Here is a 56,900-nt window from a genome sequence, read left to right on the forward strand (position 1 = left end):
AAATACACAAAGAACGGGAGAAGCGTGTCTGCATTTTCGATTTTTTGTTGGCTCATGTGAGCGTTGATGAATATCGGCAGTTATTCAGACCTTCCCTAGCGTTCGATATGCAGTGGCAGCCGCTTCAGCGTTTGCTTGTGAGCGCCATAGAGGAGAACCGCCACTATCGTAGTGAGCGTAATGTCACTTTAAAACTCGATAACCCTTACCCGGAGAGTCAAGTTCGCGTGGATGGACAGCGCTTACAGCAAGTGATGGCAAATTTGCTCTCTAATGCAGTAAAGTTTTCACCGCAAGGGGGGGATGTCCATATCTTTGTTCAGCGGCAGCCACATAGGATTGTCGTTAATGTTAAAGATGAAGGGCCTGGGATTCCTGAGGCGTTTAAACCGCGTATTTTTAACAAATTTGCCCAGGTGGATGCCTCTGATGCTCGGGCTAAGGGAGGGACAGGTTTAGGGCTGGCGATCACGAAAGAGCTGGTAGAGCACATGGAAGGCAAAATGGGGTTCCATTCCGAAGAGGGGATGGGCAGCTGTTTCTGGTTTTCGCTTCCTCTCCATCCTTCCGAAACAGAAAGTGCTTTTGATGAGCATGGGGCAAGCAATGGCACGGTGCTGGTGATTGAAGATGATCCTTCTGTGCTCAGAGTACTTCAAGAGATACTACTGACGGCGGGCTACAAGGTAGATACTGCTATTAATGGTGCCATGGCACTTGAGAAGCTAGCTATTCATCGCTACGACGCGGTTACCGTTGATATTGGTTTGCCCGATATGAGCGGCTTTGACGTTATTCATTCGCTTCGTGAGCAGCAGGCAACGAGTCATACTCCTGTGCTAGTGGTAACCGGTAGTGTGGACCGTGGCCAAGTAGCATTAGAAGGCCACCTGGAAGATATCGCCTGGCTGGCAAAACCCATACAGACGCCTCATTTGCTTGCGCTATTACGTGAACAGATGCAGGCAAATCAGAAGCGCCTATCGCTCCTGCATATTGAAGATGATCCTGACCTACATGCGGTTATCCGCACGATGCTCAGTAAGCATGCCGATTGCGATCAAGCCGTGAGTTTAGCGATGGCACGCCGTTTTCTGCTAAAGCGTAGTTATGATGCCATTATCTTAGATATTGGGCTGCCTGATGGAGAGGGGTGGGAGCTTCTGGAGCAAATTCGCTATTCTCAGCCGAATGCTCGGGTTGTCATTCTTTCAGGGCAATCAATCAGTGAGGCAGATCAACATCGTGTTGAGACTGTTTTCCTAAAATCGCGCATTAGCCCAGCACAGCTATTAGAGGCTATTAAACAACGAACCCAATTGGCGCAGATGGTGAATAACGAATGAGCAGTTTAGAGCGTATTTTATATGTGGAAGATGACCCGGATATTCAAACGGTAGCAAAGCTGGCGCTAGAAGTGGTCGGTGGTTATAACGTCAAAGTATGCTCTTCGGGAGAACAGGCCTTGGAAGAGGCTGAGTTATATTCCCCCGATATGATTTTGCTTGATGTCATGATGCCTGGTATGGACGGGCCATCAACCTTAGCGAGGCTGCGTCGGTTACCAAGCTTGGAGAAGGTTCCTGTAGCGTTTATGACCGCCAAAGTGCAGCCGCATGAAGTTGATCAGCTCATTGCATTAGGTGCTGAGAGCGTGATTGCCAAGCCGTTTGATCCGATGACATTAGCACATCAAGTCCGCAGTCTCTGGGAGCAAGCGTGTGGTAAATAATGATCAGCAGTCGCTTGAGCATAAGCTGGCGCTTCTAAAACAGAGCTACCAGCGAAACTTACAGGCTGAGCTAACATCACTAAATCAGGTGCTGACCGACCTACAAGCTCATATCCGGGCTGCTCCGTTGGTGGAAGGTCAGGCGCGTGATCATCGTGCGCAATGGGACATGCTGGAAGATGTTTATCGGCGCTTGCATAAACTGGCGGGCTCTGCGGGCACGTTTGGTTTTGATGCTATTGGTCATCAAGCCCGTGCTTTGGAAATGAGCCTAAAGCGTTGTTTGGAGAATAGCGATAAAGGGCAGGTAGATTTACAGCTGGTCGATGTGGCCAGTAGCCAATTGCAATCAATGTTAACTGAGCTTGTACCTAGCTTACAGCAAACGCCAACAACAGAGATTAAACCAGAGACGGGTAGCTCCACCGTTCGCATCTGGTTAATTGAGGAAGATGCTGAGTTAGGCAGGCATATTCTTGATCAGCTAACAAATTTCAGTTATGCGGTGCGTCTATTCTCCTCAGTACCCGATGCGTGCAGAGAAATCAGCCTCGAGCCACCTGATATTTTGATTGTCGATGTGATGGCTGGCGTTGGGCACCTCTCGCCCTTACAGGCGCTAACGTGTCCACTACTGTTTATTAGTGATTGCGATACGTTCGATGCCCGTATCAGAGCGGCACAGCTCAATGCGCACGGCTATTTTCTAAAGCCGCTTAATATTCCGCAGCTGGTCAATCGGCTTGAGCAGCTATTGCAAGACCGCCAATCTCCCCCCGCACGTATTTTGGTTGTTGACGATGATCAGCAGCTAGCTGCGTATTATCAACTAGTGCTAGAAGCGGCAGGGATGCAGGTGCGCATACTTGATAACCCCCGGCATATTATTGATCAGCTAAACTCGTTCAAGCCGGAATTGCTGCTGATGGATGTGCACATGCCGGACTATGACGGACCTGATTTGGCCTCGGTAGTGAGGCAATACGATGAGTGGAGCAGCCTACCGATTGTCTTTTTGTCTGCTGAGATGGATTTGGGGAAACAAGTTGACGCGCTCAGTCATGGAGCTGACGATTTTCTGACCAAACCAATTTTGGCAGCCCAGCTGGTTGCATCTATTCGTGTACGGGTCACGCGCTCAAGAACGCTGTCTGCGCTACTCAATAAAGATAGTTTGACGGGACTTTTAAAGCACGCCAGCATCAAAAGTGCAGCCATCAATGAGATTGCTCGCGGCTATCGGCAGCACTATTCTGTCGTGGTCGCAATGGTGGATATTGATCACTTTAAGGCGGTCAACGATACCTATGGGCATGCGGTAGGAGATGTGGTGATTGCGTCAGTCGCTACCCTGCTGCGCCAACGGTTGCGCCAAACCGATATGATTGGTCGTTATGGTGGTGAGGAGTTTTTGATCGTCTTACCGCACTGTAGCGCAGAAGATGGCCGTAAACGGCTAGAAGATATCCGCGAGTATTTTTCACGACTTCGTTTTAACCAAGGGGAGCAGGAGTTTGCCTGCACCTTATCCGCGGGCATGGTATGCAGCGTCGATGTGATAGAAGAGGACCGTGAGAGGCTGCTTGTGGTGGCAGATGAAGCGCTTTACCGCGCTAAACGTGGTGGCCGCAATCAAGTTTGTCAGTAGGTATGACTCCTTATGAAGCAATGTGCCAACAAAATGCGCACCGTTGGTGCGCTTTGCAGTGAGTGAAGCCGTTTATTAATTTATGGATTTCCTGGTTTCTGATTAAGTGTTTGTTTTTTATATGTTAAAAATATAGTGGCACGCTGTTCGCTATATAAAAGGCAAGCGGCAAATGAATAGAGCTACCTAAGTTTGTTCTGGTGCTTTCCCTTCTTTGCCATGTCACTGCGGTTTAGCCGCGTGATACACCGAGTGAGCTGGCGTGCTCCACCTGGGTCCCCTTCGGGGGACTTTTTTTATGCCTGGCATTTGTGTTTGCCGGGGTGGTTGAAGAAAGCTATCAAATAAAGAAAACCTATATTAAAATTTCACAGGAAATTTGGAAACGGTGTTCGTATACTATACATTGTATAGGTAAGGCTGGTGTAAGCCAGCATTGTTCCCAAGTAAGTTGCAAGAGGATGACCCTGATGAGCAAAATGAAATTGATCACCGCTGCAATTGTTTCTGCGAGCGCCTTGGCAAGCCAGGCAGCGTTAGCATATGAAGCTGGTGATGTCTTTGTTCGCGGCGGTGTTGCCCAAACGGACACGGGCTCTGAAAACGGAAATGTGGGTACAGCAGGGCTAGACGTAGACAACGCGCGTGGTTTTACTTATGGCGCGGGTTACCTATTCAGCGACAAAGTTGGCGTTGAATTAAACAGCTCTGAGAAATTTGAACACGATTTAAGCGCAGCTGGTGCCAGTGCAGGTAGCGTTGATCGCTTGCCAGTGAACCTGCTGGTGAACTACTACCCCTTGGGTGGTTTAGACTCTAAAGTACAGCCCTACGTTGGTGTTGGCTTAAACTACACCAGCTTCTCCAGCGAGCCGACTGGTTTGAGCATTGATGAAAGCTACGGCGCGATTGGTCAGGCAGGTGTTGACTTGGCTGTAACCGACAACTTTATGCTAAACGGTTATGTTAGTTATGCTGATGTAAGCGCAGACATTAATGCTGGCGGCGCCACCATTGGCGAAGTCGATATGGAGCCTGTGACCATCGGCGGTGGTATTACTTACCGCTTCTAATCCAGGTTTGTAAGACACACGCCCGGCCCACTGATGTGAGCCGGGCGTTTTTGCATTGGTAGATCATTACTGCGTTAAATTATCTGAGCCGCTATCCGTCACCAGAATATTATCTTCAATGCGAATACCGCCGCAGACAGCGAGCTGATCAACCAGTGTCCAGTTGATGGGGTGGGACTGATTGCGCAGCGGCGCGATCAGCATGGGAATAAAGTAAAGCCCTGGTTCAATGGTCACTACCATGCCGGGTCGCAGCGTGCGGGTGAGGCGAAGGGCAGGGTGAGCGTCAGGTGCCGGTGATGGTGTGCCGTCTGGCTGCATTAACCCGGCCACATCATGTACCTGAATACCCAATGAGTGCCCCAGCCCGTGGGGGCAGAAAGCACGGGTGATACCGGCTTCCACGGCGTTTTCTGCGCTGCCGGTATATAGCCCGTGTGCGACCAAGATATCAGCTAATCCCTGGTGCATTTTTTCATGCAGTGCAACGAAATCAACACCAGGGGCGATGTGTGCAATCAGCTCATCTTTGAGGCTGTGCATGGCGGTAATTAAATCGCCAAACTCGCTGGTGGCATCTGGGCCTGCATAGGTGCGGGTAATATCGGCGCAGTAACCCCGAAAGCGTCTGCCCGCATCTACCAGCAGGCTATAACGCTGCTTGGGGGCTGACAGGTCATAGCGCTGATAGTGTAAGACCCCGGCATGCTCATTTAGCCCGATAATGTTTTGATAGGGCACTTCAGACTCGCGTTGTCGGCTGGCTGCTAGATAGGCTAACTGCACATCCAGCTCGGCGGCAGCGCCAATAAAAGCGGCGTTAGCCGCCTGATGACCTGCTACCGCCAGCCGGTTAGCTTCACGCAGGCAGGCAATTTCATAAGCAGATTTCGTCATCCGCAGCTCATCTAGCTCGCGAACTAACGCTTCAGGTTGCAACGTGGCCACGTTAGCGAGCTGCGCAGCGCTTTCAAGCTCCGTTACATCGCCAATGATGGCGGCGCGGCCTGATAGCGGTGGCGTGATTTTGTCGCTACATAGATGCACATCAAACTCAGCGACCCACGGCTCTTCAGGTAGCTGTGTCGGCAAGTGCCAAAAGTCTGCGGGCGCGTAAAGATAGAGCTGAGGGCGTTGATCGGGTTGAATCACCAGCCAGCTATGCTGAACGTCTGCCATCCCTACCCAGTGTATAAAGTGGCCGTAGGACTGGAAGCTGGTGGCGTGATCATCTGCAAAGTGGTTGCGTGCATGGCCGCTGTAAATTGCTAAGCTATCTAACTGATGGGCAGCCATGCATTGCTGGTAAGCACGATTCAGCGCCGCGATATGCTCGCGCTGCTGTTGATACAATGTTGCTGACATGGGAGAAGTCCTTTCAAGGTCGGGGCGGGGTAAGCTGGTTCCATAGGCTATCGAGTTCGGCGTGGTGTTGGCTTTGGTGACGATAAAGCCGCAGTTCCATCGGCACGTCCCAGCGGCTGTCCCCAGCCCTGACTAGCGTGCCGTTGGCGAGTTCTGCAGCCACATTACGTTCCGGTAGCCAGCTCATGCCATAGCCCAGTAGCACCAACTCTTTGATGCCCGCCGCGTAGAGATTTTCACTTTGCGCTGTTAAGTACGTGCTTTGGGGCAGTCGCGCCAAATGCGCTTTGACCGCCGAGCCTAGCAGCCCCCGTTTGGGGTACGCCAACCACGGCGCTGGCTGCTGGCGAGAGCCGGGCAGCAGGGCGCAGGCGGTGCCATCGCTTTTCAGCCCGGTCACGGGAATCAACCGCTCATGTCCAATGACTCGGTAAGTACAGGCGCTGGTATCAATATCTAGATCACAGCGGCCAATAGGCCAGTAGCAAATCGCCAGATCACACTCCGCCCGTGCTAGTGCCTGGAAGTAGTCGCTGGCCACCCACCCCGTTGCACGTAGGTAGGGTTGAATACGCTCCTGCCAGCGGGTGCTGGCAAGCCATTCAGGCAGAAAATGCGCCAGCAAACTCTGCGGCGCGGCCACCATAATGCGCCGCTGCTGCCCGGCACTGATCTCACGAACGCGATCGCGCGTTAAGCGAACTCGGTCGGTGACCTGTTCGCATAGCGTTAAAAACTCTTCCCCCGCAGGCGTTAACGATAGCGGTAGCGTTTGCCGATTGATCAGCGTGACGCCCATCTCCTCTTCCAGCAGCTTAATGCGCCGGGAAAAGGTGGGCTGCGTGACGTGCTGTTCGTCGGCAGCGCGGGAGAAGTGTCGCGTTCTGGCCAGGGCAATAAAGTCTTCTAGCCAGCGAATTTCCATGCCTTACCTCGCAAAGCGGCCAAGCGTATAGCGGTTGAATGGGCCGCGCTCATAGGCGGCCTTCTTCAACAGCGTGACACGCAACGCGGGTACCGTCATCCTGGGTTCTTAGTGCAGGTATTTCCTGTTTGCAGCGGGCGTTGGCATGGGGACAACGGCCATGGAAAACACAGCCGCTTGGCAGGTTAACCGGCGTAGGTACCTCGCCCGAGAGACGAATATGCTGCGGACGGTCATCTTCCAAGCGAGGAATAGCGGATAGCAGCGCCTGAGTATAGGGGTGCCGAGGCTTAGCAAACAGCGTAGCGGTGGTCGCAATCTCGCAAACCGTGCCCAAGTACATAACGGCCACCCGCGTCCCAAAATGCTCTACCACCGCCAAGTCGTGGGTGATGAACAGATAGGTCAGGTTACGGTCCCGCTGGGCATCCATCAGCAGGTTGAGCACCTGAGCCTGAATGGATACGTCCAGCGCTGAAATGGGCTCGTCAGCCACGATAAATTCGGGGTCGACGGCGAGTGCGCGAGCAATCGCAATACGCTGGCGCTGTCCGCCGGAGAACTCGTGTCCAAAGCGCTTGCCCCAGTCTGGGTCGATGCCCACCGAGCGCATCACTTCCTCAACTTTGTCGAGAATCTGCTGGCGGTTCCAGTCGGGGTGGTGCAGGCGGAGCGGCTCTTCCAGGGTTTGCTGAATCGTCATACGCGGGTTTAGCGACGCGTAAGGATTCTGGAAGATCATCTGCATGCGCTTGCGATAGGGCAGCAACTGCTTGGAGCTGAGATCGTCAATGCGCTGGCCGTCGTAACGAATCTCACCTTCTGAAGGTGAAATTAGCCCCATGACCGTGCGCGCCACGGTGGATTTGCCGCAGCCAGATTCACCTACCACGCAGAGCGCTTCGCCGCGTTTGATGTCCAGGTTCACGCCGTTAATGGCGTGGACATACTCCTGATAGCGAACCAGCTTGCCGCCTTTGAAACGTAGCTGTTCCAGAAAATCGCCAGAGAGTGAGAAGCGCTTTTTGAGGCCGCGAATTTGTAGCAGTGACTCGCTACTCTCCTCATTCTGAGTTGGCACTGTGGGGATTGTTTCAGCCTGGGCGCTCATAGGCTCTCCTCCTTCAAGCGGCGGTCTTCAAGCATTTCCGCCACCATATGGCAGGCAACGCGGCAGTTACCGGATTCAACAAAGTCGGGGACTTGCTGGGTGCACGCAGGCCGAGGTTGGCCGTCGGCACGGTTGATAAAGTCGCAGCGGGGGTGAAACGCACAGCCGCTGGGCAAGTTAGAGAGCGACGGCATGCTGCCACGAATCTGGTTGAGTTTTTCGCCCGGCGTTGCCATCTGCGGCAGTGCGTTGATCAAACCTTGCGTGTAAGGGTGCTGCGGGTCGTTGATGATCTCCCGCGTTGGGCCTTGCTCAATCACTCGGCCTGCGTACATGACCAGCATGCGCTGAGTCACTTGGCTCACCACACCCAGGTCGTGGGTAATCAAAATCAAGCCCACGTTGTGCTGCTCACACAGCTCCAACAGCAGCGCCATGATTTCTGCCTGGATCGTTACGTCTAACGCCGTGGTTGGCTCGTCGGCAATGATGATGTCCGGGTCGAGCAGCAGGGCGATGGCGATAATAATACGCTGGCGCATCCCGCCGGAAAGCTCGTGGGGGTACTGATCTAAGCGCTTTTCCGGAGAGGGGATCTGCACTTGGCGCAGCTTATCCAGGGCGATGGCGCGCGCTTCTTTGGTCGAAATACGCCGATGCGCCTTTAAGCACTCCACCATCTGTTCTCCGATGGAGAGCACTGGGTTCAGCGTCATCATCGGATCTTGAAAGATCATTGAAATGCGGTTGCCACGCACTTTGCGCAGGCCGCGCTCCGACATGCTGTTGAGTTCTTTCCCTTCAAATTTAATGCTACCCCCGGCAATAAAGCCGGGCTTGGCGATCAAATTTAGCAGTGAGAAAGCGGCGACGGATTTACCCGCGCCAGACTCGCCTACAATACCCAAGCGCTCGCCACGTTCCAGGGTGAAATTAACGTCGCGCAGGGCGCGCACTTCGCCCTGACGAAGGGCAAAGCGGACATCGAGATGAGAAACTTCAAGAAGTGCCATGGTGTCCTCAGCCTTTGTAGAGTCGTGGGTTCATGACATCGCGCAGCCAGTCGCCCAGAAGATTGATTGACAGCACCAGCACTACCAGCACCGCGCCGGGGATCAACGTGATCCACCAAGAGCCTGATTGAATATAGTCAAAGCCTGCTTTGATCAGCGAACCCAGCGACGGGTGCGTTTCCGGCATACCCAGCCCCAAAAACGACAGCGCCGCTTCGGAGATAATCGCGTTAGCAATTTGCACCGTGGAGATAACGAAGATCGGTGAAAGCGTGTTCGGCAGCACATGGCGGAACATGATACGTCGGCTACGCAGGCCCATTACACGGGCGGCGTCCACATACTCTTTGTTTTTCTCGGCCAGCACTGACGCGCGCACGGTACGAGCATACTGGGGCCATTCAGCAAGGCCGATAATCAATATCAGCATAAGAACGGCGTATTGGCTATAGAACGCGCTGCCCATAGTGGCCTTCACCACCGCACCGACCACAATCGCCACCATCAAGGTGGAGAACGATAGCTGAATATCCGCTAGGCGCATCAGGAAAGCGTCGACACGGCCGCCCAGGTAGCCTGCCATCAAGCCGAAGGTCACTCCCAGTAGGGCTTGCAGTGCCACCGCGCCAAAGCCAATCAGCAGCGATACCCGCGTGCCGTAGAGAATGATCGACAGCAGATCACGCCCTTGGGCGTCGGTGCCGAGCGTATACATCTCGTCGGCGCCATCAATCCAGAAAGGCGGCAGCTCGGAGGCGAGAATGTCGATTTGAGCCAGGTCATAAGGATCGGTCGGCGCTAATAGCGGCGCCGAAAATGCCGCAATGACTAAGCAGATAAAGACCGCCAAACACAGTTGCGCAGTACGGTCACGTTTGAAGCTGTACCACAAAAAGGAGTCACGTAGGCGCTCCCAGCGGCTTGGTGCAGTGGAAGTTGTGGACGTTGTCATGCGGGCTTACCAGTCAGTTTTACAGTGGGGTTCACAAAGCCGTAGATCAAATCCACGATGGTGTTCGTGACCACGAAAATGACGCCGACAATCATCAGGTAGGTAACAATCAGCGGAATGTCGGCACGGTTGATGGCGTCAAGGAACATCAGCCCCATGCCCGGCCATTGGAATACGGTTTCGGTCAAAATGGTGTAGGCCACCATGGTACCAATCTGTACGCCGCCCACGGTAATCACCGGCAGCATGGTGTTTTTCAGCGCGTGAACGAAATAGACACGGCGCATGGAAATCCCTTTAGCGCGCGCATACTTCACGTATTCAGATTGCAGCACTTCCATCATTTCTGCGCGAATCAAACGAATAAACAGCGGCAGCATGATGGAGGCTAGCGATACGGCGGGTAGGACAAGGTGTTGCAAGCCATTCCAGGTAACCAGGTTGGTATCCCAGTGGCCGACGACATGCACCAAATCATAGCCACGGCCAAACGACGGCATATTGCCCTCGGTCGAGAGCAGGCCGTTTAACCAAGCGCCCCAGGCAGTGCCTTCGGGGAACAGCGAGACGGTGATACCAATCGAGAAAATTTGAATTAACACAATCGCGGTCAAGAAGACCGGGATCGAAATACCGATAATCGATGCCCCCATGAAGAACCGGGAGATCGGCGAGCGCGGTTTGATAGCGCTATACACGCCAATGGGAACAGACAGCAGCACGATAATCAGGGTGGCAGCAAATACCAGCTCAAGAGTGGCGGGTAGGTGCCGGGCAATCACTTCCAGCGCTGGTTCGCGGTAGAAGTAGGAGTAGCCAAAATCACCTTGCACGGCGTTTTTAGCAAAACGCACGTACTGCACCAGGAAGGGGTCGTTGAGCCCCAGCCGTTCGCGAATGGCTTCGCGTTCACTTTCGGGGACCGACTGTCCGACCATCTGCTGTACAGGGTCACCCAGGTTATCCTGGATGGCGAAGGCCAGTACACTGATGACAAACATCACCAATATTGCGTGCATCAGCCGCTTGATTAAAAAAGCAATCATGGCGTACGCCACCTATGTAGGTTAATCAGAGAAGCGCCGCGTGGCCGTCTGGCGGCCGCAAAGAAAACGCTTCGCTCTCCAGCAGGGCTGGAGAGCGAAGCATCCTTGCGCGGGTTATCAGTTCTGCGTGGGGATTAGCGGTTAATCACCAAATCACCCAGGTAGGGGAAGTCCAGCGCGCTAACAACCGGCTCAACATCTACGCCTTCAGCTGCGGCATAGGCAAGGTTTTGCCAGTGCAGCATGACGAAACCAACGTCTTCATACAGCATGGCTTCTGCTTCACGCAGCATTTCGTTGCGTTTTTCAAGATCGGTTTCGCTGTCGGCTGCTGTCACCAGCGCGTCGATCTCTTCGTTGCAGTAGCTGCCGTAGTTGTACTGGCCAGCACCGCTCTCTTCATCAATACAGAAAGAGAGGTACTGGAAGAAGTTGGCGGTGTCTTCGGTATCCGCGTGCCAGCCGATCATGGCGATGTCTGACTGGCGAGTGTCGTACTCAGGCCAGTACTGAGCCAGCGGCATGGTGCGCAGGTTAACGGTGATGTTAATGCGAGCGAGCATGTTGGCAACCGCTTGGGCCAACTGCGCATCGTTCACGTAACGGTTGTTCGGCGCGATCATATCAACGCTGAAGCCCTCTTCGTAGCCCGCTTCGGCCATCAGCGCTTGGGCGCGCTCAAGGTCGTAACGGGGAACGAGATCCGGGTTGTGGCCAGAGTAACCTTCCGGAGAGAACTGGCCAGCCGGCGTGGCGAAGCCGCGCATTAAGCGGTCGGCGATGCCTTCCTGGTTGATGGCTAAGTCAACGGCTTGACGAACGCGAGCATCTTGGAAGGCTTCAACGCGCTCTTCGTTGAGCTGGAAGCCGATGATGCGGGTGCCGGGCACTTCTACCAATTCCACACCGTCGGCGTCACGCACACGATCAAGGTCGTTAGGCGGAACGGCATCGATGAAGTCAACGCCGCCAGACAGCAGGGCCGCCACGCGTGAGGCATTTTCAGCAATCGGCGTTAACACGATTTCAGAAACGTTGCCTTCGCTTTCGGTATCCCAGTAGTCTTCAAAACGTTTGAAGTCAACGCGTACACCCTGGCGACGGTCAGTGACGATGAACGGGCCGGTGCCTGATACGTTGCGTGAAGCGAAGGAGTTACCCGCTTTAACGATTTCGGCTTTGTCGTTACCGTCTTCAGTTTCGCCTGTGTAGAACTCGCTATCCATCGGGAAGATGTAGGTGGCGAGGTTCAACAGCAGCGGGTAGGGCTCAGACGTGGTGATTTCGACGGTGTAGTCGTCAACGGCTTCTGCGCTGGCAACCGGGTCAAAAATGGCGCGGTAGTCCGGGCTCTCTTTCAGACGCTCAATGGTCCACACGACATCTTTTGCTGTGAAAGGGTTACCGGAATGGAAAGTAACGCCTTCGCGCAGGGTCATGCGCATGGTGGTGTCGTCTACCTGCTCCCACTCAGTGGCTAGGCGCGGCTCAAACTGAAAGTTTTTGGTCCAGCGAACCAGCGGGTCAAAAGCGAGGTGCGAAAAACGCAGTACGCCGCCTGACAACTGCTCATGCAAGTCCAGGGTTTCAGGGTCAGCGGAGTAGCCGATACGGAGGGTTTCGGCGCTTGCGGTCATCGGCAACATGGCTGTTGCTGCCACAGTAGCACCGATCACAGAGGCCAGTAGCGTCTTCTTGAGCGTCATAAATGTTCCCATGCATGTTGTTTATTGTTCGTCTTACTGAGTAAGTGTTCAGCGCGGTACTTGTCAGTAAAACAGACACGGCCAGCTCGTAAGCTATGCTGACAACATAGAGAGAGGTGGTGGCGTCATACAATCGAAATAATGACTGGCATCATTCATCTGCTGAATGATGGGGCTAACGGCGGACGTTGTAGCATAGGGTGTTAGACAAAAGTCGATAGTTAAGCGGTGTGAGAATACGATCAACACCTAACTCAATAGATAGGGCATAACAGACTATGTTGAAACAATGTGTTAGCTGGCTGGCTGTCAGTCTCATCGCAGGGTGTTCATTGTTGGTAAGCGCTGATGAAACGGCGGATATGGTGGGTACTTTGGGTGAAGATGAGTATGCCTGGTTTGTATTACGCCAAGGTGACGATTCAAATGCGTCGTTTATGGAGTTAGGTGATCAACTGAAAATCGAGGTCACTGGTTTTATTGATCCAGTTGAATGGGATGCTCAACAGGCATTGGCCATGAGTTTAACGTTAGAGAATGAGAAGCTCATGGAGGCAAGCGTGGTGCAGTTTATGGGCGAAACGGCGATGCCGCCTCTCTATACCTCTGAGGGTGGCGATATCACAGTAACGCTGAGCCACGTTGAGCAAACCGGAAGAGACCTCCATGTGGTGGGCCATATTGAAGGGCAGTTAGCGCTTCAGCACACGCTGGAGTCACCCCCCAGCGCTTCGGAGGGCGTGCCGCTCAGCGTGCGCTTCGATATTACCGCGCAAAAGGTCGAGTTTTAGGCAGCGTATGTCGCTGCAATTACGCCCCAAAACGCTGGTGAAGCCAGCGGTTAATCTCATCCGATTCGTATAGCCAGGTGGCTTGACCTGCGTCATCGGTAATTTTTAGGCAGGGAACCTTCACTTTTCCACCACCTTCCAGCAGGGCCTGCTTATGTGCCGGGTCTAGCTGGGCATCGCGAAGCTCAATATTAAGCCCCAGCCGGGCAATTTCTTTACGCACTTTGATACAGAAGGGGCACGTTCTGAACTGATAGAGCGCAAGCTGTTGGCAAGCGGCGTCTACCTGAGCCTGCTCTTCTGGGGTGCGCTCGACGGCTTTTGGCGTGGATAGCTTCTCGGAGATCAGCATGACGGGGGCTAGCAGGACGCGAACGCCCCGAAAGAAGTAACGAATTAAGATGCGCATGGTTGTCTCCTCTCACTGCACTGCTTTACAGCGTATGCAGTGGACGGGTTGTTGGATGTCGATTAAGAAAAGGTGCGCGCATCCTGCAATAAATCGTCAGAATTGTCACTTTCTGAGCCTGTAATGCCATGTCGCGCGGGGAACGAGATGAGCAACACCGCGTGGCGTGCTAATCTCAGCGCTCGTTGATTGATGTGTTTAGTAAGTTCAATCGTTTGAAATGGTTAGGAAGGGAGCGCTTGGCCCATGCGTCTGCATATTATTGGCATCTGTGGCACCTTTATGGGGAGCCTTGCACTACTCGCACGGGAGTTAGGCCATGAAGTAAGCGGCTCCGATGCCAACGTATATCCACCGATGAGTACGCAGCTAGCTGAGGCTGGGATCACCCTGATGGAAGGCTATCAAGCAGCCAATCTCTCAGGCTCAATCGACTTGGTGGTCGTGGGTAATGCGCTCTCACGGGGCAATCCGGAGGTGGAGGCACTGCTCAATAGTGGCATGCGCTATACCTCAGGGGCGCAGTGGCTTGCAGACTATGTGTTGCCTGGCCGCAGAGTGATTGCTGTGGCGGGCACTCATGGCAAAACCACCACTGCCAGCCTGCTAGCCTGGCTATTAGAAAGCGCTGGGCTAAAGCCTGGCTTTCTGATTGGTGGCGTACCACGTAATTTTGGCGTTTCGGCGCGCTTAGGCGAAAAAGACGCCCCCTTTGTAGTAGAGGCCGATGAGTATGACACGGCCTTTTTTGATAAGCGCTCCAAGTTTGTTCACTACCGCCCGACGATTGCCGTACTCAATAACCTTGAGTTTGATCATGCTGATATTTTTCCTGACCTCGCCGCTATCGAGCGCCAGTTCCACCATTTAGTGCGTATCGTTCCCAGCCAAGGGCATTTACTAGTAGCCGATCAGCAGCCCGCACTGGAACGAGTGTTGAAGATGGGGGCGTGGTCACCGGTGGCCTATTTTGGAGCTGATGCAAACAGCCAGTGGCAGCTGCGCTTAGAACGTGCCGACGCTAGCCGTTTTCAGGTCTTGTATTTAGGCGAACAAGGTGAAGAGGATGGCGTGGTGGAGTGGGCGTTAACCGGCGAACACAACGCGCGCAATGCACTGGCAGCGCTAGCGGCAGCACGGCTGTGTGGCGTGAATTTGGTGCGGGCGTGTGCCGCGCTGGCGCGATTTAAAACACCGCGCCGTCGGCAAGAGGTAAGGGGCGAGGTCAATGGCATTCAGGTGATCGATGATTTTGCCCATCATCCGACGGCCATTGCCGCCACGCTACAAGGTCTGCGCGCAGCCACGACCAAGGGGCGTTTGCTGGCAGTGATTGAACCACGCTCCAATACCATGCGTTTGGGTGCCCTGCGGGAGCGCCTAAATGACAGCGTGGCGGATGCGGATGCGGTGTTCTGGTTTCAGCCAGCGGGAGTGGCTTGGTCGATGGAATCGCTGGTAGAGGCTCAAGGAGAGCGTGCCGCGCTATTTAACAATATTGATGCGCTAGTAGAAGCAGTGGTCACTCAAACGTCACCTCTAGATCGTATTGTGGTGATGTCTAATGGTGGTTTTGAGGGAGTGCACGAGCGGTTGTTAGATGCATTAACAGCGCGGGAGCAGTCGAAGTGACAATGTTTAAACCTCCGGTAACAGTAGCGCTAACAGGTGCTTCAGGCGCTCAGTATGGCCTTCGCTTGATCGATGTGCTGGTCGAGGCGGGGCATGAAGTGTGGGTAATGATTTCCAAAGCGGCTCACATGGTGATTGCCACGGAAACGGATGTGTCACTCCCTGCCCAGCCGCAGCGCTTGGTAGAGGCGCTCACTGAAAAAAGCGGTGCCCAACCAGGGCAAATTCGCTGTTTTGGTCGAGAAGACTGGATGGCGCCCGTGGCATCTGGGTCTGGTGCACCTTCGGCTATGGTGATTTGCCCCTGTTCAACGGGCACGCTCTCTGCGGTCGCGACCGGTGCCAGCAATAATTTGATTGAGCGCGCCGCCGATGTCGCCATCAAAGAGCGCCGCACACTGGTGATGGTGCCACGAGAAAGCCCGTTTTCTCCCATTCATTTAGAGCACATGCTGGCGCTTAGCCGCCTGGGTGTGGTGATTTTGCCCGCCGCTCCAGGGTTTTATCACCGCCCTCAAAGCATGGAAGATCTGATCGACTTTATTGTTGCGCGCATACTCAATCAGTTGGGTATTGCCCACCGCCTGATGCCCCGCTGGGGCGAAGAACAGCACTCAACACATGCATCCAGCGATGCGGAGAACAAGGAAGGCTAATCATGATGTCATGGGCGACGCTATCGGTGTTTGTACCCACGTTTCTGTTTGTTTCTTTAACCCCCGGTATGTGCATGACGCTTGTAATGGTGCTGGGCATGACCCAAGGGGTTAAGCGCACGCTGTGGATGATGGTGGGGGAGTTGATTGGCGTTGGGTTTGTGGCTGCCGCCGCCGGTGCGGGCGTGGCCGCATTGATGCTCCGCCAGCCGGAGCTGTTTATCGCGTTTAAGTGGGTGGGCGGCGCTTACTTGGCCTATCTGGGAATTATGATGTGGCGCTCACGGGGGCGCATGGCGATTCCAAGCGAGTTAGATACTGGCCCTGCCGCTGGGCGTCTTCAGCTTGCCACCCAAGGTTTGGTAACGGCCGTTGCCAACCCAAAAGGATGGGCGTTTTTTATGGTGCTGCTGCCACCGTTTTTAGACGGTAGCAGGCCGCTTGCCCCGCAGCTGAGCATGCTGATTGCGGTCATTCTCACCATCGAATTTGCCAGTATGTTGTTATACGCCACCGGCGGAAAAACGTTGCGTAAACTGCTAGGTAAAAGCGGCAATGTGAGGCTGCTTAACCGCATCGCGGGCACATTGATGATTGGCGTAGGCGTGTGGCTGGCATTGGGTTGAACGAGTCATTCCCTGCATGAATCCCCATGTTTAAACGGGCGGGAAAAAAGTAACACGTAGACTGATGAGTAGCAGTGACCCAAGCAGCAGCCCAAGCCAAGGAAAAGACGGCAAAGGAGGGCGATAACGCCGTTGCCAATTAAGCTGAACAAGCGCACAGACGACCAGACCAAGCAGCACACCGCCCATTAAGTCGCTGAGCCAGTGGACACCAATGATCAGACGCGAAAGTGCCATTGGGATCGTGATGGCAATGGCAAGCCAATATACCCACATCCGCCTGTGTCTCGGCAGCTGTGACGCGACAAAGGCTGCCGTGATACCCACCACTACTACCCATGTGGAGGTATGTGCACTAGGGTAGGAAAATGACCCGACTAAATAGTCCGGTGTGTCAGGCCTAGCCCGCGCAAATACGGCTTTACCTAATGTGTTGAGTGCGCCAATACCGCCCAGCGCTAGCGCCCCATGGGCAAGTAGGTCAATACGTTTGACCAACAGCAACCAGAGTGCCCAAGGGGCGACGAGTGTAATAATCCCCGCTTTATCGCCCACTTCGGCAAGTAGCAGGCTGGCGTCTGTTAGCCAGGGAGTTACCAGCCAGGAGAAGAGTCGCTGCGCCTGCAAGTCAATCAGCAAAGGGCTTGGGTGCTGCATGACCATCAGTGTCCAGGCGGATGCTGCGGTAAGCGCTATGATGCATAAAAAGAGTGAGGCTAAAGGCACCTCGCCGCTGCGACTCATAGCGAGCCACGGGCGGCGCATAGCGGGTATTCGGCGAGCAATACGTGCAATTGCAAAGTACACCCGCCCCTTGTGACCTACTTGCGCGCGGCCCCAGGAGAACATTACGGCCAGTGCCACGACGCTAACGGCCATCATCACCACGGCCATTTCAACATTGGCGGGCAGGTTGAGCCGCTGTTGCCAAGTGTGGCCCAGCAGGTAGCCGGGTAAAACGTATGCCGGTGCCCAAAGAGCAGCAGAAATTACGTTGGCTAAGAGAAAGGTGCGCGCTGGCATATGCATCATGCCCGCGATGAGCGGAATAATAGGGCGTACGGGTCCGACAAAGCGCCCAATAAACACCGAGTAGATACCATAACGCTCAAAAAAACGGGCGCCTCGGCCTAGCCATTCGGGATGAAGCGAAAGCGGCCAACGGGTCACCACGGTATCGCGGTGGCGATAGCCTAAAAAGTAGCTAAGCCCATCGCCTAACACAGCCCCTGCGAAGGCTGCGCCAATTAGCCACGGTAGCGCGACCATTTGATGCCCTGCCATGGAGGCAGCGGCAGTGATAAGCACAACACCGGGCACCAGTAAGCCTACCAGCGCTAGAGATTCCACCATGGCAATCCCCAGCACCAGTAGGAGCAGCAGCGTAGGTGAAAGCGACAGAGATAACAGTGTGTCGGCGATAGACAAGGGCGATTCCGTCCGCAGATGGGTTACACGTTGGCAATAGCTTCGGCACGCGCTTCCAGGCGCTGTACATATCGCTCGAAGCTCTCTTTGCGAAGAGGCAGGCAGGTGGTAATACGCGCTTCTAGCTGCCCAGTTTCCACTAGCACACGACGGGAAAGCGCTCTCTGTAAGCGCTCCCTAACAAGCAAGGCGCCACTTTCACTGGTATCGGGTAGGACCAGCCAGAATGTCGCATTGCCAGCGCGACCCAGTATATCGTGGTCACGGCAACGGCTATTGACCTCGCTGCAAAGGGCACCCAATAAGGCGGTTTGCGCACGGTGACCAAACTGCTCTTCTGCCATATCCAACTGTGGTAAGTGAAGCACTAGGACCGCCAAGCGCTTATTGAGCATTGCCGCCCGTTGAAATTCATTATTGAGCCGCTCTTTCAGCGTATCAATATGGTAAGCATCACAGTCGCTATCGTTTGGGTCTGTGGCCCGCAGTAGCGCCCGACGGCGTGCATGTTCCCATGGGGGAAGGGCGAGCAGTAGCGTCAACGCCACATGACTAAGTGAAAAAGCAGTCGTCTCAAAAGGTGCTAGCCACCACCAGGCGGAAAGGCAAACCATATTCAGACTAAGCGCGCTCCAAAGCGGCAACAGTAAAAATGTGGCTGCAATGGGTAAGCCGAGCCATAGGGGCGCTGGGCTTGGCTGTGTATAGGTGGCGGTTAGCACAACAATATAGATGCTCGCCAATAACAGTATGCGCGGTATGCAGGGGCGAAACCCTTGGCCTAAATGCATCAGCAAACTGACCAATAACAGCATTGCCAAAAATAGCGGTATTAGCAGTTCGCGGTAGCTGCCCATCGCGTACAGCCACATCATGTAGCCCACCATGATGAACATACTGGCGCTATAGGCCGCAGTCATCAGTCGCTTGGGCAGTGGCGGCACTCTCATGCGGCCTCACTTAGCCGACGTTTCGGGTAGCGGCTTAGGGCTTCGATTGAGAGTGACGCCAGCTCGATCTCCATTAGGGGCTGGTGATAAATGGCGGCGCTGTCGGGTAGAACAGCACATAGGAGCTCGCGCCGTTTAGCGGCCTCTTTGGACGTTCTCGATAATATGAGGGTGGCGAGTGTCGTGCCATTCAGCCGATAGACGTTTTCAAACTTATAAGTCAACTCGCAGAGTTTTTGGGCGACTGGCCAAAGTTGGTGCCGCTTTACTTGAATGACTAACACTTCGGCATGGATAGCTTCCCGCTCTGAGCGGGTTTGTTCTCGCAGTAAATCGCGTAAGAGCTGCTCGCCTGCCCATAGGTTTGCTCCTGGTACTAGCCTTAGGCGTTGGCGTATATCGCCATTCATATTAATTAACTGGTGAGTGCGTGAAAGGGCCAGTACGCTGAGTGTTGCCAGCGATAAAACCATTAGGAGCCACTCCGGTAGGCTCACCACGGGAGCGAGTAGTAAGCAGCTAAGCATGGCCGCGCATGCATTAAAAATGGCGGCCCAGCGATGTTGAGGCAGCATAAACACTGCTCCCCATGCCCAAATAAGCAGCGCATGCCGCTCAGGTGCGGCGGCAATTAACCCTAGTAGTAGCGTTCCAGCGAGCATCTGCCAGGGCAGCCCAGGAGAGCGGCGATGGCTAAAATCCAGTACCAGCGCCGTAATAAAGAGCCAACCAACCGACAGCCAGAGTAACAGGGCAGCTGCTGGCGGCGCCATGGGCGTCCATAAAGCCAGCGCCACGGCAGCGGCGAGTAGATTGGCTCTTAGCAGGCTGATTTTGTATTTGCTTTGCATGGTGGCTTACTATTTACCTGATAGCGGTTGGCCTATTTAGCAGTAGCATAACGCATTGCTTGGCCTAGTCCTTTGAATCACTCAGTATAATGCCCAAATGGCGTAATATAAGCCCACTTCACTTAGCAACGCTGACCACAACACAGGGAGATAGTATGCGCGGTTCTGATGCATTCCAAGAAGACGCCCAACACCATTTGGCTGCCGGGGATGTGCCCGCGTATATGCAGGCCCTGGGGCAGGGCGCTCGGGCAGCGGCAAGCGCATTGCGACGTGCCAATACCCACATTAAGAATCAAGCGCTTGAGGCAATGGCGCAGCGTGTGGCGGTGGCACGCAGTGATATTCTGCAGGCCAATGCCGAGGACATGCAGCGTGGGCGTGACAATGGGCTAGACAATGCACTGCTAGACCGGCTGGCCCTGAATGACCAGCGCATTGACGCGATGATTGAAGGTCTTCGCCAAGTGGCAGCGCTACCCGATCCGGTGGGTGAGATTGACGGCATGAGCTACCGCCCCAGCGGTATTCAGGTTGGCAAAATGCGCGTTCCGCTGGGAGTTATCGGCATTATTTATGAGTCACGCCCCAATGTAACGATCGAAGCGGCCAGCCTGTGTCTTAAATCGGGAAATGCTTGCGTGCTGCGCGGTGGCTCCGAAGCCAGCGCCTCTAATGCAGCGCTTAGCCGCTGCCTTCAGGCGGGGCTAGCCGATGCGGGCCTGCCAGCGGGCAGTGTGCAGGTAGTGGCCACTACCGACCGTGCGGCCGTAGGTGAAATGATCAGTATGCCTGCCTATATTGATGTGATTATTCCTCGCGGCGGTAAGTCGCTGATTGAGCGCATTTCCCGCGAAGCTAAAGTACCGGTTATCAAACATTTGGACGGCGTATGCCACGTCTATATTGATACCACCGCCGATCCCGCTAAAGCGCTGGCGATTGCCGTTAATGCCAAAACGCACCGCTATGGCACCTGCAACACCATGGAGACGCTGCTGGTGGATGCGCCCATTGCCGATATTTTGCTGCCGGAGCTGGCCCGGGCCTATGCAGAACATCAGGTAGAGCTGCGTGGCTGTGAGCGCACTCGCGCGTTACTTCCCCAAGCCACTTTGGCTACAGAGGACGATTGGCATGCGGAGTATTTGGCGCCGATCCTCGCCATTAAAGTGGTCGATGGAATGGAAGAGGCGATTGAGCATATTGAGCGCTACGGCTCGCACCATACCGACGCGATTGTGACTCAAGACTACTCGCTGGCGCGGCGTTTTATGGCCGAAGTGGACTCAAGCTCAGTGATAGTGAATGCCTCTACCCGTTTTGCGGATGGCTTTGAGTATGGGTTAGGGGGAGAAATCGGTATCTCCACTGATAAGCTTCACGCCCGTGGTCCGGTGGGGCTTGAAGGCTTAACGACTCAAAAATATATCGTATTGGGTGACGGCCAGGTTAGACAATGAGTGACACGCCCAGCATCGCCGGGCCAATGCGGGTAGGTATGCTCGGGGGGACATTTGACCCCATTCACAACGGACATCTGCGCAGCGCTGTAGAAGTGCGCGAGGTGTTAGGCCTCAATACGCTGCATATGGTGCCCGCGCCGCAGCCGCCTCTGCGAGATACACCGCAGGTGTCGGCTGCCCAGCGCTTAGCCCTCTTAAAAGCGGGCATTGGCGATACGCCAGGGCTGTTAGCGGATGATCGAGAGCTTCAGCGCGACGGCCCCTCATACAGCGTGGATACGCTGGCGGAACTCCGCCAGCAGTATGGCGACGATGTACCGTTAGTCATGGTGATCGGCTTCGATGCCTTTTTACGTTTGGCGAAGTGGGACCGTGCAGAGCAGCTTTTCGAGTTGGCCCACCTAGTGGTCATTGCCCGTCCAGGTTATCAATCTTCTTGGCCCTCAGCATTGAAGGAACTGGTCGGCAATCGAGAAGTCGATAGTGTCGATGTATTAATGCAGCGCACGAGAGGCGGAATGTTGATGCTTGAGCTGCCGTCTTTAATGGCGATATCTGCCACTTATATTCGGGAGCGGCTGCAGGCGGGTAAAAGCGTGCGCTACTTACTACCAGAAGCGGTGGAACAGGCTATTTTTTATCAAGGGCTTTATCAATCCGATGAATAGCGCTGGCAGTCGTGAAAGAAGCCGTTACAATGGCCCGCTTACAGGCTGATGCCACTCGAAATACCGACGTTAGTAACGACACTCGATACCACCACAAGGGGTTGCCTTCAGGAGTCATGCACATCGATACACTGAAAAACCTAGCGATTGACGCGCTAGAAGAGCTTAAAGCACGCGATATTACTCAACTCGACGTTGCGAAATTAACCGAAGTTACCGATCTGATGCTGATTGCCAGCGGTACTTCTACCCGCCACGTGGCCGCACTGGCCCAGAACGTTGTCGAAAAAGCCAAGGCATCCGGCCTTCACCCTCGCGGTGTTGAAGGTGGCGATAATGCCGACTGGGTGCTGGTCGACCTGGGCGATGTGGTGGTTCACATTATGCTTCCAGAAGCCCGTGCGCTGTATGACTTGGAGCGCCTTTGGGCAGATCTGCCTAGCGACGCTGGCGCGATTAGTGAATCGCTGAAGCAGTTTGAAGAGCGAGCCACGATGTCATGAGGATTCGGCTGTTAGCGGTGGGTACAAAAATGCCTGCATGGGTGGAACAAGGCGTTGAGACCTACCGCAAGCGGCTCCCTCGGGATTTCACGCTGGAAATTGAAGAAATACCGCTCGGCCAGCGTGGCAAAAATGCCGATATCGCTAAAGCCCGCGCGCAAGAGGCGCAGCGAATTCGTGAAAAGCTGCGTGGCGATGAAATCGTGGTGGCGCTGGAGGTAAAGGGCAAACCCTGGACCACCGAACAGTTGGCGCAGGAAGCGGATGGCTGGCGCATGGAAGGGCGTGATGTGGTGCTGTTGGTGGGTGGCCCGGACGGCTTAGAGCCTGCGCTTTCCGCTATGGCTGATAAAGCTTGGTCACTTTCGCCGCTAACGCTACCTCACCCGCTCGTGCGAATTATGTTGGCAGAGCAGCTTTATCGCGCCTGGACACTGCTAGTGGGCCACCCCTATCACCGCTAGTGAGCAACACAGAGTTAATCACTAGCCGGTACGTTGCATTTATTCCCCACTGGGGCCGCCGCTTTTATTGTTTGATTTGAGAGTCATCTGTTGCCATGCCCCAGCGCCGTGACACGCTAAAAAATCCTGAGCAAGAGCTGCGTATTTTCCGTGTCAGGGCGCTGCTTGCTGTCTTGGTAGTGATTGTGTTGACGAGCTTGCTGGTAAGCCGCCTTGGCTATTTGCAAATCGTTCAACACGATTTATACAGCACGCGTTCCGAGAAGAACCGGGTACGCGTCGAGCCTCTGCCGCCTAACCGCGGGCTTATCTACGATCGTAACGGTGCGCTGCTGGCGGAAAACCGTCCTACCTACAACCTTACCCTGGTGCGTGAGCGTGTCGATGACCTAGACGACACTCTGGCCCTGCTCGTCGATTTATTAGAGCTGCCTGAGGAAGAGATAGAGGCATTTCAGGTGCGCTCGCGGCAGCGTCAGCGTCCTTTTCAACCTGCACTGCTGATGAGTGACTTAAGCGAAGAGCAGATTGCGCGACTGGCCGTTAACCGCCACCGGCTGCCTGGTGTTGAAGTGGAAGCCCAGCTGTTGCGCTACTATCCCGATGCTGAAGTCATGGCTCATGCGCTGGGGTATGTAGGACGTATTAACGCCGAAGAGCTACAGGACTTAGACCCAGGCCGCTACGCGGGCACGCACTTTATTGGCAAGACCGGTGTCGAGCGTTTTTACGAAACCGAGCTACATGGAGAGGCGGGCCTACGCAAGGTAGAGACCAACGCCCGTGGTCGCGTGCTTCGCGAGCTTGGCCGTACTGACCCGGTGCCCGGCGCTAACTTAACGCTTACTCTCGACCGTTCCCTGCAGATGCTGGCTTACGAGCTTTTGGATGGTCGGCGTGGCTCTATTGTGGCTATTGTGCCAAATACTGGTGAGATTCTGGCGATGGTGTCGACCCCTGGGTTTGATAGCAACCAGTTTGTGACCGGGATCGACGTAGCCTCTTATCGAGCACTGCAGGAAGATATCGACCTGCCACTGTTTAACCGTGCCATTCGAGGACACTACCCGCCGGGCTCCACCATCAAGCCGTTTCTGGCCCTGGCGGGTTTGGTGGAAGGGGTCATTACCCCCGACAGCACCATTAATGACCCCGGCTTTTATCAGCTACCAAACGACTCCCGACGCTACCGTAACTGGCTGCGCTGGGGGCATGGCCGTGTCGATATGGAGCGCTCGATAGCGGTCTCCAACAACACCTACTACTACACGCTGGCTCATGATCTCGGCATTGATAAGCTCCATGAGCGTATGACCAACTTTGGTTTTGGCCAGCGCGTTGCCCACGATGTGCAGGGGGAAAGCACTGGACTCATGCCCTCCCGAGACTGGAAGCGAGCACGTTTCAACCAGCCCTGGTACCCCGGTGAAACGCTATCGGTGGGGATTGGCCAAGGCTACTGGCAGGTCACACCTCTGCAATTGGCCAGCGCCACTGCCGCGTTGGCAAACCGTGGGCACTGGGTGAAGCCTCGCCTTGCCCTGCGTATTGGTGAAGAGCCAGTGCCCGAAGAACTACCCGATACGCTCCCCGATATTCAGCTGGCCAACGATAACTGGTGGAACCGTGTATATAGCGGGATGGAGAAGGTACTCAACGGTAGCGAAGGCACCGCAAGGCGCACTGGCGTAGGGCTTGAGTACCGTATGGGCGGTAAGTCAGGCACTGCCCAGGTGTTCTCACTCGGCCAGGACCAGCGTTACAACGCGGAGGAGCTAGAGGAGCGGCTACGAGACCACGCGCTCTTTATGGCTTTTGCGCCCATTGAAGAACCGAAAATTGCGGTGTCGGTGATTGTTGAAAATGCCGGTGGCGGCAGTACGCATGCCGCACACCTGGCACGTGCAATGACGGATGCTTGGCTCCTGGAAGATAATGCCCCTCAAGTTGACGAAGTCAAAGAAGTGCTAGAAGAAGACACTGCCAACGTGGAGGGTAACTAGCGATGCCTTGGCAACTGATTACCCGCTCGCTGCGCCGTTATCCGGTACGCCCGCCTGATAGCGGTATTGCCCGTCGCAAAAGTATTTGGGAGCGTATCCACCTCGACCCTTGGCTGCTAGGGATGCTGTTGGTGTTGATGGGTGGCGGTTTGATGGTGCTTTACAGCGCCTCCGGGCAGCGTATCGACACCGTGATTGCCCAAGCCATGCGCTTTGGTATTGCGCTTTCTGGCATGGTGATTATTGCACAATTTTCCCCTTCAACTTTTTTACGCTGGGCCCCGCTGGCTTACGGCGCTGGGCTAGCGATGCTGTTGGCGGTTGAAGTTGTCGGCGATGTAGGTATGGGCGCCAAGCGTTGGCTGGAAATTCCGGGGGTCATCCGTTTTCAGCCCTCTGAGATGATGAAGTTAGCCGTACCGCTCATGGTGGCCGCTTATTTAAATCGCTGCCAGTTGCCGCCTAGGCTGCGTGATATTGTGGTGTGTGCGGTGATTATCGGCGTGCCCGTGGTGCTCACGGCTATCCAGCCTGACCTTGGGACATCGCTGCTGGTGGCTAGTGCTGCGGTGATTGTGGTGCTTCTGGCTGGGCTCTCTTGGAAGCTCATTGGCTTGGTCGCGGCCCTGGGCGCGGCGGGCCTGCCGGTACTATGGATGAACATGCACAACTACCAGCGCCAGCGGGTACTGACATTTTTAGACCCTGATAGCGACCCGTTGGGCTCAGGGTGGAACATTATTCAATCCACCACGGCTATTGGCAGCGGCGGGCTGTGGGGAAAGGGGTGGTTGGAAGGAACGCAGTCTCAGCTTGAGTTCCTGCCAGAGCGACATACCGACTTTATTATTGCCGTACTTGGTGAGGAGTTCGGCCTGGTGGGTATGCTCTTGCTGCTAACACTATATATCATGATTGTAGGCCGCGGCTTATGGCTGGCATCGTCATCCCAAGATACCTTTGGGCGGCTGTTTGCGGGCAGTATTATCCTGACGTTTTTTATCTATGTATTTGTCAATGTGGGCATGGTGAGCGGCATTTTGCCTGTGGTAGGCGTACCGTTGCCACTGGTAAGTTTTGGCGGGACCTCCAGCGTGACCTTGTTAGCTGGGTTCGGTATTCTCATGTCCATACATGCCCATCGGCGGTTATTGCCACGTTAAAGGTTTGAACAGTGGTAGTGCGTATTCACAGGAGTGGTGAGCGAATGAACAGGGCGCGAAGTAAAGCAGGCGGTTACGCAATTGCCATGCTAGTAGCGTGTTCGGCCCCTGCGTTAGCGGCAGAGGAGGAGATCAGCTTTGATCCTCAGCGCAATACGCAGACCCAACAGTTGGTCGATGAGCTGGCCCAGCAGGGCGTGCCGAGCGAGTGGCTTGAGCAGGCGCTGATGCAGGCAAATTATCGCCAGGAAGTACTGGACGCCATGGCAGGTGCGGCGGAACGGCGGCTGCGCTGGTTTGAATACCGTGATATTTTTCTGACCGAGCAGCGCATTGAAGAGGGCGCGGCTTTTATGCAGGAGCATGCTGATACGCTCGCGCGCGCGCAGTCGGTATATGGCGTGCCCCCAGAGGTGATCACTGCGATTATTGGTGTGGAGACTTACTACGGTCGTCATAAAGGTCGCCATAAAGTGTTGGATTCGCTGGCAACGCTGGCTTTTCATCACCCGGCGCGAGGTGAGTTCTTCCGGGGCGAGCTGGCAGCGTTTTTGACGATTGCTTATCAGCAGGAAGTAGCGCCCAGCTCACTGTACGGTTCCTATGCAGGTGCCATGGGTTACCCGCAGTTTATTCCCACCAGCTACCAGGCGTATGCCGTTGACTTTGATGACGACGATAAGCGCGACCTGTGGAATAACCCGGTGGATGCTATTGGTAGCGTTGCCAACTATTTTGCCGAGCACGGCTGGCAGCGTGATGGAGCGATCTATCACCAGGCAGAAGGGCCTGACGCGCGCCCTGATGGGCTAACCTTTAACCAAACGGTGCGCCCCACAACAACTGCCGCTGAGGCTGTCGAGCAGGGCATTGTGACAGCAGACTCCCTGGCGCCCGATACGCCAGTGGTGCCCCTGGTGCTGGAGTATGCCGATGGCCAGGAAAGCTACCGGCTGGGTGAGTACAATTTCTATGTGATTACCCGCTATAACCATAGCCACCTCTACGCCATGGCAGTCGCCGAACTGGCAGAGGCCATCAAGCAGCAAGCTGAGGCTGAGCATGACTAAACTGCGAATCAATATGCGCTACCTAAGCGGCTCGCTGCTGTTAGCTGCCTTGGTGAGCGGGTGTGCCAGCCAAGCGCCGCAGCGTGCAGGCGGAGAGGTAGGTGCTTCAAGCTCCGCGCCTGCTGCTCCGGCGGCTGCCAGTGGCGAGCGCTATGCGATGACTGGCGATGCCTACCCGGTTGCGCCGCCGGATGTCACCACCGTACCTGACGCCGAGCCGCGCCTTGAACAGCCCTCTAGAGCGGGTAATCGCTCTACCTATGAAGTGTGGGGAGAAACATATCACGTGTTGCCCGATGCCCGTGGCTATGAGCGTCAGGGCACGGCTTCCTGGTACGGTGAGAAATTTCATGGCTACGCCACCTCTAACGGTGAGATCTACGACATGTACAAAATGTCAGCCGCTCACCGCTCGCTCCCATTGCCCACGTTTGCCCGTATCACTAGCTTGAATAACGGCCGCTCGGTGATTGTCCGCGTTAACGACCGTGGCCCTTTTCACAGCGACCGCGAAATTGATCTCTCATATGCTGCAGCCGCGCGCCTCGGTATTTTGGACAATGGCACAGGCCCGGTACGCGTAGAAGCCATTGATCCAGCCCAGTGGCTAGCTGAACGGGGCCGGGGTGGCGGCACAACCGCTTCACCAGCAGCGCCAGTGATGGCGTCGAGTGCTGCGGCGCCATCTTCTCCGGCGGCTCGCCCGGCGGCGCCTGTTCAAGCAGCAGCATCCCGTGCCGCAGAGGCTAGTGATGCGATCTATCTGCAAATTGCCGCGCTAGGGAGTGCCGAAGGAGCACAGCAGCTCCAGCAGCGATTGGCCGGTGAATTGCCTCACGGTGTGCGCGTGAAAAGCGATGCCGATGTTCACCGAGTGCAGGTGGGCCCTGTGAATCCTGGACAAGAAACGCAGGCACGTGAAGAACTTCGTCGTGCAGGCTTTCCCCAAGTGTTTGTCGTGAGATAATACCTCTCAACATGTGCACAAGTGGCGCGTAATGCGCCGCCTTTTTCTTTGTTAGTGAGAAGTTTGTGATGAATGTATTGATGTCAATTCGCCGTACCGCCAAGCTTTGCCTGTTCGCAGCCATGACGGCAGTCGTATCACCTGCGATGGCGCAGGTGATCCCTCAGCCGCAAACAATTATTCCCGCACCGCCCCAATTAGCGGCGAGTTCGTGGATTCTAATGGATGCCAACAGCGGGCGGATTCTTGCTGAGCACAACTCTGATGAGCGCCTGCCTCCGGCGAGTTTGACCAAGCTGATGACCGCTTATTTGGTGGAGCGCGAGCTTGATCGTGGCACCATTAATTTGACCGATATGGTCAATATCAGTGAAAACGCCTGGCGCACCGGCGGCTCTAAAATGTTTATCGAAGTCGGTGATCGGGTATCGGTGGATAACCTGCTGCACGGCATCATTATTGTGTCGGGTAACGATGCCAGCGTCGCGATGGCCGAACATCTGGCGGGGGGAGAAGCCCCGTTTGCAGACCTGATGAACCAGCACGCCACGCGCCTGGGAATGAACGACACTAACTTCATGAACGCCACCGGCTTGCCTCATGAAAATCACTATTCAACTGCCCACGACATGGCACGCTTGTCTCGGCACATCATCAATGATTATCCCGAGCACTATGAGATCTACTCCCAGCGTAACTTCTCTTTTGGTGGTATTGATCAGCCGAACCGCAACCGTCTGCTGTGGCGTGACCCCTCTGTAGATGGCCTGAAGACTGGCTGGACAACGGAAGCGGGCTACTGCCTAGTTTCCTCAGCGCAGCGTGATGGTATGCGCCTGATTTCAGTGGTTATGGGGACTAGCTCTGATGAAGCACGTGCCCAGGAGTCCCAGAAGTTATTAAGCTACGGTTTCCGTTTCTATGAAACTATGAAGCTGTACGAGCGTGGTGCGGTACTGGCGACTCCGCGAGTATGGGGCGGTGATACTAACGAGCTACGCGTGGGAGTGGATGAAGAAGTCTTTATGACGCTGCCTCGTAACCGAAATGAAGAGCTTCGTGCGCGCTTGAATCTTGATGCTGACCTTCAAGCCCCTGTCGCAGTTGGCGATAACGTTGGCACTTTGGAAGTCTATCTAGGTGAGGAAATGGTAGGTGAGCGTCAGCTGGTAGCACTGGAAAATATCGAAGAGGGCGGCTTGTTCAAGCGCCTATTCGATCAAGTTCAGCGCTTCTTTAGCAACCTGATCAGCAATTTCACCAGCTAATCCCATAAGGCCTGATCTCTGAGCGATGCACCTTGTATTGTCAGGGGTGGGGCCTTATTTACTTACCAGTTAGCCATCAAACGATTCACTTGTTCCCTAAAGGCGAGATATGAAAAAAGGCGCTAAACAAGGGCTGCGAGATTTACGCCAGCCTGCGGCCAAAGAGCCACCTAAAATTACCTTTCCCTGTGACTACTCCTTGAAAGTGGTTGGTGATGCCGCCGACGATTTCCCTGCGGCGGTGTGCCAAGTCATCGTCAAGCATGCGCCAGACTTTGATGAAACCACGCTGCAGGTGGTGGATAGCCGTAATGGCCGCTTCCAGTCAGTGCGTGTCACTATTGTTGCTACTGGCGAGCAGCAGCTAAGCCAGCTGTTTGATGAGCTGAAAGCTACAGGCCGTGTTCACATGGTGGTTTAACCATGACGCATGATGCCCCGATAGAGCTTCATCGCCTAGGACATCGCCCTTATCTGCCCGTGTGGGAAGCCATGCGAGAGCTAACCGATACTCGGGATGAGACCACTGCCGATCAGTTTTGGCTGGTGGAGCATGACCCGGTATTTACCCAAGGGCAGGCGGGTAAGCCAGAGCACCTGCTGATGCCGGGGGATATCCCTGTCGTCAATACCGATCGGGGGGGGCAAGTGACTTACCATGGTCCTGGGCAGGTGGTGCTTTATCCACTGTTGGATGTACGGCGCGGGAAAGTGGGGGTGCGTGATTTGGTCAGTGCCTTAGAAAACGCTGTTATCGCCGTGCTGGCGGAATATGGTGTTAGCGCTTGGGCTAAACCGGATGCACCGGGTGTCTATGTGGAAACCGTTCAAGGGGAGGCCAAAATAGCCTCGCTAGGGCTGCGTATTCGTCGTGGTGCCAGTTATCACGGTGTGGCGCTCAATGTAGACGGCGACCTTTCCCCGTTCGCACGAATCAATCCGTGCGGCTATGCGGGGATGCAGGTTACACGGCTTGCTGATGTGGCTGAGCTTTCAACAGAACACGATGTGGGCGAGCAGCTAGCGATAGCGTTAGCGTCACAGCTACAACGACGCTTGGTAAGGCCTGCATAAGCAGCTGACCAGGGAAGTTGAGGAAGTTGAATAGCGAGGGAAAGCGAAGGGCGTTAAATGCTAGGCATATCGCCTGCATGGCAGAGCAACGCCATGCAGGCGAAGGTAGATATACTAACCGACGTTAAAAGCAGGAATGCGGTTATTGTCCGGCTCTTCTTGCCCCGGAATGGCCGCTGGGGCGGCAAGACCCAGATTGTTTTTCTCGAAAACACGGTCTGCTCGGTAGCTAGAGCGTACCAGCGGGCCGGATGGCACTTCCATAAAGCCTTTCTCAAGGCCCAGTACGCGATAACGATCAAACTCTTCTGGGCTTACCCAGCGCTCCACGGCCAAGTGGTTTTTGGTTGGGCGCAGGTATTGGCCTAACGTCACGATGTCTACGCCAATCTCGCGCAAGTCATCGAAGGTTTGCAGGATCTCTTCATCGGTCTCACCCAGCCCCAACATCAAGCTGGTTTTAGTGATGACATCGGGACGATACTGCTTGGCGTGGGCCAACACATCCAGCGTTTTGCGGTAGCCTGCACGGGGGTCACGCACTTTGCTGGTCAGCCGCTCAACGGTCTCAACGTTTTGCGCAAACACCTCAAGCCCTGAATCGACCACGCGCTCAATAGCGGCTTTATCGCCATCAAAATCAGGCGTTAACGCCTCAACAACCACCTCCGGCGTGCGCGCTTTAATGGCGCGAATACAGTTGGCGTAGTGGGTGGCGCCACCATCGTCTAGATCGTCACGGTCTACTGAGGTCAGCACGATATAGCGAAGACCCATTAGCTCGACGGATTTGGCGGTATTTTCCGGCTCTTCGTGATCCAGCCAACCTTTAGGGTTGCCAGTATCAACCGCACAGAAGCGGCAGGCGCGGGTACATACTGAGCCCATCAACATAATGGTGGCGGTACCATTGCTCCAGCATTCACCCATGTTAGGACAATGGGATTCAGCGCAAACGGTGCTGAGCCGGTGCGTCGCCACGTTTTTCTTAACGGCCTCAAAACGCTCGCCGCCGGGAATTTGCGCGCGCAGCCACTTTGGCTTGCGCTCAAGTGAAGGGGCATCTGCCTGCGCTTTGCGCTGCTTCATGCCATCTTTAATCACCGTCATGCCATGTTCGTTACGGAATTTTTCGCCGCTGGGCACGCGCTGGGAAGGGGTGTTGCTCATAGGAGAGAGCCTCTCTACTGTGCGGCTGGTAAGCAGAAAATCCGAGCGACGCATCACGAAAAATATACGTGCAAAATGTGGCCGCGATGCAACTGTTTACCATGCCCTGAGTAACGCTAACTGATACGTAGGTTGTAAATAATGTAACATATTTGGCAATCAACAAGACACCGTAGAACCGCTAGTGATCGTATTCCAGTGACAGGGCGGGTAAGCAGGAAACCCCATGGCTAGGAAGCGGGCTGCCAGGCGCTTGGAAGTGGCGCTGGAACTCGCTCAGATGCTCACGCACAAAACGCAGGAAGAGCTCTGCTACCGGAGTGGGGAAGTGGTCTCGGCGGTATACCGTGCACCAGGCGCGGCGAATGGGGAAATTGGGCAGAGACAAGGTAGCGAGCAGGCCCTGTTCCAACTCGCGCTGTACCGCCAAACGAGGCAGTACGGCAACGCCCAAATGTACCATTACCCCTTGTTTGATGGCTTCATTGGTGCCCAGCTCGATACGGTGCGGAAGCCCCACTTCTTGATCCACGGCAAGCTGCTCAAAGGCGCTGCGAACCCCCGAACCAGGCTCGCGCATTAGTACGAAATGGCGTGCGAAATCCGTCAGCGTTGGATTGGGCATACTTAGCAGAGGATGTTCTGGCCACACTACCGCCACAAGCTCGTTTTCAAGAATTGGCATAACCACCAAGCCGTCGTCTTCTGGCACCATGGCCATGATCACCACGTCGTCTTGTTGTTCGGCCAGCCGCTCAAGTGCTTGGCTGCGGTTACACACCTTTAAACGCAACTGAACATCCGGGTATCGCGCGCGAAACTTGGCCAGCAGATAAGGCACGACGTACTGGGCGGACGAGACAGCCGCAATATTCAACTTGCCGCTAATTTTGCCGTTAATATCAGAAAGGTTCATTTGCAGCCGCGACAGCTGACCAAAGATTTCCCGCGTAGAGAGGGCCAGTGTATCGGCTGTTGGCAGCACGTGGAGAGTTTTCCCCGCATACTTAAAGAGAGGCTGCCCCAACGCTTGCTCAAGCTGTCGAATCTGCGCGCTCACGGCTGGTTGTGTCAGGCCGAGCTGCTCGGCGGCCCGTGAATAGGAGCGTTGTTGATGCACTGCCTGAAACACTTGTAACTGTCGAAACGTTAAGCGGTTGAGCAGCGTGGGGGATGACATAACCACCTCAGGGTAAACTTCCTCGGTAAAAAAGCGCACTGTATAAGGCCTGTTATATAGGGCTTGGCCTCAGCGTCGAAATGCTATCACTGATTTAGGGCTACCGCCTTGAAAGCTTGGCGGTATATAAACGGTGTACGTTTCGATCAATAAGGCAGTCGTTGGAAAAGGGGGGTGGTAATCATCGACGTTAGGCAAGGAGTGGCCTAAACTATATTGCATTGCAGCATCATTGCTTCGGGATTGGTGCCATGCATCAACCCAATGGGAGAATATATGAACTTTCTCGCTAATCCTTTGCTTACCACCAATGCGCTTGCTGCTCCTTGGTTTGGGTCATCGAATGATTCCGCGGCGTTACCGGGCGGTGAAGCTCTCGCTAGCATGATGGACCCTTTTGGGTTTGGTCGTGCCGCGGTTAGCTACTGGCGTGACAGTGTAGAGCGCAACATCCTTTATTGGGATGTCATGCGCGAGCGCGGCAACCAGTATCTCGAACACATGGAGCAAACGAAGCCCAATGTGCTCGGCTTTGAAACCGAGGTGTTAGTGGATGGCCGTACGCTGCCTAATCCGACTAACTATGAGTTACTACGGGTATTGCCGCCTAAGAATATCCAGATTGACCCACAAAAACGCCCCTTTGTCGTTATTGATCCGCGTGCAGGCCATGGCCCTGGTATCGGCGGTTTTAAGCCTGATAGCGAACTCGGTGTCGCGCTAAAAGCGGGCCATCCTTGCTATTTTATTGGCTTTTTACCTTTCCCTGAGCCAGGCCAAACGGTGGAAGATGTGGTGGAGTCGGAAGTGGCCTTTTTGCGCCACGTGATTGCGCTACACCCGGAAACCACTGAAAAACCGATGGTGGTTGGTAACTGCCAAGCGGGCTGGCAAATCATGATGGCCGCCGCCCTTGAGCCTGAAGTATTTGGGCCAATCTTAATCGCTGGTGCACCGCTCTCTTATTGGGCTGGCGAGCATGGCAAGGCGCCCATGCGTTATACCGGCGGTATGACCGGGGGAAGTTGGATCACCGCGTTGACCAGTGATATCGGCAACGGCCTATTTGATGGGGCGTGGCTGGTTCAGAACTTTGAGCGCCTCAACCCGGCTAATACCTACTGGAAAAAGCAGTACCACCTGTATGCCAATATTGATACCGAGTCCAAACGCTATTTAGAGTTTGAGCGCTGGTGGGGTGGTCATGTGGTGCTGGGCGGTAATGAGATCCAGTACATTGTCGATAACCTGTTTGTCGGCAATCGCCTTTCTACGGCGCAACTGGTTACCCGCGATGGACGGCGTATTGATCTGCGTAATGTACGCTCGCCTGTGGTGGTGTTTTGCTCACGGGGGGACGATATTACGCCGCCGCCTCAGGCCCTGGGGTGGATTCGTGATCTGTACGCGGGCGAAGAGGATATCATTGCGAATGAGCAGACGATTATTTACTGCTTGCATGATACCACTGGGCACCTGGGAATCTTCGTATCTGGCAGTGTTTCCCGCAAAGAGCACTCCGAATTTACGGCGAACATGGACTACATCGATGTGATGCCGCCAGGGCTGTACGAAACGACGATTTCTCACGCCGACGAACACACAGACGCCGAGCTGATTGAGCGTGACTATCTGCTGGAATTTGCGCCGCGCAACTTCGAAGAGCTTGATCGTGACGTGATGCATCAGCCGGAGGATGATCGTCGCTTCGCCACCGTTGCCCGCATCTCTGAAATTAACCTGGGGTTTTATCGTCTCTACGTGCAGCCATGGATACAGTCCATCATGACGCCCGAGGCGGCGCGCTGGATACGGCGTATGCACCCCATTCGCCTGGGCTACAAGCTCATGTCAGACCGTAACCCGCTGACGGTGCCGCTACCGGTTATGGCCGACTACGTGCGCCGCCATCGTCAGCCGGTGGAGCAGGACAACATATTTAAAGCGCTAGAGCTCATGGCATCTGATCAAATTGTAGTGAGCCTGAATGCGTGGCGTGACCTGCGCGATAGCTCAACCGAGCGCCTGTTTATGGATATTTATGGTCAACCGTTGCTCCAGGCCGCTGTTGGCTTGTACGGGGATGCCCATGTACATCGCCGCCGTCCTGGCGCAGAGCCTGAGCACCGCCGCTTTATTGAAAACCGCCAAAATGAGCTGCGTCATAAAATTGCTCAGGGTGGCCCTCATGAAGCCGTGATGCGTTCAGTGATCTATGTGCTAGGTGGCGCACCGGCCACCGATGAGCGTAACTTTAAGCGCCTACGCGCCTCTCGGGCGGAGCTTGAACCCAGCACCTCCTTGAGCGAATTTAAGCGCCTAGTGCGTGAGCAGTTCTTTATTTTGAAGCTTGATCGTGAGCAGGCGCTTAATACGTTGCCGGAGCTATTAAAAGGGCAAACCGGTGAAGAGATAGATAACTATATTAGCCACTTAGAGCATGTCTTTGCCGCTAGCGGTGAGTTAACTGAACATGCCGCTAACCGGTTTGACCAAGTAAAAGCGTTGTTTGATAAAGCGCGTCCGGCTGCCTTGGCGGCACCAGCCCCTGAAACAGCGCCCACACCTGACTCCGCTGCGGCTACAGCGGAAATAGCAGCCGAAGCGAGTAACACGGTAACGGCTGAAAAGGCCCAGGAATCATCGGTAGAGGCGCCAAAGAAAAAGCCAGTCACCCGGCCGGCTGGGCAGCGCAGAAGCTCGCCCCGTAAGCGTTAGATAAAGTTGCTAAGACGTCTTCGCCCCCGCTTTTTAGCGGGGGCTTTTGCATTGATAGGCGGCTATTTGGGTTGCCGAGTGCCGAGCGGCAGTCTAGTGTCTAGCTACCCTGATGCAAAAAAGCATCGTAAAACGCACCGCGCCGCTAATGCGTTGTTGTTAGTGTTCGCTTAGCTCCCTAAGAGGCGGTTGCTACTAGCGCTTAATCAAGGGCTGGGGTAGGGTAGGCGCATTTTTCTCATGGTCGCCAAGCACAAATTGAGGCGGCAACGTATTCAGAGCATGGGCGATAGCGCCTGGGCAATAGAAAAGTGGAGCACTATGGGCAAGTCACTGGTCATCGTCGAATCGCCCGCGAAAGCGAAGACGATTAATAAATATCTCGGCAACGATTTCATCGTCAAGTCGAGCGTGGGTCACATCCGTGACCTGCCGACCAGCGGCTCAGGTAAGGCAGCCTCCGACCCAAAGGAGCGCGCTCGCCAGGCCGCGGCAACGCGTAAGATGTCGGCGGAAGAGAAGGCGGAGTATAAAAAGCGCAAGGCCCACGACCAGCTTATTCGGCGCATGGGCATTGACCCTGATAACGGCTGGGAAGCGCGCTATGAAGTGCTTCCTGGTAAAGAGAAGGTGGTGGCTGAATTAAAGAAGCTGGCTGAGAAAGCCGATGCCGTCTACCTCGCGACGGATTTGGACCGCGAAGGGGAGGCTATCGCCTGGCACCTGCGCGAGACCATTGGTGGCGATGACAGCCGCTACAAGCGTGTGGTGTTCAACGAAATTACCAAAAACGCCATTCAAGATGCTTTCAAAGCCCCCGGCGTTCTTAACATTCCCCGTGTAGAAGCCCAACAGGCGCGCCGCTTTCTGGACCGCGTCGTCGGTTTTATGCTTTCACCGCTGCTGTGGGCCAAGATTGCTCGCGGGCTTTCCGCTGGGCGCGTTCAGTCTGTCGCGGTGCGTTTGATTGTTGAGCGCGAGCGCGAAATCCGAGCGTTTATCCCAGAAGAGTTTTGGGATGTGCATGCAGATCTCGTTTCTCCTGACGGCGAGCTGGTGCGTTTTGCCCTGGCGCGTCAGGATGGTAAGCCGTTTCGCCCCACGTCAGAAAAAGACACTCTGGCGCGCATTGAGCAGCTGCGCAAAGCCAAGCTGTCGATTACTTCGCGTGAAGATAAGCCCACCAGCTCTAAACCGACCGCGCCGTTTATCACCTCTACGCTTCAGCAGGCAGCCAGCGGCCGATTAGGGTTTTCGGTGAAGAAGACCATGACCATGGCCCAGCGGCTTTATGAAGCGGGCTACATCACCTATATGCGTACCGACTCCACCAACCTATCTAAAGACGCGGTGGAGAGTGTCCGTTCGTTTATTGGTGATGAGTATGGTGCGCGCTATTTGCCTGAGTCGCCTAATCGATACAGCAGCAAAGAGAGTGCTCAAGAAGCGCACGAAGCCATCCGGCCCTCTAGCGTCGAGCGCAAAGCGACTGACTTGGCAGGTATGGAGCGTGACGCCGAACGCCTCTACGAGCTTATTTGGCGGCAATTTGTGGCGTGTCAGATGACCCCGGCCGAATACCTCTCCAGTACGCTCAGTGTGGAAGTAGATGGCTACGACCTGCGTGCCAAAGGCCGCGTGCTGAAATTTGATGGTTACACCCGGGTAATGAAGCCTACGGGCAAAAACGAAGATCAAAGCCTGCCTGACCTGCCGACGGGCACGGCAATGCAGCTAGAAAAACTCGACCCTCAGCAGCATTTTACCAAGCCGCCCGCGCGCTACACCGAAGCCAGCTTGGTCAAAGAACTAGAGAAGCAGGGCATTGGCCGCCCCTCCACCTACGCATCGATTATTTCGACTATCCAAGATCGTGGCTACGTGAAGCTGGAGAGCCGCCGTTTTTATGCCGAAAAATTGGGCGATATCGTCACCGAGCGGTTGAAAGAGTCCTTCCCTGACTTAATGGACTACTCCTTCACCGCCCGCATGGAGGACAGCCTTGATGAAGTGGCTGAAGGCGAGCGCAATTGGCAGGCGCTGCTTGATGCCTTCTACGATGAGTTCCGCATGGAGCTGATGAAGGCTGAAAGCGAGGAGGGCATGCGTCCGAATCAGCCGGTGCCGACTGATATCGACTGCCCCAGCTGTGGCCGAAAAATGCAGATTCGAACCGCCTCTACCGGCGTGTTTTTGGGCTGTAGCGGCTACAACTTGCCGCCTAAAGAGCGCTGCAAAACCACCATTGACCTGATTCCTGGTGAAGAGGCCGTGGCGGAAGACGCGGGCGAAGAAGCGGAAACCAATGCCCTACGTGCCAAGCGTCGCTGCCCGAAATGCGGCACGGCGATGGATAACTACCTGATTGACGAAACTCGTAAGCTTCATATTTGTGGCAACAGCCCAGACTGTGACGGTTACGAAGTAGAGAGCGGCAAGTTCAAGATTAAAGGCTACGATGGCCCGGTCATTGAGTGCGATAAGTGCGGCTCCGAGATGCAGCTAAAATCTGGCCGATTTGGCAAATACTTTGGCTGCACCAACAGCGAGTGTAAAAACACCCGCAAGCTGCTGCGCAGTGGTGAAGTCGCGCCGCCGAAGATGGACCCGATTCCCATGCCCGAACTTGCCTGCCAAAAGGTGGAAGATCATTACGTGTTACGGGATGGCGCTAGTGGCTTGTTCCTGGCTGCTAGTAAGTTCCCTAAAAATCGTGAAACCCGCCCGCCGCTGGTTAAAGAGCTGAAAGCTCACGCTGACGAGCTGCCGGAGAAGTATCACTTTATTCTCAAAGCACCCAGTGAAGACCCGGATGGCCGCCCTGCGCAAATTCGCTTCTCGCGTAAAAACAAAGAACAGTACGTGATGACAGACGAAGAGGGCAAAGCGACCGGCTGGAAGGCGACCTTTGAAGGCGGCACATGGCATGTGGAGGATAAGCGCAAGTGAGCCCACGTTCGCGTACCAATCAACTGCTGTACCAGGCCGAGCTGCTGGTCGGCCTGCCGGTTGGCGATGATGAGCATGCGCCAGTGCGACAAATGGCCATAGAGGAAAGTGCGTTGGCGCTGTTTGAGCTGGCGCTTGGCTCGCTGCTAAAAGAAGTCACGGAACACGCGCGGTTGAATAGCCATGACTGGCGGGAGCTACTCGCCAGTGATGGCCCCGATGTGGCAGAGCTGCAGCGTCTACGCGATGCCATGCAGCAGCCGGAAAGCTGGCTTTACTGGCTGGTGGGGCAGCTAGAGAAGCTGCACAGTGATGATGGTGCTGCGCGTCGCGCTGTGCAAAATCCTTCTATGATTGCGGTAGGTAGCCAGTTGACGTTAGCCGAGCAACTGTTAGAGAACCTCCAAGCGGCTAAGCGTGATATTGCCTCGCTACGGGAGACAAGCCAGGAGTGGTAGCCCAGCGGCAGTGCGGTGGTGATAGAGGGAGAGGTTGCCAATAGCGTCTGATTGCTTACTCTGATAGGTTGAAATGTGCCTATTCGCCACCACGTTGTATGGAAACAACGATACAGGAGACACGGATGCGCTATAACCAAGTCAAAGATCTCATTGAGTGGGCAACGGGTTATCATGGCCGCATGGCGCGCCAATACAGCGCTGGCGCAGAACAAGCCGAGCATGAGCGCCTAGCCATGGCGCTCACCTACCTAGCTGATAGCGAGCTAAAGATGAAAACAGGGCTTGAGGCGCTGTTTCACGATGGCTCGGATCATCGTGAAGTGTTAGAAATATGGTTTGACGATTCAAGCGACTTCCCCCAGCCGCCTGAGCTTGATGCTCTGGCAAAGCAGAGCGTGGCAGGTTCGATTGATGAGCTAACCGAAACAGCGGTAGAGTCCCATCGTAAGCTGCAAAGCCTTTATGAACATCGCGCTTCTCGGGCCAAAATTGAGCCCGAGGAGACGTTTTTTAGCGCATTGGCAGAAGGTCATAATGCAGAAGCTCGCAAGCTAGTCGCGAGCATGCAGGAGTTTGACGATATTTAGTGATCGTTGAATTAAAGTTTGTTTCAGTGCTGCTCGTTATTCTGAATGCTAATTTGATGGTCGAAACGCTGACAATAGCTGTGTGAATAAGGTATAACAGCCGCCACTAATGCGTCCTCGGCCTAGCCACACTGGCCTGTATTTGAGAGCAAAATAATGTCTGTGAACCGTCGCCGATTTTTGGCGTTGGCACTGGGCTGGCCAGCAGTGGCTAGCGCAACTGCTACAAGCGCTGTGAATGATTATGAGCCAACCGATTTGGTTGAGACGCTGCTTTCTCGCGCTGCTGTGCCACGCCACAGTAGTGAGTTGTGGGTGCTAATTGACGATAAAGAGGCAACGCTGACCATCTTTCGTGGCAATGCGCTGGTAGAGCGTTTTGCGCCTATTTCATTGGGGCGCGGTGGCGCAAAAACCCAGCGAATTCGCGGCGATAACGTTACACCGCTGGGCGAATTCAGAGTTAATCGATTTAATTTCGAAAGCCAGTGGCATATCTTTATTGGTATCGATTATCCTACGCCACCTCACGCACGTATGGCGCTTGAAAAAGGTATCTACTCCCAAACGGATTACGAAGCCTATTTTGACCACTACCGGCGTTATGGCTCTCCCCCGCAGAATACTGCGTTGGGTGGCGCTATTGGGATTCACGGAGTTGGCGGCGGTGATCCAGAGATCCATGGTAGCTTCCACTGGACCCAAGGGTGTGTGGCAGTCACCAATGAACAGATCGCACGTGTGGCCGAATTAGTAGATGTTGGCACACGCGTGGTGATCCGCTAGGCTTGTGTTGTTGAAGGAAGTTCTAGGTTTTAAATATGTGGCTATAGACAACCGCTGTGGTCTATTATAAAACAGCGTTTGACTTGCGTGCCTTGGTGCGTAACCCTGGTACAAGTCGCTGTAAAGAACCTGCACCGCAGGTAGACAAATTTAAGCTAACGCTTTAGCCTTATTTTTTGTCATACCCTTAACGTAGTACCCAAGGAAGACTCAAGGAGAACACTATGACTCTGAAGACTGCTCTGAAGATGACTGCCGCTGCCGCTTCTCTGGCAATCCTGGCTGGCTGTGCTTCTACCAGCGCTCTGGAAGAAGTTCGCATGACTGCTGAATCTGCACAGGCTGATGCCGCAGAAGCACGCAGCATGGCTTCACAAGCTCTGAACACTGCAAACCAAGCTCAGCGCGACGCGCAAGCTGCTCTGCAGATGTCTGAGCAGAACCGTGAAGAAATGAACCGCATGTTCCAGCGTTCCATGCAGAAGTAATTCTGCTTGGGCCACCGAGCATGATGCATGTTCGGTGGTCGCTGTAGATGTGAAAAACCCCGCCTCGGCGGGGTTTTTTGTTGCCTAGCGCTTTACGCGTTAAGCGTCGCCTTCAACGCGAACGGTAGTGGAAAGCTCGACACCTTCCAAAATCCCCTCTAGCTGCTGAGTGGGCTGCGGCTCGGGTTCCGGCTCAGGGGCGGGCGCTTGCGGGCCATATAGCGCCACAAAGCGGCCATCTGGTGCTTCCACCGCGCGTTTGACCTGCTCGTAATCGACTTCTGCTTGATCTTCTGCCAGTTCGCTGACCCGCTCAATGGCATTAAGCAGCGGCTCAAAGTTGCCTACGTTCTCTTCCAGCTGAGGGTAGGATTGCACAAACAGTGTGCCGTCTGCCGCCCAGCCTGCTTTAAAAGGCGCATCCATCAGGTTTACCTGGGTGCCGCTCGGCAGGCGTTCATACAGCGACTCGATATCTTCTGGGTACATGCGGATACAGCCGCGGCTAACACGCATACCTACGCCGTCAGGGCGGTTGGTGCCATGAATCAGATAACTAGGCATGGCCAGCAGAATGGCGTGGCGGCCCAGGGGGTTATCTGGCCCGGCCGGTACGATAGAAGGCGCAGGATCGCCGCGCTCTGCAGCCTCGCGACGCATCGAGGCCGGCGGTGCCCAAGCGGGGTCTTTTACCTTAACGGTGGTGCGGGTGATGCCCACTGGGGTGGCGAACTCTTCACGACCCACGCTAACCGGATAGGTTTCAACAATGCCTGGGTTATCGGCGGGGTAGTAATAAAGGCGCAGCTCGGAAAGGTTAACAACCACGCCTTCACGCGGCGCGGGGGGTAGAATATAGCGCGCAGGGATCACTACCTCGGTGCCTTCACCCGGTACCCATAAGCTAACGTCTGGGTTCGCCATGCGAATCTCTTCGTAGCCAATATTATGGCGACGAGCGATGTCAATAAGCGTCTCTTCGGGGTCCTCCACCGTAACGGTGTAGTACTCACCAATAATGTCGCCGTGCTCGGGCAGTCGGAAGTGGCCGCGCGGTAGTTCCTGCGCCTCAGCAACTTGCTCTGCACTAGCAGTGGCGTCGTCAGTAATCGCCACAGTGCTTTCGGCCTGCTCGGCCGACGGCTGTGCATAAACGGGGCCCACAAGGCTCGCTGCCAGCAGAACTGCCAGGCTGGTAGGTCCCCAACGGGTAATGTTCTTACGAATGTTCATGGTCGATCCTAATCAATGTATGCACTGCTGGTACGCATGGTAATGGGCAGCGATGCGTTACCGATATGTGCTGCTTAATGACAAGTTTGCCCCAAGGTTCACGCCGCCGCTACTTTTTGATTAAGGGTCGTTAGCAGTGCTTCAATCTTTTCGAAACGCTGTTCGACCGTTTCCATTGGAAATTCAAAACGTAAAGTATCGGAACCATCTAAGCGGTAGTGCTGGGGAGATTTTTGAATCAGCGTGACCAGCGTCAGCGGGTCTACCTGGGTGGTGGTGTTAAAAATCACGCGGCCGCGCTGTTCACCTGCTTCTATGCGCTCAACACCGAGCTGTTCTGCCCGGTGGCGCAGCTTCGTCTGCCGAATCAGATTCTTCAACGGCTGTGGCAGTAGGCCAAAACGGTCAATCAACTCTACCTGCAACTCTTTAAGCTCGGTATCTGATTGCGTATTAGCGATGCGTTTATACATGACTAGGCGCTGCTGTACATCGTGAATGTAATCATCGGGAATGAGGGCAGGCAGATTCAGGCTTATTTCGACGCCTGTGTTGAAGGGCGCGTCGATGTTAGGGGTTTTGCCTGCGCGGATTGCTTTCACCGCCCGGTCCAGCATTTCCATATAAAGGGTGTAGCCAATGGTTTCCATTTGGCCGCTCTGCTCGTCGCCCAAAAGCTCACCCGCACCGCGAATTTCCATATCGTGGCTGGCCAATGTAAAGCCTGCCCCCAGGTCGTCTGAGGCGCTAATCGCCTCAAGGCGTTTTACGGCATCTCGCGTCATGGCTTTGGGTGGCGGGGTTAGTAGGTAAGCATAGGCCTGATGGTGGCTGCGCCCTACGCGGCCGCGCAGCTGGTGTAGCTGTGCTAGGCCGAACTTATCCGCACGCTCAATCAAAATGGTATTGGCGCTAGGTACGTCAATGCCGGTTTCGATAATGGTGGAGCACACCAGCACGTTAAAGCGTCGGTGGTAGAAATCAGACATCACCCGCTCAAGGCTGCGCTCTGGAAGCTGGCCGTGGGCCACCGCAACGCGGGCTTCCGGCACTAGCTCGCGGATCTGTTCAGCAGCATTCTCTATGGTTTTTACTTCGTTGTGCAGAAAGTAGACCTGACCGCCGCGCAGGATCTCTCGCAGTAGCGCTTCCTTAATAATGCTGTTGTCGCGCTGCTGTATAAAAGTTTTTACCGATAAGCGCCTTGCGGGCGGGGTGGCGATGATAGAAAGGTCACGGATGCCGCTCATGGCCATATTGAGCGTGCGCGGAATAGGTGTAGCGGTGAGTGTGAGAATGTCGATTTCCGCGCGTAGGGTTTTCAACTTCTCTTTTTGGGCGACGCCGAAGCGGTGCTCTTCATCGATAATCAGCAGTCCCATTTTGGGCAGCTCGACGCTTTTCGAGAGCAGCTTATGGGTACCAATAACGATATCGGTTTGGCCGTTTTTGATGCCTTCCAGGGTTTGCGTCATCTCTTTGCCACCGGTAAAGCGCGAGATTAGGCTGATATTGACGGCAGTGTCGGCAAAGCGGTCGCGGAAGTTCTCAAAGTGCTGGCGCGCTAGCAGCGTTGTCGGCACTAGCACTACGACCTGTCTGCCGGACTGTACGGCGAGGAAGGCGGCGCGCATGGCCACCTCGGTTTTACCAAAGCCGACGTCGCCACATACCACGCGATCCATTGGCTGTGGCGACACCATATCGCTAATCACCGCCTCAATGGCGGCTTGCTGGTCGGGTGTTTCCTCAAACGGGAAGCTGGCTGAAAAGCGAACGTACTCATCTCCCGGTGAGTCGTACACCGTGCCTTGCTGGGCTTCACGGCGGGCGTAAATATCCAGTAGCTCTGCGGCGGTGTCGCGAATTTTTTCAGCGGCTTTGCGGCGGGCTTTCTCCCACTGGTCGGAGCCCAGCTTATGCAGCGGGGCGAGTTCGTCATCGGCGCCGCTATAGCGTGAAATAAGGTGCAGGCTATCCACCGGTACATACAGCTTGGCGCCGTCGGCATAGGAGAGGGCGAGAAACTCGTTGGCCTGGCCGCCCGCTTCCAGAGTCTCCAGGCCCAGGTAGCGGCCTACGCCGTGGGCTTGGTGAACCACCGGTGCTCCTTCGCGCAACTCGGAAAGGTGGCGGACCGCTAGTTCGTTATCGTCGGTGGCTTTTTCCCGCCGACGGCTTTGCCGCACGACGTCGCCAAACAGCTCGGTTTCGCTAATTACCGCGACATCGGGCTCGGTGAGCCATAGGCCACTACCCACCAAGCTTTCCGTTATAGCGATGTGCTCGCTGCCTGCTAAAAAAGCCTGGAAGCTATCGCTATGGGGCAGCGATATTTTCAGCGGGGAGAGGACTTCCTCCAGTGCTTCCCGCCGCCCGCGGGACTCGGCAACAAACAGCATGCGGGTCTTGGGATGGTTATCCAAGAAGCTCGCCAGCTCGCTCAGCGGCTGTTTGGCGCGCGCATTAATGGCCAGAGAAGGGAGTGCTTGGGCCAGAGGAGCAAGCGCATGGCGTTGGCTGTCGTCCTCAGTGAACTCAAGGCGAGGTCGCGCTTTAATGGCGGAGAATACTTCGTTAACCGGGAAGAACGCCCGGTGAGGCGGTAGTAGCGGCCGCGTAGGGTCAACACCTAAATTCTCATAGCGCGATTCAATCGACTGCCAGTGCTGCTCAGCCGCGTGGAAAACGTCTGGGAGCAAGGCGATGCGAGTGTCTTCGGTGAGATGCTCAAACAGCGAGGCGGTTTCCTCGAAAAAGAGCGGTAAATACTGCTCTAGCCCAGGAGAGGGAATCGCTTTCAGCGCATCGTTATAGAGCGGGCACTGGCGCGGGTCGACATCAAACAGGGTTTCAAACTGCTCACGAAAGCATGCGATGGCGCTGCGGCTGAGCGAATACTCATGGGCGGGCAGCAGCTCAATGGTGTCGACTTTATCAGTAGAGCGCTGGCTGCCGGGGTCGAAGTGGCGCAGGGTGTCGATCTCGTCATCGAAAAGGTCGATGCGGATCGGCTCATCCATGCCCATGGCAAATAGGTCGATAATCGCGCCGCGCATGGCGTATTCGCCCGGCTCATAAACGGTCTCTACCGCACGATAGCCTGCCCGGGAGAGCGATTCGCGGAATGTTTCGCGATTCAGCGTGGCCCCCGCCTTTAGCGTCATCACGCGGGCAGCGATGTACGAGACAGGCGGCAGCCGCTGCATGAGGGTATTGACCGGCACAAGCACGATACCGCGCACGCCATCCTGCAGCAGGCGCAGCGTTCTCAGCCGAGCAGAAATAATATCTTGGTGGGGCGAGAAGCTGTCGTAGGGCAAGGTTTCCCAGTCGGGGAAGGGGAGAACCGGTACGCTGCTATAAAAAGCGAGATCTTGTTCCAGCCTCTGGGCGCTGGCGGTGTTGGGAGTGATCACCAGTAACGGTGCGCTTGACGCTACCTGAGCTAGCGCCAGGGCAGTCGCACTGCCCGGCGGCGCTTGCAAATAGAGCGTATCGCGAATCCCTTGCGGCTGAGGCGGTTCGAGCAGAGAGAAAGAAGGCATAGTAAAGGTATCGTTTTGCGCAGAAACGGAACCTGAATCATACACGATCAGCCCTTTCACGCAGAGGCCCTAAGGTGAAGCGGGCTTTGTGAGCCTATTTGGTACTACATGAATACTGTTTGTAGTCAATGCCCTTTTTCTGTAATACCCCTACATGTTGTGCGACTATCCATTCATTGCGGCTCCCTAATAAGCCCCGGATAATATCCCCACATCCCCGTTACCCAATGAGGCCGCACGTGAGTCAGCAAGCTCTCGAAAACGTTTTTCAGGAATGGCAAAACAATGAAGCTCTGGCTGAGCAGATGATTCCGCTGGTGGGTCAGCTCTATCGCCAGAACAACGTTGTTGCCACCATGTTCGGACGTTCCCTGATCAAGCGGTCGGTCATTCGTATCCTTAAAGATCACCGCTTTGTGCGCAAAATTGAAGGCACAGAGCTGTCGGTAGAAGACACGTACCCCATCGTAAAAGCGATGAGTGAGATGAACTTGGGGCCTGCTCACGTCGATGTGGGTAAGCTAGCAGTGAGCTTTAAGCGCCAGGGCGGTGGCGACCTTGATGCATTTTTGCGCCATGAGCTAGGCGAGATCATCGACGGCTTTCAGCCGGGCGGCAGCAAAGGCGAGCCTCAAGACGTCGTGCTGTATGGTTTTGGCCGTATTGGTCGCCTGCTGGCGCGCGTGATGGTCGAGAAGGCTGGCGGCGGAAACCTACTGCGTTTGCGTGCCATTGTGGTGCGCGGCCGTGGTGATGTGGCGAAAGACCTGGAGAAGCGTGCCAGTCTGTTGCGCCGCGACTCGGTTCATGGCCCGTTTGATGGCACCATCGCCGTGGATGCTGACGCGCGTACGCTGACCATTAACGGCAACGTGGTGCAGGTCATCTACGCCGACTCTCCCAGCGAAATTGTTTACACCGCCTACGATATTCATAACGCGGTGATTGTTGATAACACCGGTATTTGGCGTGATGAAGCGGGTCTAGGCCAGCACCTTGAGTGTAAAGGTGCAGCAAAAGCGCTGCTGACGGCGCCGGGTAAAGGTGACATCAAAAATATCGTATTCGGCATTAATCACGAGACGATTGGCGATAATGACCGCATCGTGTCGGCGGCTTCCTGTACGACGAACGCCATTGTGCCGGTGCTGAAAGTACTCAACGATGAGTACGGTGTGGCGACAGGGCACGTTGAGACCGTTCACGCCTATACCAACGACCAGAACCTGATTGATAACTATCATAAAGGTGATCGTCGTGGCCGTAGTGCGGCGCTTAACATGGTACTGACCGAAACTGGCGCAGCTAAAGCGGTTGCTAAGGCGCTGCCGGAGTTAGAAGGCAAGCTGACTGGTAACGCCATTCGTGTACCGACCCCGAACGTATCTATGGCGATTTTGAACCTGACGCTGGATAAAGGTACCGATGCAGACGCGCTGAACGACTACCTGCGCCGTATGTCGATTGATTCTGCTTACCAAAAGCAAATCGATTTCGTTGACTCTGCAGAAGTGGTTTCTTCTGACTTCGTTGGTAATCGCCACGCGGGCATTGTTGATGCCAAAGCGACCATTGCTAACGGCAATCATGCAGTGGTCTACGTCTGGTACGACAATGAGTTTGGTTATAGCTGCCAGGTCATTCGTATTCTTCAGCATATGTCGAATGTGCAGTTTTTGAAGCTGCCACGTCAGGCGAGTTAATTAGTGCGGGTCCGTAGTGCGCTAAATTAGGGCATTACTTAAAACGTTGAATCAACGCCACCTTCGGGTGGCGTTTTTTGTACCAGAAACAAATGCACTACAAATGCATATAGCACTTTTGGAGGCCATCAGGGATGTGGTCATTGGCCGCGCTTATCTTTATAATGCGATAGATTTTTCGGGGTGGTTCAAGCTTGCTTGGGCCTGACTGGTAACAATCTGAACAGAAAATAAGAATTCACTGAGCAGAAAATAAGCATTCGAACCCCTTACCTTCGTATATCCGATCCATCAACTGGGCGAGACTATGATCGAAGTCAAAAAAGGCCTGGATCTCCCCATCACGGGAGCGCCCGAGCAGCGTATTGAAGATGCGCAGCCTGTGCGTCACGTGGCAATCCTGGGCACTGACTATGTTGGTATGAAACCAACAATGGAAGTTCAGGAAGGGGATAAGGTCAAGTTAGGCCAGCTTCTCTTCACCGACAAGAAAATTGACGGCGTGCGTTTTACCGCGCCTGCCGGTGGTGAAGTAGTCGCAATTAACCGTGGCGAAAAACGTCGTCTGCTGTCTGTGGTTATTAAAGTCGATGAAAATGAAGAAGCGATGACATTTGCTTCTCATGATCGTGGTGCTTTAGGACAGCTTGATCGTCAAGCCGTTGTCGACCAGCTTGTTGAGTCAGGACTTTGGACTGCCCTGCGCACCCGTCCTTTCTCACGCACGCCAGCCATCGATAGCGTTCCTGCCGATATCTTTGTCACCGCTGTAGATACTCATCCGCTAAGCGCTGACCCTGCCTTTATCATCAATGAAAATGCCCAGGCATTTGAAGACGGCCTCAAGGTGCTAACCCGCCTGACCGAGGGCAACGTTTTTCTGTGCACGGGTGCAAACGCCTCAATTCCGGGCGGTGATGTCAGCGGTGTAAAAACCGAAAGCTTTGCTGGGCCGCATCCGGCTGGTTTGGTAGGCACACACATTCACTACCTCTCGCCCGTGGCGCTGCATAAGAAAGTGTGGCACATCGGTTATCAGGACGTGATTGCCTTCGGCAAGCTGTTTGTAGAAGGTAAGCTGGACATAAGCCGCATCGTAGCGGTAGGTGGCCCGCGTGCAGAAAAACCGCGCATTCTGCGTACCCGTGTGGGTGCCAGCACTCAGGAACTCTTAGCAGGTGAAGTCATCAAACCCGATGACACCCGCGTGATTTCCGGTTCGGTTTTCTCTGGCGCCGCCGCTGAAGGCAAACTGACTTATCTGGGTCGCTTCCACAACCAAATCAGTTTGCTGGAAGAGGGCAATAAGCGCACCTTTTTGGGATGGTTATCTCTGGGTGCGAATCGTCACTCGGTAATGGGTATCTACCTTTCCAAGTTCAAAGGCTTGAGCAACTACGCGCCGACTACTTCTACAAATGGCTCCGAGCGTGCCATGGTGCCGGTGGGTAACTACGAGCGCGTCATGCCGTTGGATATTATGCCAACGCAACTGCTGCGTTCGCTGATTGTGGGCGACATTGAGGTTGCCATGCAGCTCGGGTGTCTTGAGCTGGACGAAGAGGATCTGGCGCTGTGTACCTACGTTTGCCCCGGCAAATATGAGTACGGCCCCATCCTGCGTGACAATCTCACCATGATCGAGAAAGAGGCCTGATGATGGGTATTCGACAAACACTCGATAATCTCGAGCCGCACTTCCATAAAGGTGGCAAGTACGAGAAGTTCTATCCGCTTTACGAAGCGGTAGATACCATCTTCTATTCGCCCCCCAGTGTTGCGAAAACCACGTCACATATCCGTGATGGCGTTGACCTTAAGCGCATTATGATCACCGTTTGGTTGTGTACCTTCCCGGCCATGTTCTTCGGTATGTGGAACGCAGGTTGGCAGGCTAACACGGCGATTGAAGCAGGTTATGCTTCTATGAACGGCTGGCGCGAAGCCATCATGATGACCCTGGCGGGCGGTCATGATCCGAGCAGCCTGTGGGCGAACTTCGTGCTGGGTGCGACCTACTTCCTGCCTATCTACCTCGTCACCTTCGTGGTAGGTGGTTTCTGGGAAGTGCTGTTCGCCATTAAGCGTGGTCACGAGGTGAACGAAGGCTTCTTCGTGACTTCCGTGCTGTTTGCGTTGATTCTGCCAGCTACTATTCCGCTATGGCAGGTAGCATTAGGTATTACCTTCGGTGTCGTGATTGGTAAGGAGATCTTCGGTGGTACCGGTAAGAATTTCCTTAACCCGGCGCTGACTGGCCGTGCGTTCCTCTACTTTGCTTATCCGGCGCAAATTTCCGGTGACGCAGTATGGGTAGCAGCCGACGGCTACACCGGTGCTACTGCGCTTTCTATGGCGTTCCAAGACGGTATGACTGCGCTGACTAACGCTTACAGCTGGTGGGATGCCTTCCTAGGCTTTATCCCTGGCTCTGTTGGCGAAGTGTCGACGCTGGCCATCCTGATCGGTGCTGCCGTACTGCTGTGGACCAAGATTGCCAACTGGCGCATCATGCTGGGTGTATTCCTGGGTATGGTGATTACCAGCACGCTGTTCAACCTGATCGGTTCTGAAACCAACCCCATGTTCGCGATGCCGTGGTACTGGCACCTCGTCATTGGTGGGTTTGCCTTCGGTATGGTGTTTATGGCGACTGACCCTGTGTCCGCTTCCATGACTAACCAAGGCCGTTTGGTATTTGGCGCGCTGATCGGTGTGATGACCGTTCTAATCCGCGTGGTAAACCCGGCGTTCCCGGAAGGCATTATGCTGGCCATTCTGTTCGCCAACCTGTTTGCGCCGCTGATTGACCACTTCTTCGTCCAGGCCAATGTGAAGCGCCGTCTCAAGCGCACTGGTACACCGGCCGAGGAGACTGCCTAATGGCACAAGGTAATAACTCCATCAAGAAAGTCCTGATCGTAGCGTTCTCGCTGTGCATCGTGTGCTCGGTCATCGTTTCGACGGCGGCCGTCGCACTACGCCCAGCGCAGCAGCTCAATCAGGAGCTGGACCGCAAAACCAACATCCTTAATGTGGCGCGTCTTTACGAGCCGGGTATGGATGTGGAAGAAGCGTTCAGCAGCCAGATCACTGCCCGCGTTGTTGAACTGGAAACCGGTGAATACACTGACCAGTTTGACCCCAGTACCTTCGATGGTTTTGAAGCCGCGCGCGACCCAGCTACTGGCCGCACGCTGTCTGGCGACCGTGATATCGCAGGTTTGGCGCGGGTTGAAAACTACGCCACCGTTTATCTCGTGGGCGACGCTGAAAACCCCGACCAGATTGTTCTGCCTATTCGTGGGCAGGGCCTGTGGGGCCGCATGATGGGCTTCCTCTCTGTTGAAGGGGATGGCAACACCATCGTCAGTATCACGTACTACGACCACAGCGAAACGCCGGGTCTGGGTGCTGAGGTAAACAACCCGCGCTGGCAAGCCCTGTGGGAAGGTAAGGAGGTTTACAGTGAAGAGGGCGACCTTTCACCGGAAATCCACCTGACCAAAGGCGGTGCAAGTAACGAGCACGAAGTCGATGCGCTTTCCGGTGCTACGCTGACCAGTAACGGCGTGACCAACATGCTGCAGTTCTGGCTGAGTGAAGAGGGCTTTGCTCCTTACCTGGCTAAATTCCGCAGCGGTACCGAGCCATCAGACGCCGAAGACACCGAGACTGACTTCGACGACGTTGAGGGGGCCTGATCATGGCGGATGTAAATGCAAAAGGCGTTTTAACGGCGCCGATTTTTAAGAACAACCCCATTGCACTGCAAATCTTGGGGATCTGTTCTGCGTTGGCGGTCACCACCAGCATGAGCGTTTCGCTGGTAATGGCGTTGGCGGTAATTTTTGTAACTTCCTTCTCGAACTTGTTCGTATCGCTGATTCGGAACCATATTCCGTCCTCGATCCGTATCATTGTTCAGATGACCATCATTGCCTCGCTGGTGATCGTGGTTGACCAGATCCTCAAAGCCTATGCTTACGAAATGTCTAAGCAGCTGTCGGTTTTCGTAGGTCTGATCATCACTAACTGCATCGTGATGGGCCGCGCGGAAGGTTTCGCGATGTCCAACACGCCGGGCCTGTCATTCCTGGACGGTATCGGTAACGGTTTGGGCTACGGTTTCGTTCTGATGGTGGTAGGTTTCGTTCGTGAACTGTTGGGTGCTGGTAGTATCTTCGGCTTCACTGTACTGCCGACCATTCAGAACGGCGGCTGGTACGTGCCGAACGGCCTGCTGCTGCTGCCGCCTTCTGCCTTCTTCATCATCGGTCTGTTGATCTGGGTACTGCGCTCTGTCAACCCCGAGCAGGTAGAAGAGAACGAGTTCAAGATGAAGCACAACACCAAGCCGAAGGAGGCCGTGTAACATGGAACATTATCTAAGCCTTTTCGTTGCTTCGGTATTTGTTGAGAACATGGCACTAGCCTTCTTCCTGGGCATGTGTACGTTCCTTGCGGTATCCAAGAAGGTGTCCTCTGCGATTGGCCTTGGGATTGCGGTTATCGTCGTACTGACGATCACGGTTCCGGTCAACAACCTGGTATTCACTTACCTGCTGCAGGAAGGGGCGCTGACCTGGACCGGCATTAGCGGTGCTGAGAATATCGACCTGTCATTCCTGGGTCTGCTCTCTTACATCGGTGTTATCGCGGCACTGGTACAGATCATGGAGATGTTCCTTGATAAGTACGTACCGTCGCTTTACAACGCGCTGGGCGTTTTCCTACCGCTGATCACCGTAAACTGCGCCATCCTGGGTGGCGTACTGTTCATGGTAGAGCGTAGCTATAACTTCGGTGAGGCCGTGGTATATGGCTTCGGCGCTGGTACCGGTTGGGCGCTAGCAATCGCTGCTCTGGCGGGTATTCGTGAAAAGCTGAAGTACAGCGACGTGCCGGGCGGTCTGCAGGGTCTTGGCATCACGTTTATCACCGTTGGCTTAATGTCACTGGGCTTTATGTCCTTCTCTGGCATTCAGCTTTAATCGGAGCCGGTTTTCTCGGCAGCCTAGGCTGCCGAGGTACAGAAAACCTTCAGCAATAGGAAACCGACATGGTTGATACATCTGTCATCTTGCTCGGTGTTGTCATGTTCACGGTCATCGTTATTAGCTTAACGGCGATCATTCTGGCAGCGCGCAGCAAGCTAGTGAGTAGCGGGGACGTGACCATTGAAGTCAACGGCGACCCTGAGCACACCCTGAAGACCCAGGCCGGCGGCAAGCTTTTGAACACCCTGGCGGCCAACGGTATTTTCCTTTCTTCTGCCTGTGGTGGCGGTGGTTCCTGCGCCCAGTGTAAGTGCCGAGTAGAAGAGGGCGGCGGTTCTATTCTGCCGACTGAAGAGTCGCACTTCACCATGCGTGAGAAGAAAGAAGGCTGGCGCCTCTCTTGTCAGGTTCCTGTGAAGCAGGACATGAAAGTAGAAGTGCCGGAAGAAGTCTTCGGCGTTAAGAAGTGGGAAACCGAAGTAACCGCCAACCCGAACGTGGCGACCTTCATCAAAGAGCTGAACTTGAAGCTGCCTGAAGGTGAAGAAGTTGCCTTCCGCGCCGGTGGTTATGTACAGCTGGTAGCGCCGCCCTACGACATCAAGTTCTCTGACTTCGATATCGAAGAAGAGTACCGTGGCGACTGGGAGAAGTTTGGCCTATTCAACATTTCCCACAAGAGCAATGAGGAAGTCATCCGCGCCTACTCCATGGCGAACTATCCGGAAGAGAAAGGCCTCCTCAAGTTCAACATTCGTATCGCGACTCCGCCTCCTGGCAGCAGTCATCCGCCGGGCCTGATGTCTACCTACGTCTTCAACCTGAAGCCGGGTGACAAGGTAACGGTGATGGGGCCGTTTGGTGAGTTCTTCGCCAAAGACACCGACGCTGAAATGGTCTTCATCGGTGGTGGTGCGGGTATGGCGCCAATGCGTAGCCATATCTTCGACCAGCTCAAGCGCCTGAAGTCGACTCGTAAAATTTCGTTCTGGTACGGTGCGCGCTCCTGGCGTGAGACCTTCTACAACGAAGAGTACGACCAGCTGGCGGAAGAGTTCCCGAACTTTGAGTGGCACTTGGCACTCTCCGATCCGCAGCCGGAAGATAACTGGGAAGGCCCGACGGGCTTCATCCACAACGTGCTGTACGAAAACTATCTGAAGGACCATCCGGCACCTGAAGATTGTGAGTTCTACATGTGTGGACCGCCCATGATGAACGCCTCTGTTATTAAGCTACTGCTTGATATGGGCGTTGAGCCGGAAAACATCCTGCTGGATGACTTCGGCGGCTAATATCGCATCAGCGAACGTTAGAAGCGGGGCTAGCCTTTGGGCTAGCCCCGTTTGTTTTTGTTTACCGTTTTGTTGGTAGATGCGAAGTATCCGTGCTGAAAAACGCCCAATGCCTGATCATTTTGCGGTGGCTGAGGTACAATGGGCGGTAGATTTTTAAGGCACTTATCGGCACAAGTATTGTCGGCAGGTGAGATACCTAACGTAATGCTAGGAGGACAACATGGCAATTTGGCTACTGGTATTCGGGTTTATGGCGCTGATTATGGGCGCGATGGCCGTTGGCGTGCTGATGGGGCGTAAACCCATTGCAGGCTCCTGCGGTGGGCTTAATCAAATCGGCATGAAGGATGGCTGCGATATCTGCGGCGGTAAAGACGAAGTATGCGAAGAAGAGAACCGCAAACGCGGTAGCGTACGGCGCCGTAGTGATGAAAGCCGTGGCGCCGACTTAGGTTACGATGCAACGCGCCGCTAACCGCTGATGCTACTACGCGTTAAATAACATCAAACGCTCGCTTAACCGCGGGCGTTTACGTATGCGCTAATGAATTGATGATGTCAGGGAACAAGGAGATCCAAACCGTATGGCGGTTCACAATTACGATGTCGTGGTGATCGGTACCGGCCCCGCCGGAGAAAGCGCTGCTATTAATGCTGCTAAGCACGGTATGCGGGTGGCGATAATTGAGAAGCAGGCCCAGGTAGGCGGTAACTGCACCCACTGGGGCACCATTCCTTCGAAAGCGCTGCGCCATCAGGTAAAGCAGATCATGGCGTTTAACACCAACCGCATGTTCCGCGATATCGGTGAGCCCCGCTGGTTCTCCTTCCCAAAAGTGATGGAGCGCTCGCGCGGTACCATCGACAAACAGGTTGAAATGCGCACCACTTTTTATGCGCGTAACCGCATTGACCTGTTCCACGGCGTCGCCCGCTTCAAAGACGAGCACACCGTTGTAGTGCGCGACCGCCAAGAGGGCATGGAAGAGCTAGTGGCTAAGAAAATCGTCATTGCCACCGGTTCGCGCCCTTATCGCCCGGCAGATATCAACTTCCGCCACCCGCGTATCTACTGCTCCGATACCATCCTGAGCCTGTCCCACACGCCGCGTACGCTGGTAATTTTCGGCGCGGGCGTTATCGGTTGTGAATACGCGTCCATCTTCTCGGGGCTTGGCGTGAAGGTAGATCTGATCAACAACCGGGATAGCCTGCTGTCGTTCCTGGACGATGAGATCAGTGATGCGCTCTCTTATCACCTACGCAAGCACGGCGTGCTGATTCGTCATAACGAAGAGTACGAGAGTGTCGAGGGTGATGAAGCAGGCGTAGTGGTACGCCTGAAATCCGGTAAGAAAATCCGTGCCGATGCATTCCTATGGGCCAACGGCCGTACTGGTAACACCGACAGCTTAGGGCTGGAGAACATCGGCCTGGAAGCGAATGGCCGTGGTCAACTCAGCGTGGATGAGCACTACCGCACCTCGATTCCGCATATTTACGCGGCGGGCGACGTCATTGGTTGGCCAAGCTTGGCCAGTGCCGCCTACGATCAGGGCCTAAACTCCTGCAACGAGCTGCTGGAAAAAGAGTACCGCTTTGTCAGCGATGTCCCGACTGGTATCTACACTATTCCTGAAATCAGCTCCTTTGGCCCGAACGAGCGCGAACTTACCGAAGCCAAAGTGCCCTATGAAGTGGGCAAAGCGTTCTTTAAAGATACCGCTCGCGCCCAAATCACCGGCGACACGGTGGGCATGCTGAAAATTCTGTTCCACCAGGATACGCTGGAGATTCTGGGTATTCACTGCTTTGGCGACCAGGCTTCTGAAATTCTGCACATCGGTCAAGCGATTATGCAGCAGAAGGGCGAAGCGAATACCCTGAAGTACTTCGTGAACACCACCTTCAACTACCCGACCATGGCAGAAGCTTACCGGGTGGCGGCGCAAAACGGCTTAAACCGCGTCTTTTAAGCGGCCACAAAAAGGGGGCGCTATGCCCCCTTCGTGTTTATAACCATCACCTTCCGTTAGCCATACCTTATAGCGATTCCAACAGCTGTTGGGCGCGGGGCTGCCATTCGCCTTCTAGTGAAGCAGCTTGGCTTAGTGATTCCCTGGCGGCGGCGGTGTTCTCTTGCTGAAGCTGCAAGATGGCTAAGTTTAGCCATGCGGCCCCCATAGCGGGGTCTAGTTGGGTAGCGGCTTCAAACGCTGCTAACGCTGCTTGGGGTTGTTCCGTTGCGTAAAGCGCATTGCCTAACGCGAACTGCCCCAACGGGTTGGCGGGGAAGCGTTCGCCAAAGGCTTGCCAACTGCTGAGCGTTTTTGCAGGCCCATGTTGCTCTTCAAAGGCGCTAATCGCTTCCAGGGCGTTGCGGGCGGTCACGCCCTCCGGCAGGCTGCCCGGCTCGCTGACCACAAACCCCCAGCGCTCAGTACGTGCCCACGTAGCATCAAAACGGCTAAACGACAGGGTGTGCCGCTCGATTTCACCGCTGCGCAGAACAAGCGTCTCGTTAGGCAGATCAAAGCCAATTGCCACCGCGTAGTGCCACATGGGGAAAGCGGGCAGGGCAAGGTTCTGCATCACTACCACCGGGTCGCCAGCTTCCAAGTGAGTGAGCAGTGCATCCATGGTGCCGCGAATAGGAATCGCCAACTGCTCGTAGCGGCGTACGGTGGCCAGCATTTCTGGCTGAACGCTGCCGTCACGCCCTGGCAAAAAAACCTGAGGAATCAGCTCGTCTAAGCTAGCCTCTACGCCTTCGTGATTAAGTACCATAGCCAAGGTAGCTGGGCCGCACTGGTATTCCGTTTGGGCAAAAAACGGCACTTCGGTGAGCTCAGTTTGCGGCGTCAGGCTGGCTTTGGTGCTTTCAAGCAGTACCGGGCTGCGTGCGCAGCCGGTTAGCAGTAGAAGCAGCAGGCTTAACAGTAAAACGCCCGCAGTGCGGGCGTTAACATAACGGTTCATCATCGCGGATGAATTAGCGTGTGAACGGGTAAACATCGGTTAAACCGAGAATGTCCGTTACCAGCAGAATCACAAATACCGCGAACAGCGCACCAATCACGCCAGCACCGGCGGGCAACTGCTCAAGCTGCTGCGCCATTTGCTGGGCTTCGGCATCGCTCAGGGCCTCCACACGCGCTTCAACGTCAGCAGGATTAACACCCTGCTTTAGCAGTTGATCTTGCACATCGGCACGGGCGA

At 54.8% G+C, this 56,900-nt stretch carries 51 protein-coding genes (1 of these 51 running past the window's edge); 34 read left to right on the plus strand and 17 right to left on the minus strand.

Features of this window, described 5'->3' with window-relative positions; translation table 11 throughout:
- From ACIGG6_RS15085 to ACIGG6_RS15100, 4 genes are all read left to right on the plus strand, one after another.
- Positions 1-1,346 (plus strand): response regulator (locus tag ACIGG6_RS15085; RefSeq protein ID WP_399845488.1); only part of this gene is annotated, 1,346 nt, incomplete at its 5' end.
- Positions 1,343-1,732 (plus strand): response regulator, encoded by a 390-nt coding sequence (locus ACIGG6_RS15090; protein WP_399845490.1) that lies wholly within the window; start codon positions 1,343-1,345, stop codon positions 1,730-1,732. The genes ACIGG6_RS15085 and ACIGG6_RS15090, both read left to right, overlap by 4 nt.
- Positions 1,722-3,380 carry a diguanylate cyclase gene (locus tag ACIGG6_RS15095; protein ID WP_399845491.1) on the plus strand — a complete coding sequence of 553 codons (1,659 nt, stop codon included), beginning with the start codon at positions 1,722-1,724 and terminating at the stop codon, positions 3,378-3,380. The genes ACIGG6_RS15090 and ACIGG6_RS15095 overlap by 11 nt, the downstream gene beginning before the upstream one ends.
- Before the next feature lie 470 nt (positions 3,381-3,850).
- Positions 3,851-4,453, plus strand: coding sequence for an OmpW family protein (locus ACIGG6_RS15100; RefSeq protein WP_399845553.1), 603 nt, complete (start codon positions 3,851-3,853; stop codon positions 4,451-4,453).
- Between the two features lie 66 nt (positions 4,454-4,519).
- Here the strand turns inward: ACIGG6_RS15100 and pepQ are convergent, their stop codons facing one another.
- The 7 genes from pepQ to ACIGG6_RS15135 all read right to left on the minus strand — a co-directional run bounded on the left by pepQ (position 4,520) and on the right by ACIGG6_RS15135 (position 12,571).
- Positions 4,520-5,818 carry a Xaa-Pro dipeptidase gene (gene pepQ / locus ACIGG6_RS15105; protein ID WP_399845492.1) on the minus strand — a complete coding sequence of 433 codons (1,299 nt, stop codon included), beginning with the start codon at positions 5,816-5,818 and terminating at the stop codon, positions 4,520-4,522.
- A 13-nt stretch (positions 5,819-5,831) separates the two neighbouring features.
- Positions 5,832-6,743, minus strand: coding sequence for a LysR family transcriptional regulator (locus tag ACIGG6_RS15110; protein WP_399845493.1), 912 nt, complete (start codon positions 6,741-6,743; stop codon positions 5,832-5,834).
- 49 nt (positions 6,744-6,792) lie between these two features.
- Positions 6,793-7,854, minus strand: coding sequence for an ABC transporter ATP-binding protein (locus ACIGG6_RS15115; RefSeq protein ID WP_399845495.1), 1,062 nt, complete (start codon positions 7,852-7,854; stop codon positions 6,793-6,795).
- Positions 7,851-8,867 (minus strand): ABC transporter ATP-binding protein, encoded by a 1,017-nt coding sequence (locus ACIGG6_RS15120; RefSeq protein ID WP_253505895.1) that lies wholly within the window; start codon positions 8,865-8,867, stop codon positions 7,851-7,853. Before ACIGG6_RS15120 ends, ACIGG6_RS15115 begins: the two co-directional genes overlap by 4 nt.
- A 7-nt stretch (positions 8,868-8,874) precedes the next feature.
- Positions 8,875-9,819: an ABC transporter permease gene (locus ACIGG6_RS15125; RefSeq protein WP_058577811.1), complete on the minus strand. Its 945-nt coding sequence runs from the start codon at positions 9,817-9,819 to the stop codon at positions 8,875-8,877.
- Positions 9,816-10,865, minus strand: a complete 1,050-nt coding sequence (locus tag ACIGG6_RS15130) for an ABC transporter permease (protein WP_083024409.1) — start codon at positions 10,863-10,865, stop codon at positions 9,816-9,818. Before ACIGG6_RS15130 ends, ACIGG6_RS15125 begins: the two co-directional genes overlap by 4 nt.
- 134 nt (positions 10,866-10,999) lie before the next feature.
- Positions 11,000-12,571 (minus strand): ABC transporter substrate-binding protein, encoded by a 1,572-nt coding sequence (locus ACIGG6_RS15135; RefSeq protein ID WP_399845497.1) that lies wholly within the window; start codon positions 12,569-12,571, stop codon positions 11,000-11,002.
- 335 nt (positions 12,572-12,906) lie between these two features.
- On the opposite strand from ACIGG6_RS15135, the gene ACIGG6_RS15140 reads away from it, so the two are divergent.
- On the plus strand, positions 12,907-13,362 hold the full coding sequence (locus ACIGG6_RS15140; RefSeq protein ID WP_399845499.1) for a hypothetical protein: 456 nt from the start codon (positions 12,907-12,909) through the stop codon (positions 13,360-13,362).
- 19 nt (positions 13,363-13,381) lie between these two features.
- Here the strand turns inward: ACIGG6_RS15140 and ACIGG6_RS15145 are convergent, their stop codons facing one another.
- On the minus strand, positions 13,382-13,771 hold the full coding sequence (locus tag ACIGG6_RS15145; RefSeq protein ID WP_054640994.1) for a glutaredoxin family protein: 390 nt from the start codon (positions 13,769-13,771) through the stop codon (positions 13,382-13,384).
- 246 nt (positions 13,772-14,017) lie between these two features.
- Here ACIGG6_RS15145 and mpl point away from each other — a divergent pair, with 246 nt between their 5' ends.
- The 3 genes from mpl to ACIGG6_RS15160 are packed head-to-tail and all read left to right on the plus strand — an operon-like array spanning position 14,018 to position 16,685.
- Positions 14,018-15,403, plus strand: a complete 1,386-nt coding sequence (gene mpl / locus ACIGG6_RS15150) for a UDP-N-acetylmuramate:L-alanyl-gamma-D-glutamyl-meso-diaminopimelate ligase (protein ID WP_399845500.1) — start codon at positions 14,018-14,020, stop codon at positions 15,401-15,403.
- 2 nt (positions 15,404-15,405) lie between these two features.
- Entirely contained in the window at positions 15,406-16,059 is a 654-nt protein-coding gene (locus ACIGG6_RS15155) for a flavin prenyltransferase UbiX (RefSeq protein ID WP_083026362.1), read from the plus strand.
- 2 nt (positions 16,060-16,061) lie between these two features.
- The gene (locus ACIGG6_RS15160) at positions 16,062-16,685 is read left to right on the plus strand and encodes a LysE family translocator (protein WP_399845502.1); all 624 of its coding nucleotides are present in this window, start codon (positions 16,062-16,064) and stop codon (positions 16,683-16,685) included.
- 30 nt (positions 16,686-16,715) lie between these two features.
- Here the strand turns inward: ACIGG6_RS15160 and ACIGG6_RS15165 are convergent, their stop codons facing one another.
- From ACIGG6_RS15165 to ACIGG6_RS15175, 3 genes are read right to left on the minus strand one after another with little or no spacing between them, the layout of a single operon-like run.
- On the minus strand, positions 16,716-18,113 hold the full coding sequence (locus ACIGG6_RS15165) for a bifunctional DedA family/phosphatase PAP2 family protein (RefSeq protein ID WP_399845503.1): 1,398 nt from the start codon (positions 18,111-18,113) through the stop codon (positions 16,716-16,718).
- 23 nt (positions 18,114-18,136) lie between these two features.
- Positions 18,137-19,063, minus strand: a complete 927-nt coding sequence (locus ACIGG6_RS15170; protein WP_074210690.1) for a diguanylate cyclase domain-containing protein — start codon at positions 19,061-19,063, stop codon at positions 18,137-18,139.
- On the minus strand, positions 19,060-19,914 hold the full coding sequence (locus ACIGG6_RS15175; protein ID WP_399845505.1) for a hypothetical protein: 855 nt from the start codon (positions 19,912-19,914) through the stop codon (positions 19,060-19,062). The genes ACIGG6_RS15170 and ACIGG6_RS15175 overlap by 4 nt, the downstream gene beginning before the upstream one ends.
- A gap of 155 nt (positions 19,915-20,069) precedes the next feature.
- On the opposite strand from ACIGG6_RS15175, the gene ACIGG6_RS15180 reads away from it, so the two are divergent.
- The 11 genes from ACIGG6_RS15180 (at position 20,070) to lipB (ending at position 30,560) form a co-directional block, all read left to right on the plus strand.
- On the plus strand, positions 20,070-21,377 hold the full coding sequence (locus ACIGG6_RS15180) for a glutamate-5-semialdehyde dehydrogenase (RefSeq protein ID WP_399845506.1): 1,308 nt from the start codon (positions 20,070-20,072) through the stop codon (positions 21,375-21,377).
- Positions 21,374-22,048, plus strand: a complete 675-nt coding sequence (gene nadD / locus ACIGG6_RS15185) for a nicotinate-nucleotide adenylyltransferase (RefSeq protein WP_058577801.1) — start codon at positions 21,374-21,376, stop codon at positions 22,046-22,048. The genes ACIGG6_RS15180 and nadD overlap by 4 nt, the downstream gene beginning before the upstream one ends.
- 116 nt (positions 22,049-22,164) lie before the next feature.
- Positions 22,165-22,551 (plus strand): ribosome silencing factor, encoded by a 387-nt coding sequence (gene rsfS / locus ACIGG6_RS15190; RefSeq protein ID WP_083026369.1) that lies wholly within the window; start codon positions 22,165-22,167, stop codon positions 22,549-22,551.
- Positions 22,548-23,015 (plus strand): 23S rRNA (pseudouridine(1915)-N(3))-methyltransferase RlmH, encoded by a 468-nt coding sequence (gene rlmH, locus ACIGG6_RS15195; RefSeq protein ID WP_044628085.1) that lies wholly within the window; start codon positions 22,548-22,550, stop codon positions 23,013-23,015. The genes rsfS and rlmH overlap by 4 nt, the downstream gene beginning before the upstream one ends.
- A 95-nt stretch (positions 23,016-23,110) precedes the next feature.
- The gene (mrdA, locus tag ACIGG6_RS15200; RefSeq protein ID WP_399845507.1) at positions 23,111-25,018 is read left to right on the plus strand and encodes a penicillin-binding protein 2; all 1,908 of its coding nucleotides are present in this window, start codon (positions 23,111-23,113) and stop codon (positions 25,016-25,018) included.
- Between the two features lie 2 nt (positions 25,019-25,020).
- Positions 25,021-26,181 carry a rod shape-determining protein RodA gene (rodA, locus tag ACIGG6_RS15205; protein WP_253503157.1) on the plus strand — a complete coding sequence of 387 codons (1,161 nt, stop codon included), beginning with the start codon at positions 25,021-25,023 and terminating at the stop codon, positions 26,179-26,181.
- Positions 26,182-26,225: 44 nt separating this feature from the next.
- Positions 26,226-27,251, plus strand: a complete 1,026-nt coding sequence (gene mltB, locus ACIGG6_RS15210) for a lytic murein transglycosylase B (RefSeq protein WP_253503159.1) — start codon at positions 26,226-26,228, stop codon at positions 27,249-27,251.
- On the plus strand, positions 27,244-28,218 hold the full coding sequence (locus ACIGG6_RS15215; RefSeq protein WP_399845509.1) for a septal ring lytic transglycosylase RlpA family protein: 975 nt from the start codon (positions 27,244-27,246) through the stop codon (positions 28,216-28,218). Before mltB ends, ACIGG6_RS15215 begins: the two co-directional genes overlap by 8 nt.
- A 68-nt stretch (positions 28,219-28,286) precedes the next feature.
- Positions 28,287-29,486 carry a D-alanyl-D-alanine carboxypeptidase family protein gene (locus tag ACIGG6_RS15220; RefSeq protein ID WP_083026378.1) on the plus strand — a complete coding sequence of 400 codons (1,200 nt, stop codon included), beginning with the start codon at positions 28,287-28,289 and terminating at the stop codon, positions 29,484-29,486.
- Between the two features lie 109 nt (positions 29,487-29,595).
- Entirely contained in the window at positions 29,596-29,907 is a 312-nt protein-coding gene (locus ACIGG6_RS15225; protein WP_083026380.1) for an HP0495 family protein, read from the plus strand.
- Positions 29,908-29,909: 2 nt separating this feature from the next.
- On the plus strand, positions 29,910-30,560 hold the full coding sequence (gene lipB / locus ACIGG6_RS15230) for a lipoyl(octanoyl) transferase LipB (protein ID WP_399845511.1): 651 nt from the start codon (positions 29,910-29,912) through the stop codon (positions 30,558-30,560).
- Between the two features lie 114 nt (positions 30,561-30,674).
- Here lipB and lipA read toward each other — a convergent pair whose 3' ends face one another.
- Positions 30,675-31,730: a lipoyl synthase gene (gene lipA / locus ACIGG6_RS15235; protein WP_399845514.1), complete on the minus strand. Its 1,056-nt coding sequence runs from the start codon at positions 31,728-31,730 to the stop codon at positions 30,675-30,677.
- A 181-nt stretch (positions 31,731-31,911) separates the two neighbouring features.
- The gene (locus ACIGG6_RS15240; RefSeq protein ID WP_399845517.1) at positions 31,912-32,910 is read right to left on the minus strand and encodes a LysR family transcriptional regulator; all 999 of its coding nucleotides are present in this window, start codon (positions 32,908-32,910) and stop codon (positions 31,912-31,914) included.
- A 276-nt stretch (positions 32,911-33,186) separates the two neighbouring features.
- Here ACIGG6_RS15240 and ACIGG6_RS15245 point away from each other — a divergent pair, with 276 nt between their 5' ends.
- The 6 genes from ACIGG6_RS15245 (at position 33,187) to ACIGG6_RS15270 (ending at position 40,899) form a co-directional block, all read left to right on the plus strand.
- Positions 33,187-35,628 (plus strand): DUF3141 domain-containing protein, encoded by a 2,442-nt coding sequence (locus ACIGG6_RS15245; protein ID WP_399845519.1) that lies wholly within the window; start codon positions 33,187-33,189, stop codon positions 35,626-35,628.
- Between the two features lie 321 nt (positions 35,629-35,949).
- Positions 35,950-38,577 (plus strand): type I DNA topoisomerase, encoded by a 2,628-nt coding sequence (gene topA / locus ACIGG6_RS15250; RefSeq protein WP_399845521.1) that lies wholly within the window; start codon positions 35,950-35,952, stop codon positions 38,575-38,577.
- Positions 38,574-39,035: a DUF6586 family protein gene (locus ACIGG6_RS15255; RefSeq protein ID WP_213262597.1), complete on the plus strand. Its 462-nt coding sequence runs from the start codon at positions 38,574-38,576 to the stop codon at positions 39,033-39,035. Before topA ends, ACIGG6_RS15255 begins: the two co-directional genes overlap by 4 nt.
- 125 nt (positions 39,036-39,160) lie before the next feature.
- Positions 39,161-39,625: a 2-hydroxyacyl-CoA dehydratase gene (locus tag ACIGG6_RS15260; RefSeq protein ID WP_253503178.1), complete on the plus strand. Its 465-nt coding sequence runs from the start codon at positions 39,161-39,163 to the stop codon at positions 39,623-39,625.
- A gap of 156 nt (positions 39,626-39,781) precedes the next feature.
- Positions 39,782-40,411, plus strand: coding sequence for a murein L,D-transpeptidase family protein (locus ACIGG6_RS15265; RefSeq protein ID WP_399845524.1), 630 nt, complete (start codon positions 39,782-39,784; stop codon positions 40,409-40,411).
- Between the two features lie 224 nt (positions 40,412-40,635).
- The gene (locus ACIGG6_RS15270) at positions 40,636-40,899 is read left to right on the plus strand and encodes an Lpp/OprI family alanine-zipper lipoprotein (protein WP_016914087.1); all 264 of its coding nucleotides are present in this window, start codon (positions 40,636-40,638) and stop codon (positions 40,897-40,899) included.
- A gap of 99 nt (positions 40,900-40,998) precedes the next feature.
- On the opposite strand, the gene ACIGG6_RS15275 is transcribed toward ACIGG6_RS15270, so the two are convergent.
- Both ACIGG6_RS15275 and mfd read right to left on the minus strand, forming a co-directional pair.
- Entirely contained in the window at positions 40,999-42,132 is a 1,134-nt protein-coding gene (locus ACIGG6_RS15275; protein WP_399845526.1) for a L,D-transpeptidase family protein, read from the minus strand.
- A 98-nt stretch (positions 42,133-42,230) separates the two neighbouring features.
- A complete protein-coding gene (gene mfd, locus ACIGG6_RS15280; RefSeq protein WP_399845528.1) occupies positions 42,231-45,680 on the minus strand; it encodes a transcription-repair coupling factor in 3,450 nt (1,149 codons plus the stop codon).
- A 239-nt stretch (positions 45,681-45,919) separates the two neighbouring features.
- Here mfd and ACIGG6_RS15285 point away from each other — a divergent pair, with 239 nt between their 5' ends.
- The 9 genes from ACIGG6_RS15285 (at position 45,920) to sthA (ending at position 55,657) form a co-directional block, all read left to right on the plus strand.
- The gene (locus ACIGG6_RS15285; protein ID WP_399845530.1) at positions 45,920-47,383 is read left to right on the plus strand and encodes a glyceraldehyde-3-phosphate dehydrogenase; all 1,464 of its coding nucleotides are present in this window, start codon (positions 45,920-45,922) and stop codon (positions 47,381-47,383) included.
- A gap of 307 nt (positions 47,384-47,690) precedes the next feature.
- Positions 47,691-49,040, plus strand: coding sequence for a Na(+)-translocating NADH-quinone reductase subunit A (locus ACIGG6_RS15290; protein WP_399845531.1), 1,350 nt, complete (start codon positions 47,691-47,693; stop codon positions 49,038-49,040).
- The gene (locus ACIGG6_RS15295) at positions 49,040-50,266 is read left to right on the plus strand and encodes an NADH:ubiquinone reductase (Na(+)-transporting) subunit B (RefSeq protein ID WP_253503194.1); all 1,227 of its coding nucleotides are present in this window, start codon (positions 49,040-49,042) and stop codon (positions 50,264-50,266) included. The genes ACIGG6_RS15290 and ACIGG6_RS15295 overlap by 1 nt, the downstream gene beginning before the upstream one ends.
- The gene (locus ACIGG6_RS15300; protein ID WP_253503198.1) at positions 50,266-51,087 is read left to right on the plus strand and encodes a Na(+)-translocating NADH-quinone reductase subunit C; all 822 of its coding nucleotides are present in this window, start codon (positions 50,266-50,268) and stop codon (positions 51,085-51,087) included. The genes ACIGG6_RS15295 and ACIGG6_RS15300 overlap by 1 nt, the downstream gene beginning before the upstream one ends.
- Positions 51,088-51,089: 2 nt before the next feature.
- Positions 51,090-51,758 (plus strand): NADH:ubiquinone reductase (Na(+)-transporting) subunit D, encoded by a 669-nt coding sequence (locus ACIGG6_RS15305; RefSeq protein WP_253503201.1) that lies wholly within the window; start codon positions 51,090-51,092, stop codon positions 51,756-51,758.
- 1 nt (position 51,759) lies between these two features.
- Complete coding sequence (gene nqrE / locus ACIGG6_RS15310) at positions 51,760-52,377, plus strand: NADH:ubiquinone reductase (Na(+)-transporting) subunit E (RefSeq protein WP_044628064.1); 618 nt, start codon at positions 51,760-51,762, stop codon at positions 52,375-52,377.
- Between the two features lie 68 nt (positions 52,378-52,445).
- Entirely contained in the window at positions 52,446-53,678 is a 1,233-nt protein-coding gene (nqrF, locus tag ACIGG6_RS15315) for an NADH:ubiquinone reductase (Na(+)-transporting) subunit F (RefSeq protein WP_083026396.1), read from the plus strand.
- A 223-nt stretch (positions 53,679-53,901) separates the two neighbouring features.
- Positions 53,902-54,156, plus strand: coding sequence for a (Na+)-NQR maturation NqrM (nqrM, locus tag ACIGG6_RS15320; RefSeq protein WP_044628062.1), 255 nt, complete (start codon positions 53,902-53,904; stop codon positions 54,154-54,156).
- 109 nt (positions 54,157-54,265) lie between these two features.
- Positions 54,266-55,657 carry a Si-specific NAD(P)(+) transhydrogenase gene (sthA, locus tag ACIGG6_RS15325; protein WP_213262601.1) on the plus strand — a complete coding sequence of 464 codons (1,392 nt, stop codon included), beginning with the start codon at positions 54,266-54,268 and terminating at the stop codon, positions 55,655-55,657.
- Positions 55,658-55,724: 67 nt separating this feature from the next.
- Here sthA and ACIGG6_RS15330 read toward each other — a convergent pair whose 3' ends face one another.
- Positions 55,725-56,696, minus strand: coding sequence for a PA2778 family cysteine peptidase (locus tag ACIGG6_RS15330; RefSeq protein ID WP_399845537.1), 972 nt, complete (start codon positions 56,694-56,696; stop codon positions 55,725-55,727).
- On the minus strand, positions 56,674-56,900 hold the 3' portion of the coding sequence (locus ACIGG6_RS15335) for a PA2779 family protein (protein ID WP_399845539.1). The gene runs 172 nt beyond the window's last position; the window shows 227 of its 399 coding nt (coding positions 173-399); its start codon lies off the right edge, out of view; its stop codon occupies positions 56,674-56,676. The genes ACIGG6_RS15330 and ACIGG6_RS15335 overlap by 23 nt, the downstream gene beginning before the upstream one ends.

Origin of the sequence: Vreelandella lionensis, from assembly GCF_044543515.1 — a bacterium.
In the GTDB taxonomy this organism is placed as follows: domain Bacteria; phylum Pseudomonadota; class Gammaproteobacteria; order Pseudomonadales; family Halomonadaceae; genus Vreelandella; species Vreelandella lionensis.

Excerpts from the sequence above, each read along its gene's own strand:
- mrdA (WP_399845507.1), top strand. The coding sequence starts at position 23,111 with ATGCCCCAGCGCCGTGACACGCTAAAAAATCCTGAGCAAGAGCTGCGT.
- ACIGG6_RS15220 (WP_083026378.1), top strand. The coding sequence starts at position 28,287 with ATGAATGTATTGATGTCAATTCGCCGTACCGCCAAGCTTTGCCTGTTC.
- ACIGG6_RS15115 (WP_399845495.1), bottom strand. The coding sequence starts at position 7,854 with ATGAGCGCCCAGGCTGAAACAATCCCCACAGTGCCAACTCAGAATGAG.
- ACIGG6_RS15240 (WP_399845517.1), bottom strand. The coding sequence starts at position 32,910 with ATGTCATCCCCCACGCTGCTCAACCGCTTAACGTTTCGACAGTTACAA.
- ACIGG6_RS15330 (WP_399845537.1), bottom strand. The coding sequence starts at position 56,696 with ATGTTTACCCGTTCACACGCTAATTCATCCGCGATGATGAACCGTTAT.
- ACIGG6_RS15175 (WP_399845505.1), bottom strand. The coding sequence starts at position 19,914 with ATGCAAAGCAAATACAAAATCAGCCTGCTAAGAGCCAATCTACTCGCC.
- ACIGG6_RS15215 (WP_399845509.1), top strand. The coding sequence starts at position 27,244 with ATGACTAAACTGCGAATCAATATGCGCTACCTAAGCGGCTCGCTGCTG.
- rodA (WP_253503157.1), top strand. The coding sequence starts at position 25,021 with ATGCCTTGGCAACTGATTACCCGCTCGCTGCGCCGTTATCCGGTACGC.
- sthA (WP_213262601.1), top strand. The coding sequence starts at position 54,266 with ATGGCGGTTCACAATTACGATGTCGTGGTGATCGGTACCGGCCCCGCC.
- ACIGG6_RS15300 (WP_253503198.1), top strand. The coding sequence starts at position 50,266 with ATGGCACAAGGTAATAACTCCATCAAGAAAGTCCTGATCGTAGCGTTC.
- ACIGG6_RS15090 (WP_399845490.1), top strand. The coding sequence starts at position 1,343 with ATGAGCAGTTTAGAGCGTATTTTATATGTGGAAGATGACCCGGATATT.
- ACIGG6_RS15110 (WP_399845493.1), bottom strand. The coding sequence starts at position 6,743 with ATGGAAATTCGCTGGCTAGAAGACTTTATTGCCCTGGCCAGAACGCGA.
- ACIGG6_RS15225 (WP_083026380.1), top strand. The coding sequence starts at position 29,596 with ATGAAAAAAGGCGCTAAACAAGGGCTGCGAGATTTACGCCAGCCTGCG.
- ACIGG6_RS15125 (WP_058577811.1), bottom strand. The coding sequence starts at position 9,819 with ATGACAACGTCCACAACTTCCACTGCACCAAGCCGCTGGGAGCGCCTA.
- nqrM (WP_044628062.1), top strand. The coding sequence starts at position 53,902 with ATGGCAATTTGGCTACTGGTATTCGGGTTTATGGCGCTGATTATGGGC.
- ACIGG6_RS15275 (WP_399845526.1), bottom strand. The coding sequence starts at position 42,132 with ATGAACATTCGTAAGAACATTACCCGTTGGGGACCTACCAGCCTGGCA.
- ACIGG6_RS15170 (WP_074210690.1), bottom strand. The coding sequence starts at position 19,063 with ATGAGAGTGCCGCCACTGCCCAAGCGACTGATGACTGCGGCCTATAGC.
- topA (WP_399845521.1), top strand. The coding sequence starts at position 35,950 with ATGGGCAAGTCACTGGTCATCGTCGAATCGCCCGCGAAAGCGAAGACG.
- ACIGG6_RS15145 (WP_054640994.1), bottom strand. The coding sequence starts at position 13,771 with ATGCGCATCTTAATTCGTTACTTCTTTCGGGGCGTTCGCGTCCTGCTA.
- lipA (WP_399845514.1), bottom strand. The coding sequence starts at position 31,730 with ATGAGCAACACCCCTTCCCAGCGCGTGCCCAGCGGCGAAAAATTCCGT.
- ACIGG6_RS15130 (WP_083024409.1), bottom strand. The coding sequence starts at position 10,865 with ATGATTGCTTTTTTAATCAAGCGGCTGATGCACGCAATATTGGTGATG.
- ACIGG6_RS15295 (WP_253503194.1), top strand. The coding sequence starts at position 49,040 with ATGATGGGTATTCGACAAACACTCGATAATCTCGAGCCGCACTTCCAT.
- ACIGG6_RS15120 (WP_253505895.1), bottom strand. The coding sequence starts at position 8,867 with ATGGCACTTCTTGAAGTTTCTCATCTCGATGTCCGCTTTGCCCTTCGT.
- ACIGG6_RS15260 (WP_253503178.1), top strand. The coding sequence starts at position 39,161 with ATGCGCTATAACCAAGTCAAAGATCTCATTGAGTGGGCAACGGGTTAT.
- ACIGG6_RS15290 (WP_399845531.1), top strand. The coding sequence starts at position 47,691 with ATGATCGAAGTCAAAAAAGGCCTGGATCTCCCCATCACGGGAGCGCCC.
- ACIGG6_RS15245 (WP_399845519.1), top strand. The coding sequence starts at position 33,187 with ATGAACTTTCTCGCTAATCCTTTGCTTACCACCAATGCGCTTGCTGCT.
- ACIGG6_RS15180 (WP_399845506.1), top strand. The coding sequence starts at position 20,070 with ATGCGCGGTTCTGATGCATTCCAAGAAGACGCCCAACACCATTTGGCT.
- rsfS (WP_083026369.1), top strand. The coding sequence starts at position 22,165 with ATGCACATCGATACACTGAAAAACCTAGCGATTGACGCGCTAGAAGAG.
- mltB (WP_253503159.1), top strand. The coding sequence starts at position 26,226 with ATGAACAGGGCGCGAAGTAAAGCAGGCGGTTACGCAATTGCCATGCTA.
- ACIGG6_RS15265 (WP_399845524.1), top strand. The coding sequence starts at position 39,782 with ATGTCTGTGAACCGTCGCCGATTTTTGGCGTTGGCACTGGGCTGGCCA.
- ACIGG6_RS15155 (WP_083026362.1), top strand. The coding sequence starts at position 15,406 with ATGTTTAAACCTCCGGTAACAGTAGCGCTAACAGGTGCTTCAGGCGCT.
- pepQ (WP_399845492.1), bottom strand. The coding sequence starts at position 5,818 with ATGTCAGCAACATTGTATCAACAGCAGCGCGAGCATATCGCGGCGCTG.
- mpl (WP_399845500.1), top strand. The coding sequence starts at position 14,018 with ATGCGTCTGCATATTATTGGCATCTGTGGCACCTTTATGGGGAGCCTT.
- ACIGG6_RS15100 (WP_399845553.1), top strand. The coding sequence starts at position 3,851 with ATGAGCAAAATGAAATTGATCACCGCTGCAATTGTTTCTGCGAGCGCC.
- rlmH (WP_044628085.1), top strand. The coding sequence starts at position 22,548 with ATGAGGATTCGGCTGTTAGCGGTGGGTACAAAAATGCCTGCATGGGTG.
- nqrE (WP_044628064.1), top strand. The coding sequence starts at position 51,760 with ATGGAACATTATCTAAGCCTTTTCGTTGCTTCGGTATTTGTTGAGAAC.
- mfd (WP_399845528.1), bottom strand. The coding sequence starts at position 45,680 with ATGCCTTCTTTCTCTCTGCTCGAACCGCCTCAGCCGCAAGGGATTCGC.
- ACIGG6_RS15135 (WP_399845497.1), bottom strand. The coding sequence starts at position 12,571 with ATGACGCTCAAGAAGACGCTACTGGCCTCTGTGATCGGTGCTACTGTG.
- lipB (WP_399845511.1), top strand. The coding sequence starts at position 29,910 with ATGACGCATGATGCCCCGATAGAGCTTCATCGCCTAGGACATCGCCCT.
- ACIGG6_RS15160 (WP_399845502.1), top strand. The coding sequence starts at position 16,062 with ATGATGTCATGGGCGACGCTATCGGTGTTTGTACCCACGTTTCTGTTT.
- nadD (WP_058577801.1), top strand. The coding sequence starts at position 21,374 with ATGAGTGACACGCCCAGCATCGCCGGGCCAATGCGGGTAGGTATGCTC.
- ACIGG6_RS15305 (WP_253503201.1), top strand. The coding sequence starts at position 51,090 with ATGGCGGATGTAAATGCAAAAGGCGTTTTAACGGCGCCGATTTTTAAG.
- nqrF (WP_083026396.1), top strand. The coding sequence starts at position 52,446 with ATGGTTGATACATCTGTCATCTTGCTCGGTGTTGTCATGTTCACGGTC.
- ACIGG6_RS15270 (WP_016914087.1), top strand. The coding sequence starts at position 40,636 with ATGACTCTGAAGACTGCTCTGAAGATGACTGCCGCTGCCGCTTCTCTG.